General features: G+C 71.5%; 56 protein-coding genes and 2 tRNA genes (2 of these 58 only partly in view). 26 read left to right on the top strand and 32 right to left on the bottom strand.

The window, feature by feature from the left end; genetic code table 11:
* The 6 genes in view from DEI99_RS05640 to DEI99_RS05615 are tightly spaced (at most 60 nt apart) and all read right to left on the bottom strand, a layout consistent with a single transcriptional unit that may run on beyond the window.
* Nucleotides 1-132: the beginning of an endo-beta-N-acetylglucosaminidase H gene (locus DEI99_RS05640; protein WP_111040683.1), read on the bottom strand. The gene continues 843 nt to the left of window position 1, outside the view; 132 of the gene's 975 nt are visible here — the first part of the coding sequence; it begins with the start codon at nucleotides 130-132; the stop codon falls past the left edge of the window.
* A 28-nt stretch (nucleotides 133-160) separates the two neighbouring features.
* On the bottom strand, nucleotides 161-3,187 hold the full coding sequence (locus tag DEI99_RS05635; protein ID WP_111040684.1) for an alpha-mannosidase: 3,027 nt from the start codon (nucleotides 3,185-3,187) through the stop codon (nucleotides 161-163).
* Nucleotides 3,188-3,247: 60 nt separating this feature from the next.
* Complete coding sequence (locus DEI99_RS05630; RefSeq protein WP_258369194.1) at nucleotides 3,248-4,729, bottom strand: glycoside hydrolase 5 family protein; 1,482 nt, start codon at nucleotides 4,727-4,729, stop codon at nucleotides 3,248-3,250.
* Nucleotides 4,729-5,697, bottom strand: coding sequence for a carbohydrate ABC transporter permease (locus DEI99_RS05625; protein ID WP_220037112.1), 969 nt, complete (start codon nucleotides 5,695-5,697; stop codon nucleotides 4,729-4,731). Before DEI99_RS05625 ends, DEI99_RS05630 begins: the two co-directional genes overlap by 1 nt.
* Nucleotides 5,694-6,572, bottom strand: coding sequence for a carbohydrate ABC transporter permease (locus DEI99_RS05620; protein ID WP_071257209.1), 879 nt, complete (start codon nucleotides 6,570-6,572; stop codon nucleotides 5,694-5,696). Before DEI99_RS05620 ends, DEI99_RS05625 begins: the two co-directional genes overlap by 4 nt.
* On the bottom strand, nucleotides 6,572-7,864 hold the full coding sequence (locus DEI99_RS05615; protein ID WP_111040685.1) for an ABC transporter substrate-binding protein: 1,293 nt from the start codon (nucleotides 7,862-7,864) through the stop codon (nucleotides 6,572-6,574). Before DEI99_RS05615 ends, DEI99_RS05620 begins: the two co-directional genes overlap by 1 nt.
* Before the next feature lie 100 nt (nucleotides 7,865-7,964).
* Here DEI99_RS05615 and DEI99_RS05610 point away from each other — a divergent pair, with 100 nt between their 5' ends.
* The 3 genes from DEI99_RS05610 to DEI99_RS05600 all read left to right on the top strand — a co-directional run bounded on the left by DEI99_RS05610 (nucleotide 7,965) and on the right by DEI99_RS05600 (nucleotide 9,683).
* Nucleotides 7,965-8,996: a LacI family DNA-binding transcriptional regulator gene (locus DEI99_RS05610; protein WP_111040686.1), complete on the top strand. Its 1,032-nt coding sequence runs from the start codon at nucleotides 7,965-7,967 to the stop codon at nucleotides 8,994-8,996.
* A gap of 100 nt (nucleotides 8,997-9,096) precedes the next feature.
* Nucleotides 9,097-9,429 carry a hypothetical protein gene (locus DEI99_RS05605; protein WP_111040687.1) on the top strand — a complete coding sequence of 111 codons (333 nt, stop codon included), beginning with the start codon at nucleotides 9,097-9,099 and terminating at the stop codon, nucleotides 9,427-9,429.
* A 101-nt stretch (nucleotides 9,430-9,530) separates the two neighbouring features.
* The gene (locus DEI99_RS05600; RefSeq protein WP_175472103.1) at nucleotides 9,531-9,683 is read left to right on the top strand and encodes a hypothetical protein; all 153 of its coding nucleotides are present in this window, start codon (nucleotides 9,531-9,533) and stop codon (nucleotides 9,681-9,683) included.
* Nucleotides 9,684-9,784: 101 nt separating this feature from the next.
* Here the strand turns inward: DEI99_RS05600 and DEI99_RS05595 are convergent, their stop codons facing one another.
* Genes DEI99_RS05595 through DEI99_RS05585 form a run of 3 tightly spaced genes read right to left on the bottom strand, consistent with a single transcriptional unit; the run spans nucleotide 9,785 to nucleotide 12,905 of the window.
* On the bottom strand, nucleotides 9,785-10,630 hold the full coding sequence (locus tag DEI99_RS05595) for an EamA family transporter (protein ID WP_111040688.1): 846 nt from the start codon (nucleotides 10,628-10,630) through the stop codon (nucleotides 9,785-9,787).
* An 8-nt stretch (nucleotides 10,631-10,638) separates the two neighbouring features.
* Nucleotides 10,639-11,301: a response regulator transcription factor gene (locus tag DEI99_RS05590; RefSeq protein ID WP_071257188.1), complete on the bottom strand. Its 663-nt coding sequence runs from the start codon at nucleotides 11,299-11,301 to the stop codon at nucleotides 10,639-10,641.
* 53 nt (nucleotides 11,302-11,354) lie between these two features.
* Nucleotides 11,355-12,905, bottom strand: a complete 1,551-nt coding sequence (locus DEI99_RS05585; RefSeq protein ID WP_111040689.1) for a sensor histidine kinase — start codon at nucleotides 12,903-12,905, stop codon at nucleotides 11,355-11,357.
* A gap of 140 nt (nucleotides 12,906-13,045) precedes the next feature.
* On the opposite strand from DEI99_RS05585, the gene DEI99_RS05580 reads away from it, so the two are divergent.
* On the top strand, nucleotides 13,046-13,888 hold the full coding sequence (locus tag DEI99_RS05580) for an AraC family transcriptional regulator (RefSeq protein ID WP_181434336.1): 843 nt from the start codon (nucleotides 13,046-13,048) through the stop codon (nucleotides 13,886-13,888).
* Nucleotides 13,889-14,782: 894 nt separating this feature from the next.
* On the opposite strand, the gene DEI99_RS05575 is transcribed toward DEI99_RS05580, so the two are convergent.
* The 7 genes from DEI99_RS05575 to DEI99_RS05545 form a co-directional block, all read right to left on the bottom strand.
* Nucleotides 14,783-16,435 (bottom strand): dipeptide ABC transporter ATP-binding protein, encoded by a 1,653-nt coding sequence (locus DEI99_RS05575; RefSeq protein WP_111040691.1) that lies wholly within the window; start codon nucleotides 16,433-16,435, stop codon nucleotides 14,783-14,785.
* A complete protein-coding gene (locus DEI99_RS05570; protein WP_111040692.1) occupies nucleotides 16,432-17,001 on the bottom strand; it encodes a GbsR/MarR family transcriptional regulator in 570 nt (189 codons plus the stop codon). Before DEI99_RS05570 ends, DEI99_RS05575 begins: the two co-directional genes overlap by 4 nt.
* The gene (locus DEI99_RS05565) at nucleotides 16,998-18,407 is read right to left on the bottom strand and encodes a serine hydrolase (RefSeq protein ID WP_258369196.1); all 1,410 of its coding nucleotides are present in this window, start codon (nucleotides 18,405-18,407) and stop codon (nucleotides 16,998-17,000) included. Before DEI99_RS05565 ends, DEI99_RS05570 begins: the two co-directional genes overlap by 4 nt.
* Nucleotides 18,408-18,537: 130 nt before the next feature.
* The gene (locus DEI99_RS05560) at nucleotides 18,538-19,428 is read right to left on the bottom strand and encodes an ABC transporter permease (protein ID WP_284180964.1); all 891 of its coding nucleotides are present in this window, start codon (nucleotides 19,426-19,428) and stop codon (nucleotides 18,538-18,540) included.
* Entirely contained in the window at nucleotides 19,425-20,366 is a 942-nt protein-coding gene (locus DEI99_RS05555) for an ABC transporter permease (RefSeq protein ID WP_111040711.1), read from the bottom strand. The genes DEI99_RS05560 and DEI99_RS05555 overlap by 4 nt, the downstream gene beginning before the upstream one ends.
* A complete protein-coding gene (locus DEI99_RS05550; RefSeq protein WP_111040694.1) occupies nucleotides 20,366-21,769 on the bottom strand; it encodes a M14 family zinc carboxypeptidase in 1,404 nt (467 codons plus the stop codon). Before DEI99_RS05550 ends, DEI99_RS05555 begins: the two co-directional genes overlap by 1 nt.
* Nucleotides 21,770-21,785: 16 nt before the next feature.
* Nucleotides 21,786-23,375 carry a peptide ABC transporter substrate-binding protein gene (locus DEI99_RS05545; protein WP_258369197.1) on the bottom strand — a complete coding sequence of 530 codons (1,590 nt, stop codon included), beginning with the start codon at nucleotides 23,373-23,375 and terminating at the stop codon, nucleotides 21,786-21,788.
* Nucleotides 23,376-23,555: 180 nt separating this feature from the next.
* Here DEI99_RS05545 and DEI99_RS05540 point away from each other — a divergent pair, with 180 nt between their 5' ends.
* Both DEI99_RS05540 and DEI99_RS05535 read left to right on the top strand, forming a co-directional pair.
* Nucleotides 23,556-24,182, top strand: coding sequence for an FMN-binding negative transcriptional regulator (locus DEI99_RS05540; protein WP_071257167.1), 627 nt, complete (start codon nucleotides 23,556-23,558; stop codon nucleotides 24,180-24,182).
* Nucleotides 24,179-25,663 (top strand): amidohydrolase, encoded by a 1,485-nt coding sequence (locus DEI99_RS05535; RefSeq protein WP_111040695.1) that lies wholly within the window; start codon nucleotides 24,179-24,181, stop codon nucleotides 25,661-25,663. Before DEI99_RS05540 ends, DEI99_RS05535 begins: the two co-directional genes overlap by 4 nt.
* A gap of 6 nt (nucleotides 25,664-25,669) precedes the next feature.
* Here the strand turns inward: DEI99_RS05535 and DEI99_RS05530 are convergent, their stop codons facing one another.
* Genes DEI99_RS05530 through DEI99_RS05520 form a run of 3 tightly spaced genes read right to left on the bottom strand, consistent with a single transcriptional unit; the run spans nucleotide 25,670 to nucleotide 27,738 of the window.
* Nucleotides 25,670-26,599, bottom strand: coding sequence for an Fpg/Nei family DNA glycosylase (locus DEI99_RS05530; RefSeq protein ID WP_111040696.1), 930 nt, complete (start codon nucleotides 26,597-26,599; stop codon nucleotides 25,670-25,672).
* Between the two features lie 19 nt (nucleotides 26,600-26,618).
* Nucleotides 26,619-27,107 (bottom strand): ribose-5-phosphate isomerase, encoded by a 489-nt coding sequence (locus DEI99_RS05525; protein ID WP_111040697.1) that lies wholly within the window; start codon nucleotides 27,105-27,107, stop codon nucleotides 26,619-26,621.
* A 22-nt stretch (nucleotides 27,108-27,129) separates the two neighbouring features.
* Complete coding sequence (locus DEI99_RS05520; protein WP_111040698.1) at nucleotides 27,130-27,738, bottom strand: helix-turn-helix domain-containing protein; 609 nt, start codon at nucleotides 27,736-27,738, stop codon at nucleotides 27,130-27,132.
* Between DEI99_RS05520 and DEI99_RS05515 the strand changes: the two genes are divergently transcribed.
* Entirely contained in the window at nucleotides 27,737-28,255 is a 519-nt protein-coding gene (locus tag DEI99_RS05515; protein WP_111040699.1) for a GNAT family N-acetyltransferase, read from the top strand. The two genes, DEI99_RS05520 and DEI99_RS05515, sit on opposite strands and share 2 nt — an antisense overlap.
* A gap of 172 nt (nucleotides 28,256-28,427) precedes the next feature.
* On the opposite strand, the gene DEI99_RS05510 is transcribed toward DEI99_RS05515, so the two are convergent.
* Nucleotides 28,428-29,069, bottom strand: a complete 642-nt coding sequence (locus DEI99_RS05510) for a mycothiol-dependent nitroreductase Rv2466c family protein (protein ID WP_258369198.1) — start codon at nucleotides 29,067-29,069, stop codon at nucleotides 28,428-28,430.
* Nucleotides 29,070-29,191: 122 nt separating this feature from the next.
* Here DEI99_RS05510 and pepN point away from each other — a divergent pair, with 122 nt between their 5' ends.
* The 3 genes from pepN to DEI99_RS05495 all read left to right on the top strand — a co-directional run bounded on the left by pepN (nucleotide 29,192) and on the right by DEI99_RS05495 (nucleotide 33,392).
* Nucleotides 29,192-31,783 (top strand): aminopeptidase N, encoded by a 2,592-nt coding sequence (gene pepN / locus DEI99_RS05505; RefSeq protein ID WP_111040713.1) that lies wholly within the window; start codon nucleotides 29,192-29,194, stop codon nucleotides 31,781-31,783.
* A 77-nt stretch (nucleotides 31,784-31,860) separates the two neighbouring features.
* Entirely contained in the window at nucleotides 31,861-32,925 is a 1,065-nt protein-coding gene (locus DEI99_RS05500) for a mechanosensitive ion channel family protein (RefSeq protein WP_284180963.1), read from the top strand.
* Nucleotides 32,922-33,392 carry a globin gene (locus DEI99_RS05495; protein ID WP_258369654.1) on the top strand — a complete coding sequence of 157 codons (471 nt, stop codon included), beginning with the start codon at nucleotides 32,922-32,924 and terminating at the stop codon, nucleotides 33,390-33,392. The genes DEI99_RS05500 and DEI99_RS05495 overlap by 4 nt, the downstream gene beginning before the upstream one ends.
* Nucleotides 33,393-33,477: 85 nt before the next feature.
* Here the strand turns inward: DEI99_RS05495 and DEI99_RS05490 are convergent, their stop codons facing one another.
* Both DEI99_RS05490 and DEI99_RS05485 read right to left on the bottom strand, forming a co-directional pair.
* Nucleotides 33,478-34,320 (bottom strand): NAD-dependent epimerase/dehydratase family protein, encoded by an 843-nt coding sequence (locus DEI99_RS05490; RefSeq protein WP_111043026.1) that lies wholly within the window; start codon nucleotides 34,318-34,320, stop codon nucleotides 33,478-33,480.
* 51 nt (nucleotides 34,321-34,371) lie between these two features.
* The gene (locus DEI99_RS05485) at nucleotides 34,372-35,073 is read right to left on the bottom strand and encodes a DUF8185 domain-containing protein (RefSeq protein ID WP_111043025.1); all 702 of its coding nucleotides are present in this window, start codon (nucleotides 35,071-35,073) and stop codon (nucleotides 34,372-34,374) included.
* A 69-nt stretch (nucleotides 35,074-35,142) separates the two neighbouring features.
* On the opposite strand from DEI99_RS05485, the gene DEI99_RS05480 reads away from it, so the two are divergent.
* Entirely contained in the window at nucleotides 35,143-36,000 is an 858-nt protein-coding gene (locus DEI99_RS05480; protein ID WP_083404687.1) for an acyl-CoA thioesterase, read from the top strand.
* A 142-nt stretch (nucleotides 36,001-36,142) separates the two neighbouring features.
* Here DEI99_RS05480 and DEI99_RS05475 read toward each other — a convergent pair whose 3' ends face one another.
* On the bottom strand, nucleotides 36,143-36,598 hold the full coding sequence (locus DEI99_RS05475) for an acyl-CoA thioesterase (protein WP_111043024.1): 456 nt from the start codon (nucleotides 36,596-36,598) through the stop codon (nucleotides 36,143-36,145).
* Nucleotides 36,599-36,630: 32 nt separating this feature from the next.
* A complete protein-coding gene (gene ettA, locus DEI99_RS05470) occupies nucleotides 36,631-38,316 on the bottom strand; it encodes an energy-dependent translational throttle protein EttA (protein WP_111043023.1) in 1,686 nt (561 codons plus the stop codon).
* 184 nt (nucleotides 38,317-38,500) lie between these two features.
* On the opposite strand from ettA, the gene DEI99_RS05465 reads away from it, so the two are divergent.
* On the top strand, nucleotides 38,501-39,232 hold the full coding sequence (locus DEI99_RS05465; protein ID WP_111043022.1) for a hypothetical protein: 732 nt from the start codon (nucleotides 38,501-38,503) through the stop codon (nucleotides 39,230-39,232).
* A 23-nt stretch (nucleotides 39,233-39,255) separates the two neighbouring features.
* On the opposite strand, the gene DEI99_RS05460 is transcribed toward DEI99_RS05465, so the two are convergent.
* From DEI99_RS05460 to msrA, 3 genes are all read right to left on the bottom strand, one after another.
* Nucleotides 39,256-39,915 carry a single-stranded DNA-binding protein gene (locus DEI99_RS05460; protein ID WP_111043021.1) on the bottom strand — a complete coding sequence of 220 codons (660 nt, stop codon included), beginning with the start codon at nucleotides 39,913-39,915 and terminating at the stop codon, nucleotides 39,256-39,258.
* A 119-nt stretch (nucleotides 39,916-40,034) separates the two neighbouring features.
* Nucleotides 40,035-40,238, bottom strand: a complete 204-nt coding sequence (locus DEI99_RS05455; protein WP_111043020.1) for a methyltransferase — start codon at nucleotides 40,236-40,238, stop codon at nucleotides 40,035-40,037.
* A 37-nt stretch (nucleotides 40,239-40,275) separates the two neighbouring features.
* Nucleotides 40,276-40,803 carry a peptide-methionine (S)-S-oxide reductase MsrA gene (msrA, locus tag DEI99_RS05450; protein ID WP_111043019.1) on the bottom strand — a complete coding sequence of 176 codons (528 nt, stop codon included), beginning with the start codon at nucleotides 40,801-40,803 and terminating at the stop codon, nucleotides 40,276-40,278.
* Nucleotides 40,804-40,989: 186 nt separating this feature from the next.
* On the opposite strand from msrA, the gene DEI99_RS05445 reads away from it, so the two are divergent.
* The gene (locus DEI99_RS05445) at nucleotides 40,990-41,256 is read left to right on the top strand and encodes a hypothetical protein (RefSeq protein WP_083404686.1); all 267 of its coding nucleotides are present in this window, start codon (nucleotides 40,990-40,992) and stop codon (nucleotides 41,254-41,256) included.
* An 89-nt stretch (nucleotides 41,257-41,345) separates the two neighbouring features.
* Nucleotides 41,346-42,686, top strand: a complete 1,341-nt coding sequence (locus DEI99_RS05440; protein ID WP_111043018.1) for a hypothetical protein — start codon at nucleotides 41,346-41,348, stop codon at nucleotides 42,684-42,686.
* Nucleotides 42,687-42,763: 77 nt separating this feature from the next.
* Here DEI99_RS05440 and DEI99_RS05435 read toward each other — a convergent pair.
* Nucleotides 42,764-42,836 (bottom strand) — tRNA-Arg (locus DEI99_RS05435).
* Nucleotides 42,837-42,947: 111 nt separating this feature from the next.
* Here DEI99_RS05435 and DEI99_RS05430 point away from each other — a divergent pair.
* The 3 genes from DEI99_RS05430 (at nucleotide 42,948) to DEI99_RS05420 (ending at nucleotide 46,098) form a co-directional block, all read left to right on the top strand.
* Entirely contained in the window at nucleotides 42,948-43,724 is a 777-nt protein-coding gene (locus DEI99_RS05430; protein WP_111043017.1) for an acylneuraminate cytidylyltransferase family protein, read from the top strand.
* Nucleotides 43,721-44,593, top strand: coding sequence for an N-acetylneuraminate synthase family protein (locus tag DEI99_RS05425; protein WP_111043016.1), 873 nt, complete (start codon nucleotides 43,721-43,723; stop codon nucleotides 44,591-44,593). The genes DEI99_RS05430 and DEI99_RS05425 overlap by 4 nt, the downstream gene beginning before the upstream one ends.
* 110 nt (nucleotides 44,594-44,703) lie before the next feature.
* Entirely contained in the window at nucleotides 44,704-46,098 is a 1,395-nt protein-coding gene (locus tag DEI99_RS05420; RefSeq protein WP_146247207.1) for a DUF6716 putative glycosyltransferase, read from the top strand.
* On the opposite strand, the gene DEI99_RS05415 is transcribed toward DEI99_RS05420, so the two are convergent.
* Both DEI99_RS05415 and DEI99_RS05410 read right to left on the bottom strand, forming a co-directional pair.
* Nucleotides 46,042-46,302: a YbbN family protein gene (locus tag DEI99_RS05415; protein ID WP_111043014.1), complete on the bottom strand. Its 261-nt coding sequence runs from the start codon at nucleotides 46,300-46,302 to the stop codon at nucleotides 46,042-46,044. The two genes, DEI99_RS05420 and DEI99_RS05415, sit on opposite strands and share 57 nt — an antisense overlap.
* A gap of 29 nt (nucleotides 46,303-46,331) precedes the next feature.
* Nucleotides 46,332-46,622, bottom strand: a complete 291-nt coding sequence (locus DEI99_RS05410; RefSeq protein ID WP_111043013.1) for a hypothetical protein — start codon at nucleotides 46,620-46,622, stop codon at nucleotides 46,332-46,334.
* 61 nt (nucleotides 46,623-46,683) lie between these two features.
* On the opposite strand from DEI99_RS05410, the gene DEI99_RS05405 reads away from it, so the two are divergent.
* The 8 genes from DEI99_RS05405 to DEI99_RS05370 all read left to right on the top strand — a co-directional run bounded on the left by DEI99_RS05405 (nucleotide 46,684) and on the right by DEI99_RS05370 (nucleotide 52,871).
* Nucleotides 46,684-47,139: a MarR family winged helix-turn-helix transcriptional regulator gene (locus DEI99_RS05405; RefSeq protein WP_071257108.1), complete on the top strand. Its 456-nt coding sequence runs from the start codon at nucleotides 46,684-46,686 to the stop codon at nucleotides 47,137-47,139.
* Nucleotides 47,136-48,377 carry an MFS transporter gene (locus DEI99_RS05400; RefSeq protein WP_111043011.1) on the top strand — a complete coding sequence of 414 codons (1,242 nt, stop codon included), beginning with the start codon at nucleotides 47,136-47,138 and terminating at the stop codon, nucleotides 48,375-48,377. The genes DEI99_RS05405 and DEI99_RS05400 overlap by 4 nt, the downstream gene beginning before the upstream one ends.
* Before the next feature lie 941 nt (nucleotides 48,378-49,318).
* On the top strand, nucleotides 49,319-49,957 hold the full coding sequence (gene orn, locus DEI99_RS05395; protein WP_111042652.1) for an oligoribonuclease: 639 nt from the start codon (nucleotides 49,319-49,321) through the stop codon (nucleotides 49,955-49,957).
* 74 nt (nucleotides 49,958-50,031) lie between these two features.
* A tRNA-His gene (locus DEI99_RS05390) sits at nucleotides 50,032-50,107 on the top strand.
* A 104-nt stretch (nucleotides 50,108-50,211) separates the two neighbouring features.
* Nucleotides 50,212-50,691 carry a hypothetical protein gene (locus DEI99_RS05385; protein WP_146247172.1) on the top strand — a complete coding sequence of 160 codons (480 nt, stop codon included), beginning with the start codon at nucleotides 50,212-50,214 and terminating at the stop codon, nucleotides 50,689-50,691.
* A complete protein-coding gene (locus DEI99_RS05380; protein ID WP_111042650.1) occupies nucleotides 50,684-51,877 on the top strand; it encodes a tyrosine-type recombinase/integrase in 1,194 nt (397 codons plus the stop codon). The genes DEI99_RS05385 and DEI99_RS05380 overlap by 8 nt, the downstream gene beginning before the upstream one ends.
* A gap of 67 nt (nucleotides 51,878-51,944) precedes the next feature.
* Nucleotides 51,945-52,220 carry a hypothetical protein gene (locus DEI99_RS05375; protein WP_111042649.1) on the top strand — a complete coding sequence of 92 codons (276 nt, stop codon included), beginning with the start codon at nucleotides 51,945-51,947 and terminating at the stop codon, nucleotides 52,218-52,220.
* Between the two features lie 57 nt (nucleotides 52,221-52,277).
* Entirely contained in the window at nucleotides 52,278-52,871 is a 594-nt protein-coding gene (locus tag DEI99_RS05370; protein ID WP_111042648.1) for a hypothetical protein, read from the top strand.
* 58 nt (nucleotides 52,872-52,929) lie between these two features.
* Here DEI99_RS05370 and DEI99_RS05365 read toward each other — a convergent pair whose 3' ends face one another.
* A complete protein-coding gene (locus DEI99_RS05365; protein ID WP_111042647.1) occupies nucleotides 52,930-53,127 on the bottom strand; it encodes a hypothetical protein in 198 nt (65 codons plus the stop codon).
* A gap of 128 nt (nucleotides 53,128-53,255) precedes the next feature.
* Here DEI99_RS05365 and DEI99_RS05360 point away from each other — a divergent pair, with 128 nt between their 5' ends.
* Nucleotides 53,256-54,023: an SGNH/GDSL hydrolase family protein gene (locus DEI99_RS05360; RefSeq protein ID WP_111042646.1), complete on the top strand. Its 768-nt coding sequence runs from the start codon at nucleotides 53,256-53,258 to the stop codon at nucleotides 54,021-54,023.
* A gap of 105 nt (nucleotides 54,024-54,128) precedes the next feature.
* Here the strand turns inward: DEI99_RS05360 and DEI99_RS05355 are convergent, their stop codons facing one another.
* Nucleotides 54,129-54,944, bottom strand: the 3' portion of a protein-coding gene (locus DEI99_RS05355) for a hypothetical protein (protein WP_111042645.1). Its footprint extends 552 nt past the window's final position; only the last 816 of its 1,368 coding nucleotides appear in the window; the start codon falls outside the window, past its right edge; the stop codon is at nucleotides 54,129-54,131.

The following is a 54,944-nucleotide window of genomic DNA, read 5'->3' as shown; positions in this document are numbered from 1 at the left end:
GGACGCACCGTGCCCGTGGCCGTGGGCCGCCCCGGACGCGGACGGCGCCGCGGATGCCGCGGCGGGCACCAGTGGTGCCGCGAGCATGGCGACCAGTGCGGTCGCGATGCCGAACTTCGTGGACTTCTTCATGGCGTTCCTCCTCGTGTGGATGGATCGATCACTTGCGTGGGAAGCGGAAGGTGCGGACCTCGTAGGCGTCGACGGCGAACGACGAGGCGTCGACGACGGAGCCGGTAGGCAGCGGCTCCTCGAGCAGGGTGACCTCGGCAGCGGGACCGAACGCGGCGCCCCCGGCCTCGGCCTCGGACACCGCGATGCCGCCGGTCCCCCGCTGCCCGGACGGCTCGTACACGCGGACGACCAGGTCGCCCGAGCGGTCGTCGGCGAGTTTGACGCTCGACAGCACGACCCCGCCGGAGACCTGCACCAGCGGGTCGAAGCCGTGCGCTCCGGTGATCGTCCGTGCGCCGGCGTTCATCACCACGCCGGCTGCCGTCGCACCGAGCTGGTCGGTGCCGATGACGATGCCGTACCGGTGCGTCTGCACGCCCTGGTCGGTCTCGGGGTCGGGGAACCGCGGGGCTCGCAGCAGCGACAGCCGCACGGTGGTGGTGACGTGTCCGTCGACGGCGTCGCGGGTGGTGTCGAAGCCGTGGATCGAGTCGTTCACGAGCGCGACGCCGAAGCCCGGCTCGGACACGAGCACGTAGCGGTGCATCGAGGTCTCGAACTTCGCGGCCTCCCACGAGGTGTTCGTGTGCGTCACCCGCTTCTGCGCGCCGAACTGCGTCTCGGCGACGGTGTGCTCGGCGCGGACGTCGAGCGGGAACGCCACCTTGAGGAACTTCTCGGTCTCGTGCCAGTCGGTGGTCTGGTCGAACTCCAGCGTGCGCGAGCCGGGTGCCAGGACGATCTCCTGCGTGACGGTCGAGTCACCGAAGGCGCGGGACACGACGACCCGGGCGACCCCGGCGCCGTCGACCGACGCGGTCAGCCCGGTGGCCGACACCAGGTCCTCGACGCGGTTCCGGTAGTACCGGTCGACGTCCCAGGCGTCCCACATGTTCGGGAAGTCCTGGTGCAGCTGCAGCAGGTTCGCCGCTTGGCCGGCCGCGATCGCCTCGCGCCCGGTCGCCAGGTCCACGGCGCTCGTCACGAGCCCCTGCGCGTCGACGACGACCCGCACCAGGTCGTTCGCCAGCACGTACCCGCCGTCCTGCTCGGTCAGCGACACCGCGGTCGCCGCCGCCACGTCGGTCGCCACGACCGCGCCCTGCGCGGGTGCGCCGGCCTGGAGGAACGGGGCCGGGTTCACGACGACGGCCGCCTCCCCGGCACCGGCGAGCGCCGAGAGCGCCTGCTCGATGATCGCGGTGAGCGCCGCGGCCGTCTCGGCGTACTTCGCGACCGCCTCGCGGTGCACCCACGCGATCGAGGTGCCCGGCAGGATGTCGTGGAACTGCTGGAGCAGGACCTGCTGCCACAGGGCGTCGAGCTCGTCGTACGGGTAGGTGAAGTCGGTGCGGGCGGCGGCGGTCGCTGCCCAGAGCTCGGCCTCGACGAGCAGCTGCTCGCACCGGCGGTTGCCCTGCTTCGTGCCGTGCTGCGACGTGAGCGTGGCCCGGTGCAGCTCGAGGTACAGCTCCCCCACCCACACGGGCGGGTCGGTCAGCTCGGCCTTCGCGCGGTCGAAGAACGTGTCCGGGTGCTCCCAGCGGACCTTCGCGCTGCCCTCGAGGTCGGCGAGGCGTGCAGCGGTGCCGGTCATCTCGCGGGTGGTGCCACCACCGCCGTCGCCCCAGCCGACCGGGGCGATCGACCCCGTGGCCAGGCGGTTCTCGCGGAACTGGCGGGAGGCCTTCGCGACCTCGCTGCCCGACAGCCGCGAATTGTAGGTGTCCATCGATGGGAAGTGCGAGAACACCCGCGACCCGTCGATGCCCTCCCACAGGAACGTGTGGTGCGGGAACTTGTTCACCTGGTTCCACGAGATCTTCTGCGTGAAGAACCACTCGAAGCCCGCGCGGCGCATGAGCTGCGGCAGCGCCGGCGAGTACCCGAAGCTGTCCGGCAGCCAGACGCCCTTCGGCCGGATGCCGAACTCGCGCTCGAAGAACCGCTGCCCCTGCGAGAACTGGCGGACGATGCTCTCACCGGTGGGCATCACGGTGTCGGACTCGACCCACATGCCGCCGATCGGCAGGAACCGGCCGGCCTCGACCGCCGCCTTGACCCGGGCGTAGACCTCGGGGCGGTGCTCCTTGATCCACGCGTACTGCTGGGCGCTCGACATGCCGTAGAGGAAGTCGTCGGTCTGGTCGATGAGCTCGGTCATGGTCGACGTGGTGCGGGCGACCTTGCGGATCGTCTCGCGCACGGGCCAGAGCCACGCGGAGTCGATGTGCGCGTGCCCGATCGCCGAGATGGTGTGGGCGGACGCCTCGGCCGGGGCGGCGAGCACGTCGGCGAGTGCCGCGCGGGCGTCGCCGGCGGTCTCCGCGATGTGCTGCAGGTCGAGCCGGTCGAGGGCGTCGTCGAGGGCCTGCAGGATCCGCATGCGGCGGGGCCCGGCGGGCAGCTCGGCCTGCAGCTCGAGCAGGACGTCGACGTCGAGGGCGAGGTCGTGCACCTCGGACTCGAAGACGGCGAGCTCCATGCGGCGGGTGGCGTACAGGCGCTTCGACGACGAGGTCTGCACGTCGCCCTCCTGCGTCGGCAGGAAGGGGTGGTAGTCGAGCAGGACGGGGTTCGATGCGGCCTCGACGAAGAGCTCGACCGTCTCGCCGCCCTCGGCCCGCTCCGTGACCAGGACCCACTGGTTGCGCGGGTTGATCGACTTCACGGGGGTACCGTCGGCCAGGTACACGAGCCCCTCGCACTGGAACCCGGGCATGTTCTTGTCGAAGCCGAGGTCGATCACGGCCTCGACCCGGCGTCCGGCCCACTCGGTCGGCACCGTCCCGGTCAGCCGGAACCACGTCGTGCCCCAGGCCGCGCCCCACGGGGTGCCGACCTCGTAGGGCTCGAAGGCGAGCGCGAGTCCCTCGGTCGGCGGGATCGGCTCCCCCGGCAGCTCGTGCCAGGCGGTCTCCAACGCCGCCGTGGTCGCGTGCACCGCGGGGGTGATCCGCTCGTCGAGGACCCGTCGGGCGCGTCCGGTGGTCAGGGGGATGTCGTCGTGCATGGGGTCCTTCCGGGACGCAAGGGGCCGGCGTCGCTGCCGGCAGCAGGGCGGGGTGGGAGGTCAGGGCATGGTCGCGGGGTGTGCGACGGTGAGCGTGGTGCCGTCGAGGTGGTCGGGCACCTCCACGATGGTCGTGATCCCCCGCGCCGAGCGGAGTGCGTGGTCGGCGAGTCGGGAACGGAGCACGACCTGCGGGCCGCGGCCGTCGGCTGCCGTACCGGCGAGGGCGAGCCAGGCGGCGGCGAACCGGCCGCCGGGGGCGCAGTCCGCGCGGGTGCCGTGGCGGACCGCGCCGTCGGGCAGTACGTCGTCGAGGACGAGTGCCGTCGACGGTGGCGATGTCGGCCCGGTGTCGCCGGCGCGGGCGATGGCGGCGAACGCCTCGCCTGCGGGCTTCAGCCGGCCGTCGTTCGTGAACAGCCCGAGGTCGTACTCGAGCTCGGGGAAGTCGGCGAGGCTCCGCGAGACGTCGTGCGAGCACCACCACGTGACGCCGAGCACCTGCTGCGCGTCGAGCACGTGCCGGATGGTCTGCTCGGTGAACGACGCGGCGTCGGCGGGGTCGACGACGTTGGTGGGGGCGCCGACCTCCTGCAGCCAGTTCGGCCGCTCCGCGTCGCGGTTCCAGGCGGCGGCGAGCTGGAGCAGGTACTCCCCGTGCCGCACCGACCCGGCCCCGAGTGCGCCGTGCAGCGCCGCCGAGCCGTTGAACACCCACGAGTGCGTGACCGTGGCGTCGCCGTGGTCCGCCGCGTGCGCCGGGCCGAAGGGCTGCGCGTCGTCGTACCAGGCCGCGTCGTACTGCGCGACGGTGACCAGCGGACCGGGACGCGACCCGGTGCCGGGCCGGGCAGACGTGTCGGCGCCGAGCCGCGCCTCCAGACCGGACGACGAACCGGACGACGGACCGGACGACGGACCGGACGACGGACCGGACGACGGACCGGACGACGGGCCGGACGACGGGCCGGACGACGGGCCGGACGACGGGCCGGACGTGCCGGACGAACCGGACGACAGTCCGGCCCGCGCCGCCGCGACCATCGCCGCCGCCCACGCGTGCCCCTGCTCCGCCGTGATCGTGTGCGGCGCGGGGTGCGGCGCGTGTGCGAACTGGTTGACCTCGTTGCCGATGGTGATCCCGAGCAGGTTGGGCTTGTCCGCGACCGCCGCGGCGAGCGCCCGGACGTACGCCGCGGTCGACGCGACGACGTCCGGATCGGTGAACATGTTGCGGCGGTGCCAGCTGTCCAGCCACGAGGGCACGAAGTCGAAGCTCGACAGGTGCCCCTGCAGGGCGTCGACGTTGACGTCGAGCCCGAACGACCGGGCGATGTCGACCACCGTGGCGACGTCCTGCAGTGCCGAGGCCCGGATGAGCGTCCGGTTCGGCTGGACGACGGGCCAGAGCGGGAAGATCCGCACGTGGTCGGCGCCGAGCGACGCGATCGCCTCGAGGTCCCGGGCGGTGTCCGCCGGCGAGAAGTCGAGCCACGAGTGGAACCAGCCGACCGAGGGCGTGTAGTTGACCCCGAAGCGCATCAGCCCTTCACACCGCCCTCTTCGACTCCCTTGAAGAAGAAGCGCTGCAGGACCGCGAAGATCACGGCGATCGGGATGAACGCGATCATGGTGCCGGCGGCGATCATGCGCTGGTCGGTCGCGAACGTGCCCTGCAGGTACTGCAACCCGACGGTCAGGGTGAGGTTCTCCGGCGACTGCAGCACGATGAGCGGCCACAGGAAGTCGTCCCACGCGCCGATGAACGAGAAGATCGCGATGACCGCGATGGTCCCCTGCACGGCGGGCAGCGCGATGTACCGCAGGCGTTGCATCGCGTTGGCGCCGTCCATGACGGCGGCCTGGTCGATCTCCTCGGGGATCTGCCGGAACGCGTTGAACATGAGCAGCACGTTGAGCGCGGCGATCATGCCGGGCAGGGCGACACCGACCAGGTTGTCGGCGAGGCCGAGGTCCTTGACGGTGACGAACTGCGAGATGATCGTCGCTTCGCCGGGCAGCACGAGCGTGGCGAGGAACAGGCCGAGCACGAGCTTGCGGTGCCGCCACTGCAGCCGCGCGAGCGCGAAGCCGGCGAGCGTCGCGAACACGATGTTGCCGAAGACGTCGATCGCGGCGACGAGCAGCGAGTTGCCGATGTACCGCCAGACCGGGATCGCGGCGGCGACCTTGAGGTAGTTCTCGAAGGTCGGCTCGGTCGGGATGAACGACGGGTTCGCGGTGTAGATGTCCTCGCCGGCGCCCTTGAGCGAGGTGGACAGCTGCCACAGGAACGGCCCGATCGTGATGAAGAGCACCACGATGAGCAGCGCGTAGCGCAGGACCTTCTCGCGGGTGGACATGACGCCCCAGACCGCGCGGCGGCGCTTGCGTCCGTTCTGCCTGGAGGCCCGTCCCGCGTCGGTCGCGCCGGTCCCGTCCGGCGTCGGGCTGGCAGCACCCTGCGCGCCGCCGACGACGGGTTCGGTCGTGCTGGTCGTGTTCGTCACTTGTCCGCCTTGCTGTTCATCCGGGCGAGGGCGAGCATCGGGATGAGCGTCACGACGAAGAGCAGGAGGCTCAGGGCGGACGCGTAGCCGAGGTTGCCGGTGAAGCCGCGGGCGTACTGCTGGATGAGCATGACGAGCGAGTTGTCCTGCCCGCCGGGCCCACCGGTGCCGTTGGTGAGGATGTAGAGCTCGCTGAACACCCGGAGCGCGGAGACGCACACCAGGATCCCGACGAGCGTCATGGTGCCGCGGACGCCGGGCATCGTCACCGACCAGAACCGGCGGACCGCGCCGGCGCCGTCGAGCGCGGCGGCCTCGTGCAGGTCCTTGCCGACGTTCCCGAGGGCGGCCAGGAAGATGATCATGTAGTAGCCGAGGCCCTTCCAGACCGTCAGGCTGATCGCGCTGAGGAGCAGCAGCCACCGGTCGGTCAGGAACGGGACGCTGCCCTGCACGACGCCGAGCGCCTGCGCCATCTCGTTGATGACGCCGCGGTCGTCGAGGATCCAGGTCCAGATGAGTCCGACGACGACCGCCGAGGCGATGACCGGCGTGTAGAACGCCGTGCGGAAGAACGCGATCCCGGGCAGCTTCTGCTGCACGAGCACCGCGATGAGCAGCGGCAGCACGGTGAGCAGGGGCAGGCAGACCGCCATGTAGATGACGCTGTTGAGCAGCGCCTCCCACACCTGCGGGTCGGCGAGCAGGGTCTCGAAGTTCCTGACGCCCACCCACTGGCTCACGCCCCCCAGCGGGCTGGCGTTCGTGAACGACAGCCGGACGGTGTTGATCGACGGCCAGAGGCTGAACGCGACGAGCCAGACGAGGGCCGGCAGGACGAGCAGCCAGGGCGTGAACCAGCGGTTGGCGCGCATCAGCCGTTGGCCAGCAGGCTGTTCATCTTGGTCTGCGCCGTCTGGAGTGCCTTCTCCGGCGAGACCTGGCCCTTCATCGCGAGGGCGATCTGCTGGTCGAGGAAGTCCGTCATCGCGGAGTTCGCCTCGACCGGGTTGATGACCTTCGCGCTCTTCAGGGCCTCGTTCGCCAGGACCCGGGCCTCGCCGTTCACGGTGCCGTCGTCCTTCGAGAAGTACGGGTCGGACTGCGACGACGTGGTGGACGGGAAGATGTTGACCTGGTGGGCGAACGCCTCCTGGTTCTTCGCGTTCGTCATGAACGCCGCGAACGCCTCGGCGGTGGCGAGGTGCTTCGACTTGCTCGAGACCGACAGGCCCTGCACGTAGAGCGGCGGGGTGTCGAGCGCGGGGCTGACGGTGACCTTGCCCTTCAGCGACGGGTTGTTCTTCTCGAAGTCGGCGAGCGAGGTGGCGCCACCGGTGGTCCAGGCGACCTTGGCCTGCGTGAACAGGGTGGAGTTGCCGAGGTAGTCGCTGTTCAGCACGTTGGAGGGCATGTAGCCGTCCTGGTACGCGTCCTTGTAGCGGTCGATGAGGTCGGCGGCCTCCGACGAGTCGGCGAACGTGAACTTCGTGCCGTCGGCGTTGAGGACCTTGACGCCGGCGAGCGTGAAGTCGCCGAGGCCGGGCTTCCGGCTCATCAGGTAGTCGGTCGGGCAGTTCTCGTGCATGGTCTTCGCCTGCTCGAACAGCTCGTCGGTGGTCTTCGGCGGGTTGTCCGCGTCGAGGCCGCACTTGTCGAACATCGTCGCGTTCCAGTAGTTCACGTCGGTGTTGAGGTACCAGGGGTAGCCGAACGTGCCGTTCACTCCCTTGTACTCGTACGAGTCCACCGCGCCGGCCACGTACGTGCTGGCGAGCTTCGAGTCGTCCTTCCCGACGTCCTGCAGGAACCCGCGCTTGGCGAGCGGCAACGCGATGTCCGGCGGCAGGTTGATCACGTCGGGCAGCGAGTTCGACGAGGCCTGGCTGAGCACCTTGTCGGCGTACCCGTCGCCGGGCTGGTCCTGCAGCTTGACCTTCGCGTCCGGGTGCGCCTGCTCGAAGTCGTCGATGACCCCGTTGAGGTAGTCCGTGTAGGTCGGCGTGAGCGCCCACGTCTGCAGGGTGATCGTGCCGCTGATCTCGCCGTCGCCGCCGCCCGCGGCGTTCCCGCCGCTCGAACAGCCGGTCAGGACGAGTGCCGTCGCGGCGGCCGTCGCGAGCAGCGCCGTGGCGCGGCCCCTCGTCGTGCGTGTGCTGGTCCTCATGGCGTCTGACTCCCTCGTCATAGCTGAACCGGTTCAGTCACTGTCACCGAACCCGTGTGTGGCAGCCACTGTGGATGACTAAAGCGCTATAGTCAACCCCGTGGCCACCAAGCGTCGAACGACGATCGCCGACATCGCCGCGCGGGCCGGCGTGTCCATCAGCGCGGTGTCGTTCGCCCTGAACGACCGGCCGGGCGTCTCCGACGACACCCGGCGTCGGGTGCGCGAGATCGCCCGCGAACTCGACTGGCAGCCGCACACCGCTGCCCGGGCGCTCGGCGGCGCGAAGGCCGGCTCCATCGGCTTCGTGCTGAACCGTCCGGCCCGCACCCTGGGCACGGAGTCGTTCTTCGGCGACCTCATCTCGGGCATCCAGCTCGGGCTCGCCGGCACCCACGTCGGCATGAACCTGCTCGTGGCACGCGACGCCGAGGAAGAGCTCGAGACCTACCGCGACTGGTGGCGCGGGCACCGGGTCGACGGGGTCATCGTGATCGATCCCCGACGCGACGACGCCCGGCTCGCCCTGCTCGCCGACCTCGGCATGCCGACCGTGGTCGTCGGCTCGCACCCGTCCCCCGACGGCGCCGCTCCCACCGTCTGGATCGACGACTCCGACGCCACCGACACGGTGCTGCGCTACCTGCACGCCCTCGGCCACCGCCGCATCGCGCACGTCGCCGGCAGGCCCGAGTTCGAGCACACCGCGATGCGGATCGACCGACTCCGTGCCTTCGCGGCCGACGAGGGCCTCGAGGACACCGTCTCCGTCCCCACCGACTACTCGGCCGAGGCCGGGGCGAGCGCGACCCGCACCCTGCTCTCGCGCAGCCTGCGTCCGACCGCGATCGTCTACGACAACGACGTGCTCGCCGTCGCCGGGCTCGGGGTGGCGAGCGAGATGGGCGTCGCCGTCCCCGGGGACGTGTCGATCGTGTCGTTCGACGACTCCGCGATGATCCGGCTCGTCCGACCGTCGATCACCTCGCTCACACGCGACACGGTCGAGCTCGGGCAGCGCGCGGCCACCCTGCTGCGCGAGCAGATCGACGCACGTGCACCGCTCCCCTCGCGCCCGGGCCCGTCGTTGACGTTGAGCGTGCGCGAGTCGACGGGCCGCGCCCGCGCCTGACCCCGGCGGGCCGATCACGACACGCCGACCCCGGCCCGTCCGGAGGTCCAGCCCGCGCGGCCGACTTGACGTGCATTCGAACACACGTTCGAATACCGTCGTGGGACGGCGTCGCGAGAACCGGTGGCAGCCCCCGGAACACCCGGAGGTCGAACGTCCGCGCGCCTACTCGCTGTCCGAGGAGGCCCGCGGGCCCGACGTCTGCCACGCCGTCACCCCCGTGCCGGTGTGGGCGTGGATCCAGTTCCCGACGTTCCAGGTCCGGGTCAAGGCCTTCGCGAAGAGCTGGACCCGTGACGCCGTCATGGTGGAGTGGGCGCAGTTCGGGCAGCAGGCGAACGCGTGGGTGTGGCGGTCCGCGGTGAAGCACCGGAAGCTCCGCACCGATCCGGTCGACCGCGCGAACCGGAGTCCGCAGAACGCGACGCATTGACTTCCGACCACACCGCGAGGATCGTTTACGGAACACCGGTTCGGCAAACAACTCAATGATCGAGACATTCGATCCGAGTGCCGCAACGGAGAGGAGGCACCATGAAGAACACAGCGGTGCCGTCCTGGGTCGCCCACGTGCTCACCCCGCCGGAGGTCATCAGCGCCTACGTCGAGCGCCGGATCAACGATCCCGCGCTGCTCTCGGGAGAGCAGGCAGAACCCACGTACGCAGACTTCCTGCGTGACGAGTAGACGGACTTCTCAGGAGGCCCCGATCACGTCGCCCGCGTGACGGGCGTGATCGGGGCCTCCTCTTCTCGTGCCCCTGCGCGCCTGCGCGCGCAGACCACACGTCACCCGCGGCGGCGACGTGCCGACACGGTGACGCCGACGCTCGCGGCGGTGACGCAGGCGAGCGCGACCGTCTCGGTGACCGTCAGCCCCTCGGCGAGGACGACGAGCCCGGCCAGGGCGGCGATCGCCGGCCCGAGGCTCTGCAGCACCCCGAACACCCGGGTGGGCATCCGCCGCAGCGCGGCCATCTCGAGGGCGTAGGGCAGCACGCTCGACAGCACGGCGACCGCACCGAAGACGACGAGCAGCACCGGGTGCCGCACGACCCCGTCCACCGCGGCGCCGAGGCCCGCCGGCAGGGACACGAGCATCGCCACGACCATCGACACGGCGAGGCCGTCGACCCCCGGGATCGCGGCGCCGACGCGACGGTTCATGACGATGTAGCCGGCCCAGCACGCCGCGGCCAGGACGGCCCAGACCACCCCGCCGACGGCGGTGACGGCGCTCGGGCCGACCCCGAGCAGCACGACCCCGGCGAGCGCCAGGGCGGCCCAGAGCGCGTCGCGCCACCGCCGGGTGTGCACGAGGGACAGTGCCAGCGGTCCGAGGAACTCGATCGTCACGGCGACGCCGATCGGGATCGAGGCGAACGCCAGGTAGATGAACACGTTCATGCCGCCGAGCGCGAGACCGAGCCCGACGGCGCCGGTCCACGGCGCGCGGGTCCAGTGCCGCACCCGTGGCCGGACCACGAGGGCGAGCACGACCGCGCCGATGACGAGTCGCAGGGTGGCGGCGCCGACGGCCCCGACCTCGTCGAAGTGGGTCTTCGCGATCGCCGCGCCGAGCTGCACGGACACCATCGCGGTGAGGGCGAGGAGCGGAGCGGGGACCCGGTGCACGCGCGCCGTCAGCCGAGGTAGGCGAGGACGGCGAGGACGCGGCGGTGGTCCTCTCCGGTGTCCTCGAGGGCGAGCTTGCCGAAGATGCTCGACACGTGCTTCTCGACGGCGCCGGTGCCGATGACGAGCGCGCGGGCGATGGCGGCGTTCGTGCGGCCCTCGGCCATGAGCCCGAGGACGTCGCGCTCCCGGGGCGTCAGGGCGGCGAGCGGGTCCCGCCGGCGGCTCATCAGCTGCGTGACGACCTCGGGGTCGAGCACGGTGCCGCCGGCCGCGATCCGGCGGACGGCGTCGTCGATCTCCTCGAGGCGCGTGACGCGGTCCTTCAGCAGGTAGCCGATGCCGGTCGCGCCCGCGGCGAGGACGTCCTCGGCGTACGTCGCCTCGACGTACTGCGACAGCAGCAGGACCCCGGTGCTCGGCGCGACCCGGCGGGTCTCGACGGCGGCGCGGACGCCCTCGTCGGTGAAGGTCGGCGGCATCCGGACGTCCATGACCACGACGTCGGGGGCACGGTCCGGCAGCGTCGCGAGGAACGCACGGGCGTCGGCGTACTGCCCGACGACGTCGATGCCGGCCTCGTCGAGCACGCGGGCCAGGCCCTCGCGCAGCAGGACGGCGTCGTCGACGACGACGGCCCGGATGCGTGCTGCATCCGGGCCGTCGCTCATGCCGACCAGCCTAGTGGGAGCGCGGGCGCCCCCGTGGGGTCACGTCCGCGGGATCACGCCCGCGTGGTGGGCACGCCGTTCAGGGCGCCGAGCGGGATCCGGGCCGTGGCCTCGGTGGGGCCGCCCTCGGGGCTCGAGACGACGAGGTCGCCGTCGAGGGCGCGCATCCGCCCCATGAGTCCCGCGATGCCGTGCCCCTCCTGCGTCCGCGCGCCGCCCCGGCCGTCGTCCGTGACGCTCACCGTCAGGTACCAGAGCCCGGAGGCGTCCACCACGAGGCCGAGGTACACCCCGGCGGTCGCGGCCCCGGCGTGCTTCGCGGTGTTCGTCAGGAGCTCGCTCACCGTGAAGTAGACGTTGCGCTGGATCTCGGTCGCGAGCTCCAGCCCCTCGGGCAGCCGGACGTCGAGCCCGACGGGGATCGGCGAGCGGGCGACGAGGGCCTCGAGCGCGGCGACGAGCCCCCGGTCGAGCAGGATCGGCGGCGCGAAGCCACGGGACAGCGCGCGCAGTTCGTCGAGCGCGTCGCGGGCGTGCTCGGAGGCCTCGCCGATGAGCTGCTTCGCCTTCGCCGGGTCCTTCTCGAACGCACGCTCGGCCGCGGACAGGTCCATCTGCAACCGCACCAGGCGCTGCTGCGGGCCGTCGTGCAGGTCGCGCTCGATCTGCCGCAGGGCCTGGCCCTCGGCGGTGACGGCGCCGGCGCGGGAGGCCTGGAGCCCGGCGACGCGCTGCTCGAGCTGCTCGGCGCGGAAGCCCCCGAGCAGGCCGAGGTCGACCCAGTAGTGCGCGAGCACCGAGCCGCGGGCCCACAGCGGGAAGAGCACGACCGCCGCGGCCATCGAGAGCAGTCCGAGGCCGCCGACGGACAGCAGCAGTCGGACCTCGTCACCGGGGTAGTAGCCCCTGCCGTTCACGACGTACAGGACGCCGAGGGCGAGCGGCCAGAGGAACCCCACGACGAGCAGGGCGCCGGCGCCGACCGTCACGAGTGCGACGAGCGGGTACACGACGGCCGCGTGCAGCAGGTACAGCCAGTAGTGCGGGTTCGCGACCGCCGAGCCCGTGCGCGTCCACCAGTTCTGCTGCCACCGCGGCGTCCAGTCGACGGGACGGATCGGTCGCGGGTCGGCCCAGCCGATGCGCAGCTTCTCGAACTGCCCGAGCCACCGGGCGACGAACAGCGCGACGAAGAACATCAGCAGGACGAACGGGTTGAACAGGTCGCGGAGGCCGCCGCCGAAGATCGCCGCCGGGAACGCGGCGTACAGCGTGCACAGCAGCACCGCGGTGAGCGCCATGTACCCGAAGTCCCGCGGCAGGCGCTTCCACGCTTCGCGGTAGAACGCACCGGCCGTGATCCCGGACCCGGAACCCGAACCGGCGCCGGGGCCGCCGCCGGGGCCGCCACCGCCGACGGGCGGGGTCGCGCTCCAGGACGCCGGGCGCTGCTGGTCGTGCGGGCGCGGGTACTGCGGCATGGGCTTCGTGGCTCCGAGGGGGACGGCGTCGCCCAGCGGCACGGTCTGGGCCTGGTCGGGCGAGGGGGTGACGTCGTCCAGCGGGACGGTTCGCGCCTGGTCGAGGCGGTCGGTGTCGGTCATGGTCCCAGCCTCGCGATCGCGCGGCTGTTCCCCCATCCTGCCCCCTCCCGAACGCAGGTGGGGTTATCCCCCCTCTCGACTTCTCCACAGGTCGCGGCCGGCCGTCGGGCGTCAGCCGTTGATCGTCCATGCTCGGGTGCATGGGCGATGCACTCCGGGCTCTGGTGGACGCGGTGGGCGTCGAGGTCCGCTCCGGTACGGCGATCCACGCCGACGACGACCAGTGGACACTCGCCCTCGAACCGGCCGGTACGCACAGCTGGGTCGCGACCCGGTACCGACCGGTGTGGGTCCGCCGCGGGGACACGGACGAACTCGTCGCGGCCGGCGGCGCCGCGCTGATCGAACGACACACGACGATGACGGTCGGCACCGCACGTCAGCAACACGGACCGCCGAAGACCGTGCCCTCCTCCACGTTCCCGTACGAGGCCCTCTCCGCCTACACCGGCATCGTGGTCGGATCGGCGACGTTCGGCCCCCTCGCCGCCGAAGTCCTCGCACTCCCGCCCGTCGCCACCACCTTGCCGGCGGGACATCCGTCACCCGACGTCGTACTCGCGCTGCAACACCTGGGCGAACTCGACAGTGGTCGGTGGCACGGCGTGCAGCAGGACGCGCTCGCGCAGCTCGTGGTCACCACCGTGCTCCACGACAACGCGCCACCGCTGCTGCAGGACAACAGCCTCGCGCGCGTCCTCGACCGCGTCTTCGACACCGAGCACCGGTACACGACCGCGGAGTTGCTCGAGGGCGTCCGCATGTCCGAGCGCACCCTCGAACGCCGGTGCGCCGAGGCCACGGGCTGCACACCGGCGCAGCTCGGGCGGTGGTTCCGGAGCCTGGAGGTCCGGACCGCTCTCGCTCGCGGCGACCGGCCCGCCGAGGTCGCCACGCGCTTCGGCTTCGCCACCACCTCGTCCATGTGGCGGGCGCTGCGGCGCGTCCGCGCACCCGAGATCGGTCGCGGTCGCCGCGACTGACGGTCGCGGTACATGGGTTCCACGGTTCACCGACCAGAACCGTCAGCCCCGCAAGAAAGGAGCGTCCTCCCCCGCGGCAGACGAAGCGACACGGAAGGCGACCATCACCAGCCGCCGATGACGGTCGCGGTGCACGCATCCCACGATTCATGAACCAGAACCGTCAGCCGCGCAGGAAGGAAACGTCCTCCCCAGCGGCAGACGAAGCAACACGGGAAGCGATCATCACCAGCCGCCGATGACGGTCGCGGTGCACGCATCCCACGATTCACCAACCAGAACCGTCAGCCGCGCAGAAAGGAGACGTCCTCCCCAGCGGCAGACGAAGCAACACGGGGAGCGATCATCATCAGCCGCCGCTGACGGTCGCGGTGCACGGATCCCACGATTCATGATCCAGAACCGTCAGCCGAGCAGGACCCCGCAGCCAGGACGAACGGGCGGCAGACGAAGCAACACGGAAAGCGATCATCACCAGCCGCCGATAACGGTCGCGGTGCACGGATCCCACGGTTCCCCAACCAGAACCGTCAGCCGCGCAAGACCCCGCATGCAGGACGATCGGGCGGCGGAGTGCACCGGGGCGGATGGCCGGCAACGGGCGTCACCGGCGCCGCCAGCGCCGCTGCCACCACCGCAGCCGCAGCCGCAGCCGCAGCCATCGACTCCACCACTGCCACCGCCACCGCCACCGCCAACGGGCTGGTCAGATTGAGGCGGGGCGGGGCGGGTCGGATTCGGCTCCGGCGGGATCCGGGCTGTGCGGACGGCGCCAGGTCAGCGCGCGGTGGCGGTCATCCCCCAGCCTCTGACGTTCTCGGTTCACGAACGCCGGAGTTCACAAACCGAGACCGTCAGCCGCGGCGTTGTTGCACCGGTCGGTCAGCCGAGTGCTCAACCGACCCGCTCGGCGAGGCGGACCGCACGCCGCGCCGCCTGCTCGTCGGGGTCCGGTACCGGCGCCGCCTGCACGAGCCGCCGCGTGTACGGGTCGCTCGGCGACCGCAGGACGGCGTCGCGCGGTCCCTGCTCGACGACCGTCCCGTGGTGCAGCACGACGACCCGGTCGCAGAGCGTGTCGACGACGGCCAGGTCGTGGGTGACGAAGAGGCAGGCGAAGCCCAGGCGTTCCTGCAGCTCGCGGAAGACGTCGAGCACCCGGGCCTGCACGGAGACGTCGAGGGCGCTCGTCGGCTCGTCGGCGATGAGCAGCGCGGGGTCGAGCGCCACCGCGCGGGCGATCGCGACACGTTGCCGCTGGCCGCCGGAGAGCTCGTGCGGGTAGCGCTCGCGGAAGCCGCCGTCGAGTCCGACGTCGGCGAGCAGCCGGTCGACCCGCTCGTCGACCTGCGGCGTCGGCAGGCGCAGGATCTGCCGGAGCGGCTCGGCGACGGTCTGCCCGACCGTGTACCGGGGGTTCAACGAGCGGAGCGGGTTCTGGAACACGACGCCGACGTGCCGTCGCATCGCGCGCCGACCGACGCGGCTGGCTCCCGCCACGTCGGTGCCGTCGACGACGACGGAGCCGGAGCTGATCGGCGCGAGGCCGACGGCGGCCCGGCCGATGGTCGTCTTCCCGCTGCCGGACTCCCCCACGAGTCCGACGATCTCGCCGCGCCCCACCGAGAACGACACGTCGTCGACGGCGCGGAAGCGACCGCTCAGGGCACCGCCGTACTCGACCACGAGGTGCCGGACGTCGAGGACGGGCGACGGGGGCGTCGTGGCGGGGCCGAGCCGGGCCTCCCCACCGGACCCGGTGCCCATGCGCGGGACCGCGGCGAGCAGGTCGCGCGTGTACTCGGCGGTCGGCGCGGCGAAGACGGCGCCGACCGTGCCCGTCTCGACCACGCGACCACGGCGCATGACGACCACCCGGTCGGCGATGTCGGCGACGACGCCCATGTCGTGGGTGATGAGCAGGACCGCGGTGCCGGTGCGCTCCCGGAGCGCGCGGATGACGTCGAGCACCTCGGCCTGCACCGTGACGTCGAGCGCCGTGGTGGGTTCGTCGGCGATGAGCAGGTCCGGGTCGGCGGCGAGCGCCATCGCGATCATCACCCGCTGCGCCTGACCGCCGGAGACCTCGTGCGGGTACTGCCGGAGTCGACGCTCCGGCTCCGGCACCTCGACGGCGCGCAGCAGCTCGACCGAGCGTGCGCGGACGGCGGCACGGTCCAGCCCCGGATCGGCGCGGCGGACGGACTCGGCGATCTGGAAGCCGATGGTGAAGACCGGGTCGAGCGCCGCCGACGGGTCCTGGAAGACCATCGAGACGCTGCGGCCGCGGACCCCGCGCATGGCCCGTTCGTCGGCGCCGACGACCTCGAGGTCGCCGAGGCGGACGCTGCCGGAGGCGCGGGCACCCTCCGGGGCGATGCCCATCGCGGTCATCGCCGTCATGCTCTTGCCCGACCCGGACTCCCCGACGACGGCGACGACCTCGCCGCGGCCGACCGTGAACGAGGCGTCGTCGACCGCGCGCACCTCGGTGCCGTCCACGTCGAAGGTGACGGTGAGGTGGTCGACGCGCAGGACGTCGGTCATGGGGTCTCCGATCGGTCGGTGTCGTCGCGGGCGGCCTTGAACGCCTCCCACTCCTGGAGCATCTCGTGGTGGTAGCCCTGCAGCCACTGCATGTAGTCGCGGCCGTTCAGCAGGCGTTCGCGCACCTCGGCGTCGACGTCCCCCGCGGCGGTGCGCCCGGCGGACTCGACGATCGCGAGCCCCCGGCCGATGACGTCGCGCTGCCGGTCCAGGTACTTGCGCTCCCCGGCGAGCCAGGAGCCCCAGACGTCGGCCTCGGCGCGGAAGTAGTGGCTGCGCTCGCCGGGGACGGTGTGGCGCTTCACGAACCCGGTCTCGACGAGCCGTCGGGTCGCCATCGAGATCGACCCGGAGCTCGCACCGAGGGCCGCCTGCAGGTCGGCGGAGGACGAGTGCGGCGCGCGGGTCACGAGCAGGTAGCCGAGCACCCGGGCGTCGGTGAGGGGCATGCCCGCGGCGTCGTTGAGCATCAGGGCGAACTCCTCGACGAAGGCCTGCCGTTCCGGCTCGAGCAGCCGGTCGTCGGCGCCGCCGGTGTCCCCCGTGGACGCCCCCGGGCCGGTCACGACGCGAGCCCTGCGGCCACCTCGGGCGACTCGACCGGGATCGTCCACGGTTCCTCGGACATGCCGCCGCCACCGCGGATCGAGCGGACGGTGCCGTCGGCGGCACGGTCGTAGGTGACGTCCTCGTCCACCGACCCGAAGCGGTTGCCGTGGGTCATCCGGAGGGTGTCGGCGTCGACGACCTCGAGCCGGGTCGGGCTCTCGAGCGGCGACGGTGCGGACGGGTCCACCAGGACGAGCCGGTCGCCGATGCGGGCGACGTCGGTGACGCCCCACGGGTTCGCGAAGCGTCCGGTGTAGGCCGCGGTGTCGACGTCGTCGGGCACGGGCGTGCCGGGGGCGTCGGCGTCGGCCGCGGCGTCGAGCATCTCGATGATCGCGGTCGCGATGAGCGTCGCCGGCCCCGCGGCGGCGCTCGTCAGCACGGACACGACGAGGCCGGAGGCGGGGTCGAACAGCGACTGGGTGATGTGTCCGGGGAAGCCGCCGGAGTGGCCGCGGACCTCGCGCCCGTTGATGCGGTCGACGATGAAGCCGGCGCCGTAGCCGCGGGCGGCCGGGTCGTCGGTGGCGCTCCAGGCCTTGCGCTGCGCCAGGCGCTTCGAGTGGTCGTCGAGCAGGGTGCCCTGGCCGATGACGTGCTGGGAGAAGTACCGGACCAGGTCGGACGCGGTGCCGTGGAAGCCGGTCGCGGCCGCCATCGCCCGGGTGTCGACGTGCTCGATGCGCTGCCGGTGCCGTGCGGTGTGGAAGCCGGTGTACCCGACCACGAAGTCGTCGGCACGGGTCGGGTCCCAGTCCGGACCGGTGTTCCGCAGGCCGAGCGGCTCGGTGATCGACTCGCGGACGAAGTCGTTGTACGACCGGCCGGAGACCGCCGCGATGACGAGCCCGAGCAGCGAGTAGCCGAGGTTCGAGTAGTTGAACGACGAACCCGTCGGCACCTTCTGGCCGCGGTCGAGGACGAGTGCGAGGAGCTCCTGCTCGTCGGGGAACGGCCGCAGGAGCGACCAGTAGTCGCCGTCGTGGCCGTCGCGGATGACGCCGGCGCCCATCTCCATGAGCTCGCGGATGGTCGCGTCGGCGATCGGGGACCCGCCATCGACGAGTGCGGGCAGGTGGGTGCCGACCGTGTCGTCGAGGCGCAGGGCCCCGCGCTCGGCGAGCTGCAGCAGCGCCGTCGCGGTGAACGTCTTCGAGTGCGAGGCGATGCGGAACAGGTCCGTGGTGGTCAGGCGGCGCCCGGCCTCGACGTCGGCGTGGCCCCACGCCTCGTCGAACAGGACCTCGCCGCCGTACCCGACGGCGACCTGCACGCCGGGCACGCGCAGTTGCCAGACCTTGTACGACACCCAGTCGTGGACGTAGGGCAGGGTCGTGCGGTATGCGGCGAGGGTGTCGGTCACGGTGGTCCTTTCGAGAGCGGTACGTCGAGTCTTGCGCGCGACACCGATGCGGGTCGAGTGCCGCGCGCGACACCGTCGCGGGTCGGGTGCCGCGTGCGACACCGTCGCGGGTCGGGTGCCGCGCGGCGGGTCAGCGTCGGCGTGGGTCGAGCGCGGCGCGCAGGGTGTCGCCGAGGGCGATGACGGCGAGCACGGTCACGGCGAGGAACGCCGCGGGCGCGACGAGCATGTGCGGGGCGCGGAGGAACTGCGAGGTGGCGGCGGACAGCTGCAGCCCCCAGGAGACCGCCGGCCGCTCGAGCCCGATGCCGAGGTAGGTGAGCGTCGACTCGGACACGATGACCCCGCCGACGGTGATGGTCGCGAGCACGAGGAGCGGCGAGACCGACGAGGGCAGCACGTACCGGGTCGTGATCCGCCAGGTGGACAGCCCCATCGTGCGGGCGGCGAGCACGAACTCGGCGTTCCGGACGCTGCGGACGCTCGACCGCACGAGCCGGGCCATCGTCGGCCAACCGAACAGGGCGAGCACGAGCGACACCGTCAGCACCGACCGCTCCCCCACGCTGTTGAGCACCACGACGGCGCCGAGCAGGAAGGGGAAGCCGAGGAACACGTCGGTGAGCCGGGCGAGGGCGGCGTCCACCCAGCCGCCGACCATGCCGGCGACCGTCCCGACGACGACCGCGACGACACCGGCGAGCACCGTGGTGAGCACGGCGACGGCGACCGAGGACCGCGTGCCGTGCACGACGTTCGCGTAGACGTCGCAGCCCTGCAGGTCGAAGCCGAACGGGTGGCCGTCGGTCGGGGCGTCGCCGCTCCGGCCGAGGTCGCACGCACGGGGGTCGCCGTGGCCGAACAGGCCCGCGAACAGCTGCGGGAACGCGGCGACGAGGAGCACCACCGCGAGGACGCCGGCGGGCAGCCAGAACCCGGGGGTGCGGACGACGGCGAGCAGGGGGCGCCGGCGACCGGCGACGACGGGTTCGACGGTGGCGCTGAGGGCTGCGGTGGTCATCGGGCGGCTCCGGTCCGGACGCGGGGGTCGAGGGCGGCGTGCAGCAGGTCGACGAGCACGCTCGTGACGAGGAACACCAGGATGAGGGCGGTCGAGATCCCGACGACGACGGCGCCCTCGTGCGAGCGGATGCCCTGGAACAGCAGGTTCCCGACGCCGGGCAGGTTGAAGATGCCCTCGATGACGACGGTGCCGCCCATCAGGTAGCCGAGGTCGGTCGCCAGGTAGGTGGCGGTCGGGATGAGCGAGTTCCGCATGACGTGCACGCCGACGATCCGACCAGGGGTCAGCCCCTTCGCCCGCACGGTGCGCACGTGGTCGGCGTCGAGCGTCTCGATCACCGAGGTGCGGGTCAGCCGCGACACCGCCGCCAGCCCGAACAGGGCGATGACGAGGGCCGGCAGCACGTAGGCGGTGGGCCACCCGGCGGTCGCACCGGCGACCGGGAACCAGTGCAGCCGCACCGAGAACACGAGTTGCAGGGCGACCCCGAGCACGAAGACCGGCACCGCGCCGACGACGATCGTGCCGACGAGCACGGTCTTGTCGAGGACCGTGCCGCGGCGCAGCGCGGAGAGCACGCCGAGTCCGATGCCGAGCACGATCTCGAGCGCCCACGCGGTGAGCGCGAGCGTGACCGTCACCGGCCACCGCGAGGCCATCTGCTCGCCGACGGACTCACCGCTGAAGTCGGTGCCGAAGTCGCCGCGGAACAGCCCGCCGATGTACCGCAGGTACTGCTCCCAGAGCGGCTGGTCGAGGTGGTACTCGGCCCGGAGCGCGCGGACGACCGCGTCGCTGAGCGGTCGGTCGCCGCCGAGCGCCCGGATCGGGTCGCCCGGCAGCGCGAAGGTCATCGCGTAGATGAGGAACGTCACCCCGAGGAACACCACGACCAGGCCGCCGATCCGACGGCCGACGGCGAGCGCCGGACGCATCACGCGCCTCCCGTCCGTCCCGTGGTGACCAGCTGCGGTCGGGAGGCGCGGGTCGGGTCCGCCACGTGCGCCGCGCAGGCGAGGATCGCCCCGTACTGCACCCCCACCAGCTTGCTGATCGGGATCGGTTCGGCGCCGGTCGCCTCGTCCGCCTGCCAGACCGCGTAGCGCTCCGCCAGGCGGTCGCGGAGCCGCCGCAGCGGCGCAGGGGCGGTGCCGGCGACGGTCTCGGCCTCGAGCGCGCGGAGCAGCATGCCGCCGTAGCGCAGGCGGAAGCAGCGGACCAGGTCCTCGCAGCCGAAGCGCTCCGCGACCGTGGCCATCCGCTCCGCCGGCTCGCGGTCGGCACGGGCACGGTCGGTGTCGGTCATCCCGCCGATCATCGGGATGAACGCGCGGGAACCCTCGAGGAACGGTGTCTCGATCGTGAGCATCGGCGTCGCGGCGTCGAGGACCTCCTGCAGCTCCGCGCCCGAGGCGCCGAGGGCGTCGGCACACCGGCGGAGCAGGTGGGCGTACGGCTCGGTCGTCGGCGTCTGGTCGTCGGCGTCCGGGTGGCTCCAGTACGGCAGTTCCGCCACCAGGCACAGGGCCCCGTGGCGCATCGCCCACGCCGCGCTCGAGGCGCCGTGGATGTGCTCGCCGGGGTCGATGCCGAGCCCCTCGAGGTAGTCGTACGCGGCCTCGACCCCCTCCATCGCGAACACCGCGGGGGCGAACGCGCGCAGGTACGGCGACTCCGGCTCCCCGGTGTCGAGCGGCAGCCCGAGCGCGGCCGGGACCGCGTGCAGGGTGTCGATGACGTCGGGCAGGTCCTCGGACAGGTAGTAGTAGACGCCGCCCATCTCACCGTTGTGCAGGCTCACGAGCAGCTCGGGCTCGGTGTCGTCGATGAGCCGCATGAACGCGAGCGTCTCCGGGAGCACCCGGTCGAAGTACACCGACCCGTGGCTGTTCGGGAACGTCCACTCCACCTGGCTGTCGGGCGCTGGCCGGTAGAAGCCCCGGGCGTACCGGACCCGGTCGTGCGGGTCGTGGAACCACGCCTCGTTGAGCCGCATGCCGTCCGGGTCGATGGTCGGGACGACGTGCCAGGTGGTGTCGAGCGCGTCGGCCGTCGCGGTGTCGGTGGCCATCGTCTCGGCGAGGTGCAGCGCCGTCCACGAGCCGATCGGTTCGTTCGGGTGCACGCCGCCGACGACGACGGCGGCGTGCGACCCGGACCCGATCCGGTAGCTGTGGAGCGGTTCGCCGAGCCGGCTGGTGCCGATGCGGGTGACCGTGACCCGGTCCGGGTGGGCCGCGGCGAGCGCGGCGAACCGGGCGTGCAGGTCGTCGACGAGGGGGAAGCCGTCGCGGTCGGGGACCGAGGTCGCGAGGCGGAGGACGGTGCGCTGGTCCATGTGGTGGTGCCGGTCCCTACTGCACGGTGATCTGCGGGACGACCGGGCTGCCGTCGACGGCGGGCAGCGACGCGATCTTCTCGCTGACGACGTACGAGTACTTGTCGAAGAAGGTCGGCACGACCGGGAAGTCGGCCAGGACGGCCTCCTGGGTCTGGGCGTAGTAGTCGTTCGCCTCGTCCTGGGAGCCGGCGGAGTCCGCCTTCGCCAGGAGCTCGTCGACCTGGTCGGACTGGTAGTACCCGGTGCAGGGCGCGCACCCGCCGGCGGTGGTGAACAGCGCCCGGAGGGTGTTCTGCTGGCTGGCGTACAGGGCACCCCAGTGGCCGAAGTGCGGGCCCTCGATCTCCTTGTCGGTGAGCTGCGAGTAGTACGACGCCCAGTCGGTGGTGGCCTTCGCCTCGGTGTCGACGCCGAGGTTCTGCCGGATCTGGTTCGCGTAGGCCTCGTACAGCGAGTCGAGGCCGTTGCCGCCCGGGTACACGAGCGTGATCGAGCCGTCGAACCCGCCGGCGTCGGCCAGGAGCTGCTTGGCCGCCGCCGGGTCGAACTCGCACGCCTCGCCGCAGATGCCCTCCTGCGTGCCGGACATGTTCGGCGGGGTGAGCGCGGTGGCGGGTTCGTACAGGCCGCCGTAGATGGCGTCGTTCACCTCGTCGCGGTCGATGGACATCGAGATCGCGCGGCGGACGTCGGGGTCGGCGTACCGGTCGTCCCAGAGCGGGAAGCCGAGGTAGTCGATGCCGGGGGCGTCGAACGAGTGCAGCCGGTCGCCGAAGTCGGCGTCGGCGCTCGTCATCTTGTCGGTCGGCAGGAACAGCACGTCCGCGTTGCCGGCGAGGACGTCGGTGTAGGCGGTGTTCATGTCCGAGTACGGCCGGAAGGTGACCTCGTCGGTCTTCGCCTTCGTGCCCTGGTAGCCGGACCAGGCGCTGACGGTGAACTCCTGGTTCGCCTTCCGCGCCTCGGTCATCTCGTAGGGGCCGTTGCCGATCGGCTTCGCGTCGTAGGCCTTCAGGTCGTCGTAGGCGGCCTCGGGCATCGGGTAGAACGCGGTCTGCGCCTGGCTGAGCTGCAGCGGGAACTGGCTGTCCGCGTGGGTGAGCGTCACGGTGAAGGTGTCGTCGCCGGTGACCCGCAGCCCGGACATCTCCTTCGTCGTCGGGGTGCCCTTCGCGGGGTTGAGGTCCGAGTAGCCGACGATCGCGGCGAGCTGGCCGCTGTTCTCCCAGGCGTTCGGCCCGTAGGCGGTGTGGTTCCACGCCTTCACGTAGCTCTCGGGCGTGACGGGCTCGCCGTTCTGGAACTCCCAGCCGTCGCGGAGCGTGATCGTCCACGTGGTGGCGTCGTCGCTCGTGACGCTCTCGGCGGCGACGTCCTGGAGCTCGCCGTCGGCGTCGGTCTCGGTGAGCGGGGCGAACAGGGCCAGGGTCTGCGTGAACGCGACGGTCTGGCGTCCCGGGGTCAGGTGGTCGGGCTCCCCGGTGGCGTAGACCAGGCTGCCGCCGCCGGCGGCGGAGTCGGCGTCCCCGCCGGCCGAACAGCCCGTGGCCACCAGCACCACGGTGGCGGCCGCGGCCAGCGCGGTGATCGTCCTGCGTCGCATGATTGCTCCTCGATCGGTGCGGCCGGGTCCCTGCCCGGCCGTCGTTGTCGAGGAACCTAGGGGCCGGCGAATCCCGACCACAAGACTTGTTTCAATGATCTCTGAAACCTTTACCGCGCTGAAACACGACGGAAACCCCGCCGCTCGCGCCCCGGCGGGCTGCTGTGCCACGCTCGGAGCATGCGGCACACACCCCACTTCCTGATGACCGACCCGGCCGAGGTCCGGCGGCTCGTCGCCGAGCACCCCTGGGCCACGATCGTGTCGCACACCGCATCGGGCATCGTCGCCTCGCACTACCCGTTCCTGCTCGAGGAGCCCCGTCCCGACGAGGACCCGGACGACCTCGTGCTCGTCTCGCACGTCGGCCGCCCGGACGAGGTCGCGCACGAGCTCGGGCAGCACGAGGTGCTCGTCGTCTTCCAGGGGCCGCACGGCTACGTCTCCCCCGCCTGGTACCCGCCGGAGCAGTTCGTCCCCACCTGGAACCACGTCACCGCACACGTGTGGGGCACGCCGGAGATCCTGTCCGACGACGAGAACTTCCGGGTGCTCGGCGAACTCGTCGACCACTTCGAGCGCGTCATGCCGGAGCCGGTGTCCCTGCAGGTCGACGAGGAGACCGCCCGCCGGATGGCGAAGGGCACCGTCGGGATCCGGATCCGGGTCACACGGGTCGACGCCCGCGCGAAGCTCTCGCAGAACAAGGCCCCCGAGGTCGTCGAGCGGATCCTCGCCGGCCTGCGGGGCGACGGCCCGTACGCGTCGCCGGCGCTCGCCGACGAGATCGAGCGGGTCCGGCCGTGACGGCGGGGACGCAGGAGGTCCTGCTCCGCACCGTCCGGCGGGTGGGCACCTCCGGCGCGCCGTCCGACGTCCGCGTGGTCGACGGCCGGGTGACCGAGGTCGCGCCGGCCGGCACGCTCGACCCCGCCGGCCCGGACACCGACGTCGTCGAGACCGGGGGCGCCTGGCTCGGCCCGGGCCTCGTCGACCACCACACGCACTTCGACCAGTGGGCCCTGGTGCGCCGCCGGGTCGACGTCTCCGGCTGCGACTCGGCCGAGGCGACCGCCGACCTGCTCGCCGCGGCCGCGCGAACCGGCGGGACGGACGGCGTGCTCGTCGGACACGGCTACCGCGACGGGATGTGGCCGCGCCCCGCACGACGCGCGCTGCTCGACGGGGCCGCACCGGGCCTCCCGGTCGTCGTCATCAGCGGCGACCTGCACGCGGTGTGGTGCAACGCCCTCGCACTCGCGCACTTCGCCGTCGTGCTCGGCCGGCCGCTGCCGGCGGGCGAGGACGGCGTCCTGCGCGAGCAGGACGCGTTCGACGTCACCGGCGCGCTGTCGCAGGTGCCGGACGCCGTGCTCGACGGCTGGGTGGCGGACGCGGTGGAGGCCGCCGCAGCCCGCGGGGTGACGCGTGTCGTCGACCTCGAGATGCGCTTCGGCCTGGACCGGTGGGTGCGCCGGGTGCACGCGGGGACCGACGGACTGCGCGTGTCCTCCGGGGTCTACCCGGGCGAGCTCGACGCGGTGCTCGCGCGCGGGCTCCGGACCGGCGACGTCGTCGAGGGCACCCGCGGCCTGCTCACGATGGGGCCCTTCAAGGTGATCACCGACGGGTCGCTCGGCACCAGGACGGCGGCGATGGCCGACGGGTCCGGCGTGCTGGCCTGGCCGTTCGACGACCTCGTCGCGATGACCCGGCGCGCGGTCGACGGCGGACTCGTCCCCGCCGTGCACGCGATCGGCGACCGGGCGAACACGCTCGCGCTCGACGTCTTCGAGGCCGTCGGCGCACGCGGCACGATCGAGCACGCCCAGCTGGTCGCCGACACCGACGTCGACCGGTTCGCACGGCTCGGCGTCGCCGCGTCGGTGCAGCCCGAGCACGCGATGGACGACCGCGACGTCGCCGACCGGCACTGGGCTGGCCTGACCGAGCGCGCGTTCGCCTTCGCCTCGCTCGCGCGGGCCGGCACCCGACTGCTGCTCGGGTCCGACGCCCCGGTGGCGCCGCTCGACCCCTGGGTGTCGATGTCCGCGGCGGTCGGCCGCGACCGTGACGGCCGCGAACCCTGGCACCCGGCGGAGCGGCTCACCGCGCTGACGGCGTGGCGCGGGTCGACCGACGGCGGCCGCACCACGGTGGCCGTCGGCGACGTGGCGGACCTGGTGCTCGTCGGGTCCGATCCGCTGGCGGCCTCGTCAGCGGCCCTGCGCGACGTGCACGTGCTCGCGACCGCGATCGCCGGACGGTTCACCCACCGCGAGCTCTGAGTCCCGCTACTTCTGGTCCTTCGGGCACCAGTAGAGCTTGCGGCCGGCCATGTCGGCCATCCGGATCTCGGTGCCGCACACCCGGCAGGGCTCGCCCTGGCGGTGGTAGACCCAGTGCCGGTCCTTCCGCGAGCGCTGCGCCTTCTCGTGGTCGGCGTCGGACAGGCCGTCCATGGTCATCATCAGGCCGTCGCGGACGCCGTCGTGCAGCAGCTTCGACCAGTCCGCCCACAGCGCCTTGGCCTGCTTGACGGTGATCTTCTTGCCCGGCTTGTACGGGTCGATGCGCTGCCGGAACAGCAGCTCGGCGCGGTAGATGTTGCCGATCCCGGCGACCACCGACTGGTCCATGAGCAGCTGGCCGATGGCGACGTTGCGCTTCCGGACGTTGTCCACGAACGTCTGCTCGGCCTCCGGGCCGTCGTCGTTGATCGGGTCCGGGCCGAGCTTGTCGAGCGCCTGCTGCACCTCGGCCGGGGTCTCGACGACGCAGGCGGTCGGACCGCGCAGGTCGGCGACGGTGTCCTCGGTCAGGATCCGGACCCGGACCTGCCCGACGGGGTCCGGCGGGAAGGACTCGATCGGGTCCTCGACCTTCTCCTGCTCGGCCATCCGGTACCGGGCGAGCCGGGGCGCGCCGATCGAGGCGAGGGACTCCTCGCCGTCGCCGTCCTCGGACAGCGCCTCGGCAGACGAGATCACGCCGGCGAAGTCCCACGCGCCGTAGAGGCCGAGGTGCACGCGCAGGAACAGGTCGCCCTCGAACTCCAGGAACATCTGCTTCGCCACGGCCCGCGCGGCGACCATGCGCTTGCCGTCGAGCTGCGCGGCCCCGGCGGCGAACCGCCCCTGCGGACTCGACACCTCGCACCGCTTGCCGACGAAGTGCCGGGTGAACTGGTTGGCGATGCGGTGGACGGAGTGACCCTCGGGCATTCGTCCTGTCTACTCGGGCTTACTGATCGATCTGCCTGCCGGCGATCAGCCCGGACGTCTCGTACTCGGCGAGCTGGGCGATGCGACGGGCGTGGCGCTCCTCGCCGGAGAACGGCTCGGCGATGAACAGGTCGACGAAGCGGATCGCCTCGGCCTCGGTGTGCTGGCGGGCGCCGATCGAGATGACGTTGGCGTCGTTGTGCTGGCGGGCGAGCAGCGCGGTCGACTCGTTCCAGACGAGCGCGGCCCGGATGCCCTCGACCTTGTTCGCGGCGATCTGCTCGCCGTTGCCGGAGCCACCGAAGACGACGCCGAGCGCCGGGACGCCCGCGCGCTGGTCCTGCACCACGGCGTGCGCGGCGTTGATGCAGAACGAGGGGTAGTCGTCGAGCGCGTCGTACGCGGTCGGCCCGTGGTCCACGACCTCGTGCCCGGCCTCGGTCAGGTGGGTGGCGAGGGTCTTGTTGAACTCGAGGCCGGCGTGGTCCGTTCCGAGGTGGATGCGCATGGCTCCGATCCTATTCCCGCGGTCACTGCCCCCGGACCACGACGACGACGTACCGCACGTCGGTCTCGCCCGGGTTCCGGTAGACCACGTCGGCAGGGTCGCCGAGCTCGATGCGGTCCCCCGCACCGAGCCGCGTGGGCTCGCCGCCGACGACGAGCTCGAGCACCCCCTCGACCACCCAGATGCAGTGCCGCAGGAACGCGTAGGCGGACGCCGGGTACGCCACCTCGCGGCCGGCCGGGAGGCGCACCTCGGTGACGTCCGCGGGGAACGCCGCGCTCGAGACCGGACGGCGGCGGTACCCGGTGTCGGGGTCGGTCCACGAGTCGGCGGTCGCGCCGCGCTGGACGCCGCGCGCCTCGTCGGGATCGGTCGCCCTGGGCACCTCGTGCTGCAGGGCCTCGTCGAGGAGCTGCGAGACCGTCAGGCCGAACGCACCGGACAGCCGTCCGAGGATCGTCGCCGTGGGGCTCGACACCCCGCGTTCGACGCGGTTGATCATGGCGCGGGACACACCGGACTCCTCGGCGAGCTCGGTCAGGCTCCACCGCCGTTCGGTGCGGAGGCGCTGGAGTCGTTCGCCGAGGGCCCGTTCCGCGAGACCCGAGTCGTCGTCTACGATGTGAGACATGACGACAGCATATGCGACGAACGGGGTCTTGATCCGCGACTGCACCCCGGCCGACCTCGACGTCGTGCACGCCCTGCACGTCGACGCCGTGCTGCACTCGACCGCCATCTGGCAGGACGAACCGCACCCCCGGTCGTACTTCGACAGCTGGCTGTCCGGACGGCAGGGCGACGGCTGGCCCGTGCTCGTCGCCGAGGTCGACGGCACCGTCGCCGGGTACGCCACCTACTCGCAGTGGCGGCCGCACCACGGGTACCGGCTGACCGTCGAGCACAGCGTCTACGTGGTCGAGTCGTTCCGCGGCCGGGGCATCGCCTCGGCCCTGATGCGGTCCCTCGTCGAGCGGGCGACCGCCGAGGGCCGGCACGTCATGATGGCGGGGATCTGCAGCACGAACACCGGGTCGATCGCCCTGCACGAGCAGCTCGGGTTCAGCACGGTCGCGGTCGTGCCCGAGGTCGGACGCAAGTTCGACCGCTGGCTCGACCTGACGCTCATGCGCCTGCCCCTCGCCTGACGGGGCCCGAACGGCGGGCGCGACCCGGGCCTCCCGTCCGCCCGTGGCTGCGCTGGCCGCGCGCTCGCGGCCGCACGTCGGCCCCTACCGGCTGCGCCCCGCCGCGGTCGTCGCGCCCCGACTCTCCGGGGCGCGACGACCGCGGCGGGGCGCGACAGGCGCGGACCGGGCGTCAGGCGGTGGTGTCGAAGACCGGGCCGACCGTGCGCGAGCGCTTGAGCTCGAAGAAGCCCGGGTACTTCGCGACCGCGACGACGCCGTCCCACAGGTCGAGCGCCTCCTGGCCCTTCGGCGCCGGGGAGATGACCGGGCCGAAGAAGGCGGTGCCCTCGACGGCGATCACGGGGGTCCCGACGTCCTGCCCGACGCGGTCGATGCCGTCCTGGTGGCTCGCACGGACGGCCTGGTCGACCTCGTCCGTCCAGGCGTACTCGAGCAGGTCGGCGTCCAGGTCGAGTTCCTCGAGCACCGCGGGGACGACCTGCGCGGGGTCGGACTCCTGGCGGTGGTGGACGTGCTCGCCGAGCGCGTCGTACAGCGGCTTGACGATCTCGTCGCCGTTCCGCAGGCGTGCCGCCGTGACGACCCGCGGGTACACCTGACCCTGCTCGAGGCGGTCGCGGTAGGTGTCCGGGACGTCCTGGTCCTCGTTGAGGACGAACAGGCTCATCACCTTCCACGTCACGTCGAGGTCGCGGTGCCGGGCGACCTCGTCGACCCAGCGGCTCGTCATCCAGGCCCACGGGCAGTTCGGGTCGAACCAGAACTCCACAGCGGTGCGGTCGGGCGTCTTGTCCACAGTCGTGTCCGTCACGCTTCGACCGTACGCCCCGTCGCTAGGCTGGAGTCCATCGTCCCGCCGGTGCACGACGCCGCTCCGGGACTCCCCCGCGCGGACACCGATCGTCCGCGTCCCCAGTGAAGATGGAGCGTTGCGTGCCCGGAGAGAACCTCACCCGAATCGAAGCACAGGAGCGCGCGAGCGTCGTCGCCGTGCAGACCTACGACGTCGAGCTCGACCTGACCCGCGGTGCGGAGACGTTCGGCAGCACCACCCGCGTCCGGTTCACCGCGACGGCCGGTGCCTCGACCTTCATCGACGCGATCACCGCGACGGTGCACTCGATCACGCTGAACGGCACCGCCCTCGACGTGGCGGCCGTGAACGACGGGGTCCGGATCCAGCTCGACGACCTGCAGGAACAGAACGAGCTCGTGGTCGTCAGCGACGCGCTGTACACGAACACCGGCGAGGGGCTGCACCGCTTCGTCGACCCCGTCGACGACGAGGTCTACCTGTACTCGCAGTTCGAGGTGCCCGACTCCCGCCGCATGTTCGCGGTGTTCGAGCAGCCCGACCTCAAGGCGGAGTTCACCTTCACGGTGACCGCGCCGTCGCGCTGGCAGGTCGTGTCGAACTCCCCCACCCCGGAGCCGCACGTCGACGGCGACGTCGCGACCTGGTCGTTCCCGCCCACCGCACGCATCTCGAGCTACATCACGGCGCTCGTCGCCGGCCCGTACGAGGTCGTCCGCGACGAGCTCACCAGCCGCGACGGCCGCACCATCCCCCTCGGCGTCTTCGCGCGCCGGTCGCTCGCCGCGTACCTCGACCCGGAGTACGTGTTCGAGACCACGAAGAAGGGCTTCGCGTACTTCGAGGAGAAGTTCGACGTCGCCTACCCCTTCGAGAAGTACGACCAGCTCTTCGTGCCGGAGTTCAACGCGGGCGCGATGGAGAACGCCGGTGCCGTCACCTTCACCGAGACCTACGTCTTCCGGTCGAAGGTCACCGACGCCATCAAGGAGCGCCGGGTCGTCACGATCCTGCACGAGCTCGCCCACATGTGGTTCGGCGACCTCGTCACCATGAAGTGGTGGAACGACCTCTGGCTGAACGAGTCGTTCGCCGAGTGGGCCTCCACGATCGCCACCGCCGAGGCCACCGAGTGGACCGAGGCGTGGACGACGTTCCAGGCGATGGAGAAGTCCTGGGCCTACCGCCAGGACCAGCTCCCCTCGACGCACCCGATCGTCGCGACGATCAACGACCTCGAGGACGTCCAGGTCAACTTCGACGGCATCACGTACGCGAAGGGCGGCTCCGTCCTGAAGCAGCTCGTGGCGTGGGTCGGCATCGACGCGTTCTTCGCGGGCGTCTCGGCGTACTTCAAGAAGCACCACCACTCGAACACCGAGCTGCGCGACCTGCTCGTCGAGCTCGAGGCCACGAGCGGCCGTGAGCTCACCGAGTGGTCGAAGGCCTGGCTCGAGACCGCCGGGGTGAACACGCTCCGCCCGGAGATCGAGGTCGACGAGTCCGGCGCGATCACGTCGTTCGCCGTGCTGCAGGAAGCGCCCGCCGACCACCCGACGCTCCGCCCGCACCGCCTGGCGATCGGCGTCTACGCCTTCCGGGACGACGCGTCCGCGCCCTTCGGCGCCGCGTCCGCCGGGGGCACGCTCGAGCGGGTCCACCGCGTCGAGATCGACGTCGACGGCGCCCGCACCGAGGTCCCCGAGCTCGTCGGCGTGCACCGCGGCGACCTCGTGCTCCTCAACGACGACGACCTGGCGTACGCCAAGATCCGTCTCGACGAGCGTTCCCGCACGACGGCGATCGAGCACCTCGCGTCGATCGCGAACCCGCTCGCCCGCTCGATCGTGTGGGGCGCGATGTGGGACGCCACGCGCGACGCCGAGTCGCCCGCGAGCGACTACGTCCGCCTGGTGCTCGGCAACATCGCGACCGAGACCGAGTCGACGACGATCCGCACCACGCTCTCGCAGCTGCTGCTGACCGCCCGGAACTACGTGGCACCGGCGAAGGTCGACGCCACGGTCCGCACGGTCGGCGACACGCTGTGGAACCTGGCGTCGAGCGCCGAGGCCGGCTCGGACGCGCAGTTCCAGTTCGTGAAGTTCTTCGCGCAGATCCCGTCCAGCCCCGAGCACGTCGCGACGCTCCAGGGCCTGCGTGACGGGTCCGTCACGCTGCAGGGCCTGGAGATCGACACCGACCTGCGCTGGGAGCTGCTCGAGGGCCTCGTGCTCGCGGGTGCGGCCGCCGGCACCGAGATCGACGCCGAGCTCGCCGCCGACAAGACCGCGTCCGGTGAGCAGGCCGCGGCCCGCGCCCGGGCGACGATCCCCACGGCCGAGGGCAAGCTCGCCGCGTTCTCGTCGCTGGTCGACTCGGCCGAGCTGCCGAACGCGATCGTGCGGCAGACCACGGTCGGGTTCCAGCACGTGAACAGCCCGGTCGTGCTCGAGGGCCTCGTGCCGGAGTACTTCGCCGTGCTCACCCGCATCTGGGCCGAGCGGAGCTACCACATGGCGGACACCATCGTCTCGGGCCTCTACCCGGCGCCGCTCGCGTCGACCGAGCTCCGTGACGCCGCCACGGCGTGGCTCGAGGAGCACCCGGAGACGCCGGCCCTGCGCCGCATCGTGACCGAGAGCCTGGCAGGCACGGAGCGCGCGCTCCGCGTGCAGGCCGCCGACGGCTCGGACGCCACCGGCGCCTGATCCGCATCCACCCACCCGGACGGGGTGTGGCGTTCCTCCAGGGACACCACACCCCGTCCCCCTACCATCGACCGGACATGATCTCGGCTGCAGACACCACCGACGTCCCGAAGTGGGCGTCCAACGCATTCACCCAGTTCGTCGACGCCTGGCACGTCCCCATCACGATCGTCATCACGATCCTGGCGGCGATCGTGCTGCGGCTGCTCCTCCGACGCATGATCAAGCAGGTCGTCGACCGTGTCGTGAACGGCGTGAAGAAGCGGCAGGGTGCCGAGGACACCCAGGCGCTCGTCGCGTCCCCGGTGCAGACCGCCCGCGTGGTCCAGCGCACCCGGACCCTCGGGAGCGTGCTCGAGAACCTGGCGACGGTCGTCGTGGTCGTCATCGCGCTCGCGATCATCATCCCGGTCGCGATCCCGAACGCCGCCGTCGGGATCGTCGGCGGCGCCTCCCTCGTCGCCGCCGGGCTCGCCGTCGGCGCGCAGTCGATCGTCAAGGACCTGCTCTCCGGCGTCTTCATGATCCTCGAGGACCAAGCCGGCGTTGGTGACGTCGTCGACACCGGCCAGGCCACGGGCGTGGTCGAGAACGTCGGCCTTCGGGTCATGCAGATCCGCGACGTCAACGGGATCCTGTGGTTCGTCCCGAACGGGCAGATCCTGCGGGTCGGCAACCTGTCGCAGGGCTGGTCGCGCGTGCTCGTCGACATCACGGTCCCCTACGACACCGACATCGACGCCGTGCAGGACGCCCTGCTCCGGGCAGCGGTCACGATGTCGCAGGAGCCCCGTTGGCGGCAGCGCATCGTCGAGAAGCCGGAGATCTGGGGGCTGCAGTCGATCTCCGACGACGGCATGGTGTTCCGGCTCGTCGTGAAGACCCGTGCCTCCGAGCTCGACGTCGTCGGCCGCGAGCTCCGCACCCGCCTGAAGCGCGCCGTCGACGAGCTCGGCATCACCCTGCCCGCGATGGCGATGATCATGCCCGAGGGCTGGGAGAACGCCACCTCGATCAACGGCCTGCGCACCGTCCGCACGCAGCCAACCCCCGCTCCGACGCAGCCCCGCCGCCCCCGGCGCACCCTGCTCGGCAAGCCGGCCCAGACCGACCGCCCCGACGACGGGAACGACCCCAGATGACCGACCCCACGCCGCCGAACGGCATGCCCGGTACGCCCGGCACCCCGGGGCAGCCGATCACGCTGCGAGTCGGCGCGAACGGGGCCGCCGCCACCGGGTCGCTGTTCGACCGCATCGGCGGGGCACCCACCTTCGACCGCCTGGTCCGCCGCTTCTACGAGGGCGTCCGGCAGGACGACGTGATCTGGCCGATGTACCCGGCCGACGACCTCGACGGCGCGATCTGGCGGCTGTCGTCGTTCCTGCAGCAGTACTGGGGCGGACCGGGCACCTACAGCGAGGAGCGCGGGCACCCGCGCCTGCGGATGCGGCACATGCCCTTCCGCATCACGTCGGAGGCACGCGAGCACTGGCTGCAGCACATGCGCACGGCCGTCGAGTCGCTCGGGCTCGCACCCCTCGACGAAGCCGAGCTCTGGGCGTACCTCGACCGAGCCGCGCACGCCATGACGAACACGTTCGACTGACGCCCGGCGGTCTGCCGCGATCCATGACGGCCGGGAGGCCCGTGGCGGACACGGCCACGGGCCTCCCGGCCGCCACCCGGTCACCTCACACCCGGTAGGACCCGTCCGCCAGGTCCGCGACCAGTGACGGGTGGGCCGGGGCCCAGCCGTACGCGGCGCGCGCGTGCGCGCCCGTCGCCTCCTGGTGCAGGAGCAGTGCGTCGGCGAAGTCGGTCCCGAGGCGTGCGCGGCTGTCGTCGGCGCTCTCGGCGACCACCGGCGAGCCGTGTGCGCCGGCCTCGGCGAGCTCGCGCACCGTCGGGGCGTCCCCGTTCACGGCGACGACGGAGCCGTCCTGCTCGGCGCGTTCCAGGGCGAGGACGTAGAGCTCGCCGAGGTCGTCGACGTGCACCGTGGTCCAGCGCTGCGATCCGTCACCGACGAGCCGCACCGGTTCCGTGCCGTCGCCGACGAACATCGTGGGGATGCCGCCGCCGTGCCCGTACACGATGCCCGGCGCGACGATCGTGGTGCGCACGGCGCTCGCCCGGACGGCGGCCTCGTTCGCGGTCCGCCACGCGGTCAGCGCGGGCGGGTCGACCGGCGACTGCTCGGAGATGTCCGTCGAGTCGCCGAAGGTGAAGACGCCGCCGGTGTGCACGAAGGGCTTGCCGGTGCCGTCGAACGCCGCGAGGACCGCGCGGACGAAGTCCGGGTCGACGTCGGGCGCCGACGCGGTGTGCACGACACCGTCGTGCTCCTGCAGCAGGCGGTCGACGACCGCGGCGTCGGTCAGGTCACCGACGACCGCGTCACCCCCGGCGTCACGGACGCGCTGCGCCTTCTCGTCGGAACGGACGAGGGCGGTGACGTCGTGCCCGTGCGCCACCAGCGCACGCAGGACGGAGGAGCCGATGAAGCCGGACGCGCCGGTGAGGAAGACGTGCATGCCCCCACCCAACCACCGGCGGTCGCAGCGGCGCCCGTCAGAGTGAGAGCGTCAGAGGGAGAGCGTCCAGGCCCGACGCTTCACGAGCACGTGCCCGCGCGACGTCGTGAGCCGGCTCCACGGACCGGTCTCGAACAGCCGGACCGGGTCGTGCCCGAGGAACCCCAGGCTCTCGCCGGCGAACCCGGCCCCGGCGGGCAGGTGCTCGATGCCCGGAACCGGTCGCCCCCAGACCTCGGAGCGGACCTTGCGGACGATGGCCTCGCCGGCGTTCGACGGCACGGCCTCGGCGACCTCGGTGATGCCGTCGCGCGTGGCGCGTCGCAGGAGCTCCGGCGAGACGTCCGGCAGGGGCACCCACCCGCCACGCGGCGGCGAGATGGCCGCCCACGTCACCGTGTGGACCTCGTGCGGGAGCTCGACCTCGATCGGGGTCGCCCGCGTCGGGTCGGCACCCTCGGCGTGCTCGGCGTCCTGCGCCTCGGCCAGCAGGCGGAGCCGCTCGAGCAGCGACTGCAACGGCACGACGGCGTCGATCGTCGCGGGCTCGGTCAACGAGAACGTGCGCAGCCCCAGCACGGTCGGCAGCTCGTCGAGCAGGCCGAGCGGGTAGAGGATCGCCGTGTACACCGCGAGGACACCGGAGTCGGCGATGAGCCGCACCGAACCGTCCTCGATCCGGGCTGCCCGCCCGAGGTAGGTGCGGAGGTCACCCAGTGAGGCGGCGTCGGGAAGCGTGAACGAGGTGCTCATGTCGGCTCCGATCCTACCGGCCGTGCCCGGGTGCACCGGTGCCGTCCGGCCGTTCGTAGACTGCACCACGTGAACGGAGAACCGGACTTCCTGCGGACCCTGCGACTCGAGGACACGGGCGCGAGCACCGGCGAGACCATCCTGACCGGCGTCAGCCACTGGTCACCCGGCGGGCGGGTGTTCGGCGGGCAGGTGCTCGCGCAGTGCATCGTCGCCGCACAGGCCACCATCGAGGGCCGCGACATCCACTCGATGCACGGCTACTTCCTGCGCCCCGGCGACATCGACGCCCCGATCACGTTCGGCGTCGAGCGCATCCACGACGGCCGGTCGTTCGCGACCCGCCGCGTGCAGGCGTACCAGCAGGGGGTGCCGATCTTCTCGATGATCGCCTCGTTCCAGGCGCCCGACACCGGGGTCGAGCACCAGGACGCCGTCCCGGTGGACGTCCCCGACCCGGAGTCCCTGCCGTCGGCGGCGTCGATCCTGTCCGCGATCGACCACCCGGTGGCGCAGGCCTGGGCCGAGCGCTCCATCGACCTGCGCCACGTCGAGGGTCCCGTGTTCGTCGACGTGCAGGGCGAGCACGTGGCGCACCAGGCCGTGTGGTTCCGCGTGCAGGGCGACCTGCCGGAGGACCGCGCCCTGCACCGCGCGGTGCTCGGCTACGCGAGCGACCTGTCGATCCTCGAGCCGATCATGCGCCGCCACGGTGTCGCCTGGGGCACGCCCGGCGTGAAGAGCGCGAGCCTCGACCACGCGATGTGGTGGCACCGCGACGGCCGGGCGGACGACTGGGTGCTCTTCGTCGAGGAGTCCCCCAGCGCTCAGGGCGGACGGGGCCTGGCCCTCGGCCGGATGTTCTCGCGCGACGGACGGCTGCTCGCCACCGTGGCGCAGGAGGGCATGATGCGGGTCCCGCGCTGACCCCTGCGGGACCGCTTGCGGGTCGCGGGCCGTGCCGGTGCCGGTGACGGGCCCCGAGCGGTGCCGGTGCTGTTGTGAGGTCGGTGTCGGTCCCCGCGTCGGTGGCGGTGTCGCGTGTGCCCGGCGCGGTCCCCCGGCGCCGCTAGGGCCGGCTGAAGGTGACCGGCTCCTCGAGGTACGCCTCACACGCCGCCCGCTCGGGAGCGGTCAGGCGACGAGGACGGTTCGACGCGGCGTCGACCATCACGAGCGCCGTCGTCGCCCGGGTGTAGAGCACGGCGGGGTCCTGCCCCACCGGAGACCAGACCTCGTACGACACGTCGATGCTCGCGCCGCCGAGCCGCCCGATCCACATCTGGATGTCGAGCGGCTGCCGCAGGTACGGGATGGACGCGAGGTACTCGAGCCGCTGCCCGGCGATGACGGTCATCGTGCCGGAACCCGGACGACCGTCGATGATCGGCTCCGGGATGCTGCCGTCCGCCGACCGCTCGTCGGGGTCGGCGCCCCAGAACCCCACGATGCGCGCCTCTTCGAGCAGGCGCAGCATCGCGGAGTTGTTGACGTGACCGTACGCGTCGATGTCGCTCCACCGCATGCGGATCGGAGCGTGCAGTCTCGTCACGCCGGTCAGTCGCGCGTGAGCTTGCGGTACGTCGACCGGCCCGGCTTCGCGGCGTCGGCACCGAGGCGCTCGATCTTGTTCTCCTCGTACGCCTCGAAGTTGCCCTCGAACCAGTACCAGTTCGGCGTGCCGTCCTCGTTGAGGCCCTCCCACGCGAGGATGTGGGTGGCGATGCGGTCGAGGAACCACCGGTCGTGCGTGATCACCACGGCGCAACCCGGGTACTCGAGCAGGGCGTTCTCGAGGCTGCCGAGGGTCTCGACGTCCAGGTCGTTGGTCGGCTCGTCGAGCAGCAGCAGGTTGCCGCCCTGCTTGAGCGTGAGCGCGAGGTTCAGGCGGTTGCGCTCACCACCCGACAGGATGCCGGCGCGCTTCTGCTGGTCCGGGCCCTTGAACCCGAACTGCGAGACGTAGGCCCGCGACGGGATCTCGGTCTTGCCGACCTGGATGTAGTCGAGCCCGTCGGACACGACCTCCCACAGGTTCTTGTTCGGGTCGATGCCGCCACGGCTCTGGTCGACGTACGAGATGTCGACCGTCTCGCCGATCTTCAGGGTGCCCCCGTCGAGCGGCTCGAGGCCGACGATGGTCTTGAAGAGCGTCGTCTTGCCGACACCGTTCGGGCCGATGACGCCGACGATGCCGTTGCGGGGCAGCGTGAAGGACAGGTCGCCGATGATGACGCGCTCACCGAACTGCTTGTGCAGCTTCTCGGCGTCGATGACCTGGGAGCCCAGACGCGGGCCCACCGGGATGACGATCTCCTCGAAGTCGAGCTTGCGGGTGCGCTCGGCCTCGGTGACCATCTCCTCGTACCGGGCGAGACGGGCCTTCGACTTCGCCTGACGGCCCTTGGTGTTGCTGCGGACCCAGTCGAGCTCCGAGGACAGGCGCTTCGCGAGCTTGGCGTCCTTCTTGCCCTGGACCTCGAGGCGCGCACGCTTCTTCTCGAGGTAGGTCGAGTAGTTGCCCTCGTACGGGTACAGGCGGCCGCGATCGACCTCGGCGATCCACTGTGCGACGTGGTCGAGGAAGTACCGGTCGTGGGTGACGGCGAGGACGGCACCGTGGTACTGCTGCAGGTGCTGCTCGAGCCAGAGGACGGACTCGGCGTCGAGGTGGTTGGTGGGCTCGTCGAGCAGGAGCAGGTCGGGCTTCTGGAGCAGGAGCTTGCAGAGCGCGACGCGGCGCTTCTCACCACCGGACAGGTGCGTGACGAGCTCGTCGCCCGGGGGGCACTGGAGCGCGGCCATCGCCTGCTCGAGCTGCGAGTCGAGGTCCCACGCGTCAGCCGCGTCGATCTCTTCCTGCAGGGTGCCCATCTCGGCGAGCAGGGCGTCGAAGTCGGCGTCCGGCTCGGCCATGAGCGCCGAGATCTCGTTGAAGCGAGCGAGCTTGCCGTGGATCTCACCGACGCCCTCTTGCACGTTCTCGAGCACGGTCTTCGACTCGTCGAGCTCCGGCTCCTGCATGAGGATGCCGACGGTGAAGCCGGGCGAGAGCTTGGCCTCGCCGTTGGAGGGCTGGTCGAGACCGGCCATGATCTTCAGGATCGTCGACTTGCCCGCGCCGTTCGGTCCGACGACGCCGATCTTGGCGCCGGGGAGGAACGACATCGTGACGTCGTCGAGGATCAGCTTGTCGCCGACCGCCTTGCGGGCGCGGACCATCTGGTAGATGTACTCAGCCATATCGCGCCCAAGTGTAGTGACCCCGCCCGTCCCCCGCTCGCGCCCCGACCGATCGCCGGATCGCGCACCCCGCAACGAGGGTCTGTCGCACCGTCGGACGACGACGTAGCGTGTCCACGCCCCGCAACCACGGAGCCCCGTCGCCGACCACGACGCGGACAGGAACAGGAAGAGGACGACCGGCATGACCAGGCGCACCACCACCACTCGACTCCGCCGGCTCGCGGTCCCCTTCGTCGGCGCCCTCGCACTCACCGCCGCACTCCTCGCCCCCGCGGCTCCGGCCTCGGCCGCCGGCGCCGTGCCGAAGGGCGACCCGTACCTGCTCTACACCGCGAGCATCAGCGCGAACGGCTCCGGCACCGGCTACTCGTCGTACATCAACGTCCACGACGCCCACAACAACGCGTACTCGTTCGGGATCCAGTCGGACAAGGGCTCGCCGCAGAGCAAGGGCAAGCCGCGCTACATCTGGGAGCGCGTGCAGAACGGCAAGTTCACCTACGGCTACCTCGGCCCTGCGACGAACAAGCTGACGCCCATCGGGATGCGCTGGTACAAGAACGACGTCGCGACGATGATCGTCAACCACAAGACGATCGGCACGCTCAAGCTCAACCTGGACGGACGCCTGTTCTTCAACGCCGAGGCGAACGCCCGGCTGAACGGCGACGTCGTGCACTCCACCGTGCAGAACACCCGCATCACGGTCGGGGACCGCAAGTCGAACACCGGTCTCAACGGCAAGTGGGACACGAGCTTCACGTTCCACGGGATCAAGGCGAAGCAGACCAACAGCCCGCGGGTGCAGGGGGCGTCCTTCACGATCGACGGCCGGGTCTCGGGTCTGCCGAGGGGCGGCAACTGGGACACCGCGCAGGTCTCCGGCATCGGGATGATCGCGCAGAAGTGGTGACGGGCCGACGCGGCTGAGCTGCGTCACGCGGCGTCCCTGACGACGGGCGACCCGACCGGGTCGTGGTCCCCTGCGTCGGGGGCGTCCTGCTCGTGGTCGTGCTCGTCGAGTCCGGGCGCACCGTGGTGGGGCGCGTCGACGACCGCTCCGGGCAGGCCGGGGTCCTCGAACCCGACGCCGGGTGCGTCCTCCGCCGCCTCGGGGGTCGCAGCGGCGTCGAGGTCGGCGTGGTCCGGCGCGGCCGGCAGTGCCCCGGCGCCGATCTCACCGGTGCGCAGGTCGACGTGCTGCGTGCCGCCGTGGCCGGTCGTCGGGTCGTTCACCTGCCGCGGTACCCGAACCCAGTTGCTGATGCCCCACGCCAGGTCGTGGCCGATGCCGTCGGCGTCGATCTCGACGGAGGTCCCGCCGCGGCCGTCGCGCTCCCACGTGCGGATCCGGACGCGACCGGCGACCACGATCCGGTCGCCCTTCTTCAGGGACTTGAAGACGTTCGACGCGAGCGACCGGAACGCGGTGACGGTGTACCAGTTCGTGGTGCCGTTGACCCAGGCCGCACTGGCCCGGTCCCAACGACGCGAGGGTGACGCGAGCCGGAGACTCGTGATGGCGATGCCGGTCTCGGTGACGAGGTGCCGGGGCTCGGTGGCGACGATTCCGCAGACGGTGATGATGTCGTTCATGCGTCGATCGTCATCGAGCCCGGGACCGCGTGAGCGGGCCCGGGCTCGACCTGTGACGTGTGGACCGGTCGAGGCGACCTGTGGAGGACGAGTCCCCCGGGCCTCCTGACCGAAGCCCGTCAGTGCGCGCGGAACTCGGGCCGGGCCGCCAACGGGCCGAGCGCGGCGTGGACCGCGCCCTTCGCCGACTCGAGCGACGGGTACACGCCACCCGCTCGCCGTCGTCCGTAGAGCTCGACCGTGAAGCCGTCCGCCGCCCGGTGGATGCTGCCCACCGCGCCGGCCGGACCGATCGCGACCCAGGTCCCCGTGTCGTCCGTCATGTTCGAACCACCTCCTCGTGGCCCCGACGCCCCGGGATCAGGACGCCAGGATGTACTGACCGTACGCCTTGCGGACCTTGTTCACCTTGGGCAGTGCGACGGCGAGGCAGTAGCCCTGTCCGGGGTTCTTCGCGAAGAAGTCCTGGTGGTGCTCCTCTGCCGTGAAGAAGGTCGACAGCGGCTCGATCGTCGTGACGATCCCGCCGTCCCAGATCTCGGCGGCACGCCCGATCGCGCGCTCGAACAGCTCGCGCTGCACGTCGTCAGCGGGGAACATCGCCGAGCGGTACTGCGTGCCGACGTCGGCGCCCTGCCGGTTCAGCTGCCGCGGGTCGTGGAGCGTGAAGAACACGTCGAGGACCACCTCGGCCGGGAGCACGGCCTCGTCGAACGTCACCGCGACGGCCTCGGCGTGACCGGTCGTGCCGGTGCAGACCAGCTCGTACGACGGGTCGTCCACGTGGCCGCCGACGTAGCCGGACACCACGTCCTGCACCCCCTGGAGCGTGCGGTACACGGCGTCGAGACACCAGAAACAGCCACCTGCGAGCACGAACGTCGTCATGTCGCCACCGTACTCCGGCGTGCTGCGACGGCGAGGGCGCGGGGTGCAGTTCCTCCACACCGCGCGCGCTCGGCGCCCTCCTCCACAGACCATGCCGGAGGCGCCGACGTGTCGGTGGTCGCCCGTAGCGTCAGCTGCACACCGACGGACACCCCGTCACCGACCACACCGACCCGGGGAGCAGCGATGCAGACCACCCACGAACCCGTCCTGCGGATCCGCAGTGTCCCGCTCGCCCGCTCGCACGGTGACTACCGGGTCCTCGACGTCCGCGACGACCTGAGCCGGGTCACCCGCGCGAACGGCGAGATCGTCGGGTACGTCGACCGGATCGACGTCGCGGGCGACACGGCGTACCGCGCCCGGCGCTACGTCGCGACCGAGCGTCGCTTCGTCGAGCTGCCGAACGTCTGGTCGGCCGACGACGCCGTCGACACCCTCCGCTGGTCATGATGTTCCACATTGGAATCGTGTCGGACCGGATGGGCGGATCACCGACCGACCTCCCCGGCGCCTGATCGTTTCGTGGGTATGGTGCGCGCATGGACTGGTGGAACGACCTGAGCGACTGGACCGCATCGGACGACGGGTGGCGTGTGCTCTCGGGCGCCGTCATCCCCTTCGTCGCCATCGTCGTGGCGGGTGTGATCGCCGCGCTGATCGGACGCGGAGCGACCAAGCGCGTCGTGGCCCTGCAGGAGCGCGAGGCGAAGAACGCCGCGGTCACCGCGATCGTCTCGGCGGCCCGCAAGGCCGCCGCCTGGGGTGCGCTCGGGCACGACGAGCGCCGCTACGCCGACCACCTCGCCGAGGACGCCGACATCCGCCTGCGTCTGCTCCCGGTCCCCGGTGCACCGCTGGCCGCCAACTGGACCCAGCACGAGATCGCCGACATCAAGAAGAACTCGTCGACGTTCAGCTTCCAGGCCGAGCAGTCGCTGGCCGAGTTCCGCGACCGTCTGCTCGACTGGCAGGCACGTCCGTCCCGCGCCCGCAAGCTCTTCAAGGCCGATCTCGAGCGCTGGAAGTTCGACTCCCCCGACCCCGACGCCGACCTGATCAAGCGCCAGCAGGACTGGAACGCCGACCAGGTGGAGCAGTCCCGCGCTCAGGCGGCGACGCCCGCTCCGGCGTCCCCGGCCGAGCGGCCCACCCCGACCACGACCTCGCTGCGCCCGGCGGCGACGCCCACGCCCGCTGCTGCCCCCACCGGCACCGGCACCGGCACCAGCACCGGCACGCCGAGCGGTACCGGCACCGCCGGGAGCGCCGGAACGCCCGGCAGCACCAGCGCGCACGGCTCCGCGGCGTCCGCCCCGCAGGCTCCGCAGTCTCCGCAGTCCCAGACCCCCGCCCAGGCGCCGGCTCAGTCGCCGGCCCAGGGACCGTCCGCCCCGACGTTCTCGGTGAACCGCGGCGGCTCCGACGCCGACGCCACCCGCTCCTTCGGGCAGAACACGACGCGGGTCTACGGCGACGACTCGTCGTCTGCGCCGACGCCGCCCGTCCGACCGACGCTCGGCACCCCGGCCCAGCCCGCACGGACCACCCCGGACAGCACCGGCCCGGCCGGCGCCTCGGGCTCGTCCCGCGACACCGACGACACCGAGGTCGTGGACGACCGCGCCACCACGCAGGCGTTCGGCGGATCGGCCATGACCCCGACCGCCGCCGAGTCACATGTCAACCGCACCCCGGCGAACGACGTCCCCGCCCGTGCTCCCCGGCTCGACGCCGCGGGGACGACGAACACCACGTCGATCCCCACCCGCCTGTCGCAGGCGCCGGCCGAGCCGACCGACGCGGACGAGACCTCCGAGGCGACCCACACGCAGCCGCTCAGCGCTGCGGAGCTCCGCCGCCGGGCCGCCGACGACGAGTAGCACCACCACGCGCCCGGGTCGACACCCGGACGAGGAACGGGCCGCCATCCGGAAGGATGGCGGCCCGTTCGCGTCGGTGCCCCCGGCAGGAATCGAACCCGCGGCACGGTGGGTAGAAACCACCTGCTCTATCCACTGAGCTACGGAGGCGAGCGACGTCGATTCTAGCGGCGACCCGGCGCCGCACGCTTCCGGAACGGTTCGGTCCGCGTCTGCCCGCCGTTCGTCTCCGGGACACCCTCGGTTCGTAGCGTCCGGGACATGCGCCCCACCGGTCACGTCCTCGCCGTGGTGCCCGCCCGCGCCGGCTCGAAGGGCATCCCGGGCAAGAACCTCCGTCCCGTCGCCGGCCGTCCGCTCGTCCGGCGTGCGGTCGAGTCCGCCCTGGGTGCGGAGCGGATCGACGCCGTCGTCGTGACGACCGACGGGGACGACATCGCCGCCGAGGCCCGCGAGGCCGGGGCCCACGTCGTCCGCCGCCCCGCCGAGCTGGCCGGGGACGAGGCCTCGTCGGAGTCCGCGCTCCTGCACGTGCTCGACGAGCTCGCAGCGACGGGAGCGCCGGACCCCGAGGTCCTGGTGTTCCTGCAGGCGACCTCGCCGTTCATCGAACCCGCCGACCTCGACGCCGCGATCGACCGGGTCGTGCAGGGCCACGCGGACGTGGTGGTCGCGGCCGCCCCGTCGCACGCGTTCCTGTGGCGGACCGCGCCGGACGGGTCCGCCGTGGCCGTCAACCACGACGCCGCCACACGCCCCCGACGCCAGGACCGCGAGCCCGAGTACCGCGAGACCGGCTCCTTCTACGTCCTGCGGACCGCCGGCTTCCGGCAGCACCGGCACCGGTTCCACGGGCGCGTGGAACTGCACGTGGTGGACGCGGCCACCGCGATCGACGTCGACGAGCCGGCCGACCTGGCCGTCGCCGAGGCGATCGCCGGTTCGCTCCCCTCGGCCCGAGATGCCCGACCGGTCGGGGCCACGCCCTCGACCCCATCCCCGACGCGGGCCGTGCCCGCACCGAACGGAGCACCATGACCGTCACCATCGGTACGTCCACGATCGGCGCGGGCCACCCCGCGTACCTCATCGGCGAGATCGGCCTGAACCACAACGGGAGCGTCGAGATCGCGAAGCAGCTCATCGACGTCGCGGCGGACGCCGGGCTGCAGGCCGTGAAGTTCCAGAAGCGCACGCCGGAGATCTCGACGCCGGAGCACATGAAGAACACGCCGCGCAGCACCCCGTGGGGCGACATGACCTACCTGGAGTACCGCTACCGCGTCGAGTTCGACCGCGACCAGTACATCGAGATCGGCGACCACGCGACGCTCCGCGGCCTCGACTGGTTCGCGTCCCCGTGGGACGAGCCCTCGGTCGACTTCCTCGAGGACCTCAACGTCGTCGCGTACAAGATCGCCTCGGCGTCGGTGACCGACCTCGGCATGCTCGCCGCCGTCGCCGCGACCGGCAAGCCCGTCATCCTGTCGACCGGCATGTCCACGCTCGAGCAGATCGACGCCGCCGTCGAGACGCTCGGCTCCGACCGCCTCGTCCTCATGCACGCGACGTCGACGTACCCGCTGCCGGCCGAGGAGGCGAACCTGCGCATGATCGACACCCTCGCCAACCGGTACGCCGGCGTGCCGGTCGGCTACTCCGGCCACGAGCCCGGCCTGCAGATCTCGATCGCCGCGGTCGCACTCGGCGCCACGGCCGTGGAACGGCACATCACGCTCGACCGCACGATGTGGGGCTCCGACCACGCGGCATCGCTCGAGCCGCACGGCCTGCAGACGCTCGCGCGCGACGTCCGCATCATCGAGACCGCCCTCGGCGACGGCGTCAAGCGCATCTTCCCCGGCGAGCAGGCGCCCCTCGCGAAGCTGCGCCGCGTCGGCGCGTGACGGGCGGGGTCGACGAGACGGGCGCCCTGGACGCAGCCGCCGGCGGTCGTGCGTCGACCGTCGGACGGGAGGCGCGCCTCCCGTCCGAAACAGCACCACGCGCCCGACGGGTGGTCGGCCTGGTCGACACCGACTCGTTCGCGAAGTGGGGCGCGCACCTGCTCGCCACCGCACCGCCGGACTGGGACCTGGAGGTCTGGACGGTCGCGACCCCGCGGTCCGCGAGCACGGCGCAGCTGCGCGCGGCGTTCCGCGGGCTGGACGCCCGGCTGGCGCACCTGCGGACGGCTCCCCCGGCGGCGCGGAGCGTCGACGCGATCGTCGAGGACCTGCGGCGCGACCCGCCCGACGCCGTGCTCGTCTCGACGATCGGGCCGGTGGCCGAACTCGTGCTCGAGGAGGTGCACCGACGGATCCCGCGACGACCGGTGCTCGTGACGGGGCTGCCGGGCATCTCGTTCCCGGCGAAGTGGAAGGGCGTGTTCTTCCGTGCGCGTGCCGACCTGTTCGTCCTGCACAGCCACCGCGAGGTCCGGGCCTACGAGGAGATGGCGCTCGACGGCGGTGTGGAACCGCACTTCGCGCTCGCGACGCTGCCCTTCGCGCAGGGGGCCGCCGGTGCGCTGTCCGACCCGGAACGGGGCGACCCGGAACGGGACGACCCGGACCGCGTCCGCGACTCCGTCGTCTTCGCGGCGCAGCCGAGTGTGCCCCTCGAACGAGCGGACCGGGCGCTCGTCGTCGACCGGCTCGTCGAGACGGCGCGACGGCACCCGGAGTGGCGTGTCGTCGTCAAGACCCGCGCCGTCACGGGTGAACAGCAGACGCACCGCGAGGAGCACCCCTACGCCGACCTCGTGCCGGACGACGCGCCGGCGAACCTCGTCGTGGCGGGCGGCCCGATGGGCGAGCACCTCGACCGGGCGGTCGCGCTCGTGACGATCAGCTCGACGGCCGTGCTCGAGGCAGCAGCACGTGGAGTCCCCGCACTCACCCTGACCGACTTCGGGACGGGCCGGCACCTCATCAACGAGGTCTTCGTGGCGAGCGGCCTGGAGGGCGATGCGGTCGACCTGGTGGACGGCCGGTTCGGTCGGGTGCGGGCGAGCTGGATGCGGGACAACTACTTCCACCCGGCGTCCGACGACGACTGGGCCGATCGGCTCGGCGCGCTCATGGCGCAGCGCGACGCCGACACGCTGGTCGACCGGCCGGCTGCCCGGCGCAGTCGGGGCGGGGCGCTCCGACGGGCGAGGGAACGCAAGAACGCACTCGGCGGTGCCGACCGGAGCCTCCTCGGGGCCGTCGCGCTGGTGATCGGCGCGCCGATCCGGACGGCGAAGCGCCTGGCGCGACGGGTCCTGGCGGTCGTCCACCCGCCGGAGCCGGTGGTGGTCGCTGCGCCGACCTCACAGCGCGCGGCGCGCGGGCATCGCCCGGGCCCGGGGTCAGAGGGCCTTCGCGACCGCGAGCAGGAGTTGGTCGCGGGTGGGGACGCCGGGTGACCGGAAGACCTCGGCTCCGTCGTCCTGCCGCACGATGATCGTGGGCGTGGACCGGATGCCGAGGCCCTCCGCGTCGTCGGGGTGCGCCGCCACGTCGCGTTCGGTCACGGTGAGCCCGGGGACGAGCGCCGCTGCCTCGGCCGACACCCGGCGGGCGGCGGCGCACGGCGCACAGAAGGCGGACGTCCAGAGGTCGAGCTGCATGTGATCGTGCAACGCGGCGGGTGGGGGTTCTACTCCCGGTCGAAGCCGCCGCTGCGGTCGCCGCGGTCCTGCAGGTCGTCCACGGGGTCGGACTCGTTCGGGACGTACTCGAACTCGGCCGAGATCTGGTCGACGACCTGGCGCGACTTCGTCATGCGGTAGGTCAGGGCGGTCTGCAGGCCCTCGACGTCGGCGAACACCGTGACCTCGTCGTCCAGCGCGTCGCTCGTCGCGGTGCGGGTGTCGGTCGTGCCGTCGAAGGGACCGCCGTGGAAGATCGCGGTGTACTCGTCGCCTTCGTGGATGGTGATGTCGCTCATGCGTCCCTTCTACCAGGCGTCGCCTGTTGCGGGATGCATAGCCCTGCTATATAGTTCAGGCATGGAACAAACACGGGCGCAGACGATCGAGACGCTCCTCGTCTCCGTCAACCGTCTGATCCGGACCGCCGTGCAGTCCACCGGCAACACGACCTCGCCGGCCGTGTGGCGGACCCTCGGCATCCTCGAGCTGGACGAGCCGATGCGCCTCGGCGAACTCGCCGCCGCGTCCCGCGTCGCCCAGCCCACCATGACGCGGCTCGTCACCGGCATGCTCGCCGACGGCCTCGTCACCCGCGCCGTCGACCCCGACGACTCCCGCGGCCAGCGCATCGGCATCACCGACGACGGCCGCGCCCGACTCACCGCGTGGCGGGCGACCCTCACCGACACCGTCGGACCGGTCTTCTCGGACCTCTCCGACGAGGACTGGGACGCCCTGCACCACGCCACCGCCCTGATCGCCGAGCGCACCAGGACCACCCCCACGTCCACCAGACAGGAGACCACAGCGTGAACGCCCACGCACCCGCCGGCTCGTCCGGCTCCATCCTCAAGCAGTCGTCCGCGGTCTGGGCGATCGCCTTCGCCTGCGTCGTCGCCTTCATGGGCATCGGCCTCGTCGACCCGATCCTGCCCGCCATCGCGTCGTCGCTGCGCGCCACCCCGGCACAGACCGAGCTCCTGTTCACGAGCTACCTGGCCGTCACCGGCGTCGCGATGTTCTTCACGAGCTGGGTCTCCAGCCGCATCGGCGCGAAGCGCACCCTGCTCATCGGGCTCGCGCTCATCGTCCTGTTCTCGGTCCTCGCGGCCACGTCGAACAGCGTGTGGAACATCATCGACTTCCGCGCCGGGTGGGGCCTCGGGAACGCCCTCTTCATCTCCACCGCGCTCGCGACGATCGTCGGGGCGGCCTCCGGCGGCACCGCGTCGGCCATCATCCTGTACGAGGCCGCCCTCGGCCTCGGCATCGCGATCGGCCCGCTCGTCGGCGGCCTGCTCGGCTCCGTCAGCTGGCGCGGCCCGTTCTTCGGCGTGACCACGTTGATGGCGATCGCGTTCGTCGCCGTCGTCGCCCTGCTCAAGTCCGGCAGCCTCGAGAAGCCCACGCCGACGAAGCTCTCGGCCCCGTTCCGCGCACTCGGCCGACCGGCGCTGGCAGCACTCGCGGCCACCGCACTCTTCTACAACATCGGCTTCTTCGTCCTCCTCGCCTACACGCCGTTCCCGCTCGGCTTCGGCGCACTCGGCATCGGCTTCACGTTCTTCGGCTGGGGCGTCGGCCTCGCCGTCACCTCTGTGTGGGTCGCCCCGATGCTCACGGCCCGCCTGCGCAGGACGACCGTGCTGAAGATCGCCCTGCCCCTGCTCGCACTCGACCTGTTCGCCGCGGCCGTGGTCGTGCGCTCGCAGGTCGGCCTCGTGGTCTGCGTGGTCATCGGCGGGCTCGTGCTCGGTGTCCTCAACACCGTCCTGACCGAGTCCGTCATGGAGGCCACCGACCTGCCCCGCTCGGTCGCCTCGAGCGCGTACTCCGCCGTGCGGTTCATCGGCGGCGCCATCGCCCCGCCCGTCGCGACCCTGCTCGCCGACGCGTTCTCGCCCTCGGCCGCCTACGTCTTCGCGGGGGCGTCCGTCGCCGTCGCCTTCGTGGTGGTCGTCTGCACGACGAAGGTCCTGCGCCGGGTGGACGACGGCCCCGAGCCCGAACGGGTCGAGGCCGAGGCGATCTCGGCCGGGGAGATGCCGTAGGGGGTTCGGGGTTCGGGGGGTTCGGGGGGTCGGGGGTTCGGCGATTCGGGGGGCTTTCGGCTCATTCGGGGGTCTCCGGGTCCTGCGATCGGGCTCGGGGCGCTCGGTGCGGGGTGCTCGGTGCGGGGTGGCGTGTCGTGCTGTCCCGCGCGAGGGGTCCGCGTGCCGAGCGGGCGAAAGGCCCGGGTGACCGCTTCGGCGACCCGGGCCTTTCGCCCGTTCGTGATGCCGGTGCCGGTGCCGGAACAACATCGGACGCGAGGAACCGCCGCCCCGGTCGCGACCCGTCCGAGCCAGGGCGCGCTGGGCTGAGCCAGGGTGCGCCGGGCTGAGCGGGCGAAAGACCCGGGTGCCCACGGCCGACCACTGCGACCTTTCGCCCGCTCGGGTGGCCGGGCTGCTCTGCACGGCTCGGGACCGGTCGCGGACTGGTCCGGACAAGTCGGGAATCGACTCACGGACCGGTCGGAGCGGGTCGCGTGCGCTGAGCGGGCGAAAGACCAGGGCCACGCCCCGGTCGAGTGCGGCATTCCGCCCGCTCGGGTGGCCGCGCCGCCGCTGCAGCCCGCTCCGGCCCGGCGCGAGGACGGATCGCGAACATGACGCTCGGAACACCGTTCCGGCCCGCTCCAAGCCCGTCCCGTCCCGGCCCGCCAACGGGTCACGACGGGGACGCTTCGCTGAGCGGGCGAAAGACCCGGGTCACCGCGCTGGCGAGTACGGCATTCCGCCCGCTCGCGTTCACCGGCCGCGGGCCGCCGCCACTGACGCCGCTGCGGCCGCTGCCACCACCGGGTGGGCCGGGCAGGACCGGTCCGGGGCGACGAGCAGGCGCCCCCGACGACGGTCGTCCCGCCGATCAGCGCGGGACGGGCGCGGGTCAGCACGGTCACCGACAGGGGGCGCCGGGGGCGTCGGCGGTCGGCAATAGGATCGAGGGCATGGCAACCGCGAATGACCGCCTCGTCTGGATCGACTGCGAGATGACCGGCCTCGACCTCGAGGTCGACGAACTCGTGGAGGTGGCCGTGGTCATCACCGACTTCGACCTCGAGCCCGTGCACCCCGGGTTCGACATCGTCATCAAGCCGGACCAGTCGGCGCTCGACAACATGAACGAGTTCGTGACGAACATGCACACGACCTCGGGGCTCATCGAGGAGATCCCGAACGGCGTGAGCCTGGCGGACGCGGAGTACCAGGTGCTCGAGTACATCCTCGAGCACGTCCCGGCCGAGGGGTCCGCTCCCCTGGCCGGCAACACCATCGGCACCGACCGCGCGTTCCTGTCGAAGTACATGCCCCGCGTCGACGGCCACCTGCACTACCGCAGCGTCGACGTGTCGAGCATCAAGGAGCTCTGCCGACGCTGGTTCCCGCGGGTGTACTTCAACTCACCGGAGAAGCACGGCGGCCACCGGGCCCTCGCGGACATCCTCGAGTCGATCCGTGAGCTCGAGTACTACCGTCGCGCCGGCTTCGTCGCCGAGCCCGGCCCGACGACCGACGACGTCCGTGCAGTCCGGGCCGAGGTCGTCGAGAAGTGGGAACCGCGCCTGGCCCAGCCAGCGGCCGAGTGACGACACGGGTGGTCGGCACCGGTCGCGGTATGTACTACTATTGAGTGGTCGCGCCGGTCGCCGGTGCACACATGGTGGATATAGCTCAGTTGGTAGAGCGCCTGGTTGTGGTCTAGGAGGTCGCGGGTTCGAGACCCGTTATTCACCCCAGTAAGTCAGCGGCCTGTACGGCCATCGTGTTGGGTTTGCCTACACGATGTGCCTACAGGTCGTTTGACGTGAAGGCCGTGGATGCTCCGAGACAGGAGATCCAGATGGACCAGAGAAGAACACTCGACGAGAAGCTCGAGGACGCATCAGAGAAGCTCGCTGCGGCGAAAGCGGCACTGGACCGGTCAGGCGAGCTTGCAGAACGGGCTCACGAGATGGGCGGCGGGATTCCTGGCTTCGGCGCTTCCGGTAACCAGCGTGCCGCGCGTCAGGTGCGGTCTGCGCACGACACTGCTCAGCGCGCATGGAAGGAAGCCACGGAGCGGGTTTCCTACTGGTCCGACAAGGTGAAGCGCCTCGAGTACCGCAAGGCCGAGGTGGAGCGTGTGCCGCTCACGCGCGAGGACATCAAGGGCGCAACTCATGTTCGGATCGGTCGCTTCTGGCACAAGGTCGTCCGCGTGAACGCCAAGACAGTGAGTGTCGACAGTGGCTACTCATGGACCGACCGGTACGAGTTCAGCAAGGTCCACGAGGCGCGCACGATTGTCGGCGGCTCGATGGAGGATTCTGTGCATGGCTAGTGTCACTCCCCGCCGGAACCGTGACGGCTCCGTGTCGTGGCGGGTGCAGTTCCGCATGGGGCAGCCGCGGAAGATGTGCCAGGAAACGTTCTCCGGTGACGGTGCGGAAGTGGCGGCACGTCAGTTCGGTCAGCACCTGGACCGTGTTGGGCCGGAAGCCGCACTCGCGACACTGCGGGCACGGAACAACGCGACGGTAGGCGTGCCTACATTCGGCCACTTCGCGGCAACGTACCTCGACCCGTCCAGCGGCCTACTGACAGGCGTGCAGAACGACACCCGCACCGGGTACCAAACGATCGTCGACAAGTCGTTCCTGCCCCTACTTGGTGAACTGCCAATCAACGCGATCACGAAGCACGACATCGGCAGCTGGCTCGCATGGCAGGAGTCACAAGAGTCCGGCCGCACCAAGGGGCAGCCGATCTCCCAGAAGACCGTCAAGAACCGGCACGCCCTACTCAGCGCCATCTTCGCAGCAGCCGTCGAAGCAGGACACCGCACCGACAACCCCGCCTACAAGATGGCACTCACACGCGGCCGGAAGCACCAAGCTGTGTTCCTCAGCCACACCGAGTTCTACACGCTGCTGCACTTCATCCCCGCCTACTACAAGCCGCTCGTGCGGTTCCTCGTGCTCACCGGGATGCGGTGGTCCGAAGCGACCGCCGTTGAACGCCGTGACGTGAACCTCGCGACACGGCCGGCGACCGTCACCGTCAGCAAAGCGTGGAAGCGGGACCACACAGTCGGACCGCCGAAGACCGAGAAGGGATACCGCACGCTGCCCCTGCGCCCCGATCTGCTGGCGCAACTCGAGCTCGACGGGCCAGGAGGTGACTTCCTGTTCCAAGGCGCTGAGAACGGCGGCAGGCTCTGGTACGGCAACTTCAAGGCCCGCATCTGGGACCGTGCAGTCAAGAAGGCTATGGACGCCGACGAGTGCGCTGCAGCCGGGCGTGAGGCGATCCCCCGCCGTCCCACACCCCACGACCTGCGACACACGTACGCGTCGTGGCTGATCGGGCAGGGCGCACCCCTGAACCTGATCCAGAGGAACCTCGGGCACGAGAACATCTCGACGACGGTGGACACGTACGGGCACCTCTCCCCCACCGCGCACGAAGACACTGTGACGGCCCTGTACGCCGCGATGCCCGACGACCCGCTCGCCATCACGGCGTGAAGCGCAGCCCTTCACTCCGGCGAAGTGAAGCTCTCCGCTGTCGGCGGCGCCGGGCACACTGCTCGGCATGACGCAGTACCAGTGGTCGCCGCCGACGCATCCTGACCCTCCGGAGGACCAGCCGGCAGGGATCGACGGGGTGGAGTGGTCGCAGGCCGTCGACCACGCGCCGGTGTGGGTGCGAGTCGAGTTCAGCCGGACGGGCTGGCAGCGGCTGCCGGGGTTCGTGGAGGCGGCGACGGACGACCGCGTGTACGTGCAGCTGGTGCACATGGGGTTCGCTCACCGCGTGTGGTTGCCGCGGGAACGGGTGACGGGGCGGCAGTTGAAGCCGCGGCGATGACTGGGACCCACAACGGGGGTGGACAGGTCTGGTGCTCGACGACCTAGGCTCAGCCTCGTGAAGAAGCTCATGCTCGCCGCGACGGCGCTCACCCTCACCATCGGTCTCGCCGGCTGCAGCGGAGGCGGGGACTCGTCCGGCGGGGACAGCGCTGAGGTCGAGTCGGCACCGACGCAGACGAAGGCGACGCCCGTGGAGAACGTCGACAAGACGTGGACGTTCGACTACCAGGGCGCGACCGGTTCGTTCCAGTTCGGGGACAGCTCCGACAACGCGAACGTCGCCGCGGTGGAAGCCGCTCGAGCGTCCGTGGACGGCGAGGCGGTGACGTTGGTGCCGGTGGAGCTCGACAACACGAGCGGCACGGACTCGCTCAACATGTACGGCATCACGGTGGTGACGAAGGACGGGAAGCAGATCCAGAGCGTGGACCTGTCCGACAAGTTCTCCGCGTGGGAGGACGCCGCTGGCGACGACACGGAGAAGTACAACGCGCTGATCGACGCGAGCAACAAGTACGCCCTGTTCGACCTCGCGGCCGGCGCGAAGGGCACCGCGTTGGTCGCGTTCGACGAGCCGGTGACGTCCGCGTGGCGTGTGACTGTGATGCCGGCGGGTGGCTTCGACGAGGTTGAGGCGTCCGCGTCCTGATCCCTGCAACGACGAAGAACGCCCCGCTCCCTCAGCTGAAGGGGCGGGGCGTTCAGCTCTAGCCCCGCCAGCTGCGCGCGCCGTCGGCAGTGGGGACCAAGGAATCGGCGAAGTCGTCGAAGAAGGACGCGACCGCGTCGTCGAGCCCTTCGGACGACCACTCTGCGACGCAGCAGTCACCGTGCTGCACGTGCGCGCCGGCGTGGTCCGCCGGCAGCTCGCACGACCAACCGTTCATCTTCGACTCGCAACGCATGTCACCGACGGTAGGAGGCCCGTCGTCTGACAGCTCTCAGCTGCCGGCCGGAGACGACGAAGACCGCCCCGCCACCCTCGGTTGAGGGGGCGGGGCGTTCGTCGTGTGCCGCTTAGGATCGGAGCATCATGGGGAGTTTCGTCAGCTGGTTCGAGCGCAGCTACAAGGGGATCATCGTCGTGCTCGTCGCGATCATGGCCGTGATGATGGTCGTCCTCGCGATGCAGCACGTCGCAGCGTCCAAGCCCGCCGCAGGCACAGTCGCCGGGCCGGTGCCCACGTTCACGAGCACCCCGTCGACGCGGACCGTGACTGTCACCCGTGACGGTGAGACTCCGTTGAACGTGCTGTTCGCGGGCGACTCCCTCACCGGGGGCCTGTACTCGTCGACGCAGGCCGACGCGTTCAAGTGGCGGATGCTCGACAGCATGGAAGCATCCGGCCCCGTGAAGGAGTACAACAGCGCGCTGTCCGGCGGCACCACGCTGCAGGTCTCCGACAAGTACCCGGTGCCGTCCGGCCTCGACCTCGCCGTGATCGAGCTCGGCACGAACGACCAGGGCAACCAGGTCCCCATGGACGAGTTCGACGACGCGTACTCCGCACTGTTGCAGAAGGTGACCGACGGCTCCCCCGACGTGCAGATCGTCTGCGCGGGCGTGTGGGAAGCCAACGGCGGCGAGCCCGGGGAGAGCGCCTACGACACGTCCATCCGTCGCCTCTGCGCGAAGGCGGGCGGGCTGTTCGTGTCGCTGCGTCCGATCTACACGGAGAACGACGTCATCGGCCCCGTCGGGGAGCCGACGTGGCAGGGCGAGACCGACGACTTCCACCCCAACGACAAGGGGCACAAGCTGATCGCCGACGCGCTCCTGCAGCGCATCGTCATTCAGTAGACGCGGCCGCCGCCGCTCGCTCCTGCGCCAGCGCCGCCTCGAGACGGCCGATTCGGATCTGCTGGCGGGCGATCGTCTGCAGCAGTGCCAACACTTCCTCCGGGGTCACGACAGCAGCCCCAGCGCCACGAGCGAGTCGCGGAGCGTGTTCACGGCGGACACCGCAGACGCCGCATCGGTCGCTGCCGAGGGCGCCGCCTGCCGGCTCACGGGCGTGACGCCGTAGAACCCGACCTGGGTGCCGGCCGCCGTGCCGCTCACCTGCTTCGTCTCGACCGCGGTGAACCACGTCGCCGGCGCAGCGTCACGGCCGCCTGATGTGCCGTCGGCGCCCTGCAGCAGGAGGGACTGCCCGTTCTGCGCGATGCGCTTCTGCCAGTAGCCGCCGTCGCCGCCGTTCCAGGTGGAGAGCCGGAGGGAGTCGGGTTCGATTGCGGTGGAGTTCCCGTCGGCGACGACGTTCTGCACCGCGCGGAGCCGCTTGCCCTGCGTGGCGTTGATGTCGGACTTCCAGTAGATGGTCCCCGAGCGGGCGGAGACGTAGCCGCCGCCGGAGACACCGGTGGTGATGATCTCGAGCAGCTCGTTCGTCTCGACGGACGACTCGGACGCGACGACGCGGAGGACGTGCTTCGCGCCGTCGGCCTGATCGACGTGGATCAGTGGGGCCTTCGTCGACAGCTGGCTGGCGTAGACGCCGTATGCGGTCGCCGAGGTGATCGAGTCGTTCTGCTGGATCGAGATGCCGACGCCGGTCTTCTTGTTGTTGAGGAACAGGCCGATGCCGCCGTTGTCGATCCCCATGCCGATGAGCGCGGACGCGCTGCTGGCGTTCTGCCCGGTGAGCAGGTGGAACAGGTAGCCGGCGGGCGCGTCGTGTACCCACTCCCAGACGCCTGGGCGGACGTCCCCGGACGGCTT

It is taken from the genome of Curtobacterium sp. MCLR17_036, from assembly GCF_003234445.2.
Lineage (GTDB): Bacteria > Actinomycetota > Actinomycetes > Actinomycetales > Microbacteriaceae > Curtobacterium.
This window is presented reverse-complemented; position numbering and strand designations above follow the sequence as displayed.

Coding starts and splice junctions, on each gene's coding strand:
- DEI99_RS05635 (WP_111040684.1), bottom strand. CDS start 3,187: ATGCACGACGACATCCCCCTGACCACCGGACGCGCCCGACGGGTCCTC.
- DEI99_RS05630 (WP_258369194.1), bottom strand. CDS start 4,729: ATGCGCTTCGGGGTCAACTACACGCCCTCGGTCGGCTGGTTCCACTCG.
- DEI99_RS05620 (WP_071257209.1), bottom strand. CDS start 6,572: ATGCGCGCCAACCGCTGGTTCACGCCCTGGCTGCTCGTCCTGCCGGCC.
- DEI99_RS05615 (WP_111040685.1), bottom strand. CDS start 7,864: ATGAGGACCAGCACACGCACGACGAGGGGCCGCGCCACGGCGCTGCTC.
- DEI99_RS05600 (WP_175472103.1), top strand. CDS start 9,531: ATGAAGAACACAGCGGTGCCGTCCTGGGTCGCCCACGTGCTCACCCCG.
- DEI99_RS05590 (WP_071257188.1), bottom strand. CDS start 11,301: ATGAGCGACGGCCCGGATGCAGCACGCATCCGGGCCGTCGTCGTCGAC.
- DEI99_RS05585 (WP_111040689.1), bottom strand. CDS start 12,905: ATGACCGACACCGACCGCCTCGACCAGGCGCGAACCGTCCCGCTGGAC.
- DEI99_RS05580 (WP_181434336.1), top strand. CDS start 13,046: ATGGGCGATGCACTCCGGGCTCTGGTGGACGCGGTGGGCGTCGAGGTC.
- DEI99_RS05575 (WP_111040691.1), bottom strand. CDS start 16,435: ATGACCGACGTCCTGCGCGTCGACCACCTCACCGTCACCTTCGACGTG.
- DEI99_RS05560 (WP_284180964.1), bottom strand. CDS start 19,428: ATGACCACCGCAGCCCTCAGCGCCACCGTCGAACCCGTCGTCGCCGGT.
- DEI99_RS05555 (WP_111040711.1), bottom strand. CDS start 20,366: ATGCGTCCGGCGCTCGCCGTCGGCCGTCGGATCGGCGGCCTGGTCGTG.
- DEI99_RS05550 (WP_111040694.1), bottom strand. CDS start 21,769: ATGGACCAGCGCACCGTCCTCCGCCTCGCGACCTCGGTCCCCGACCGC.
- DEI99_RS05545 (WP_258369197.1), bottom strand. CDS start 23,375: ATGCGACGCAGGACGATCACCGCGCTGGCCGCGGCCGCCACCGTGGTG.
- DEI99_RS05540 (WP_071257167.1), top strand. CDS start 23,556: ATGCGGCACACACCCCACTTCCTGATGACCGACCCGGCCGAGGTCCGG.
- DEI99_RS05530 (WP_111040696.1), bottom strand. CDS start 26,599: ATGCCCGAGGGTCACTCCGTCCACCGCATCGCCAACCAGTTCACCCGG.
- DEI99_RS05525 (WP_111040697.1), bottom strand. CDS start 27,107: ATGCGCATCCACCTCGGAACGGACCACGCCGGCCTCGAGTTCAACAAG.
- DEI99_RS05515 (WP_111040699.1), top strand. CDS start 27,737: ATGACGACAGCATATGCGACGAACGGGGTCTTGATCCGCGACTGCACC.
- DEI99_RS05520 (WP_111040698.1), bottom strand. CDS start 27,738: ATGTCTCACATCGTAGACGACGACTCGGGTCTCGCGGAACGGGCCCTC.
- DEI99_RS05500 (WP_284180963.1), top strand. CDS start 31,861: ATGATCTCGGCTGCAGACACCACCGACGTCCCGAAGTGGGCGTCCAAC.
- DEI99_RS05495 (WP_258369654.1), top strand. CDS start 32,922: ATGACCGACCCCACGCCGCCGAACGGCATGCCCGGTACGCCCGGCACC.
- DEI99_RS05490 (WP_111043026.1), bottom strand. CDS start 34,320: ATGCACGTCTTCCTCACCGGCGCGTCCGGCTTCATCGGCTCCTCCGTC.
- DEI99_RS05485 (WP_111043025.1), bottom strand. CDS start 35,073: ATGAGCACCTCGTTCACGCTTCCCGACGCCGCCTCACTGGGTGACCTC.
- DEI99_RS05475 (WP_111043024.1), bottom strand. CDS start 36,598: ATGCGGTGGAGCGACATCGACGCGTACGGTCACGTCAACAACTCCGCG.
- ettA (WP_111043023.1), bottom strand. CDS start 38,316: ATGGCTGAGTACATCTACCAGATGGTCCGCGCCCGCAAGGCGGTCGGC.
- DEI99_RS05465 (WP_111043022.1), top strand. CDS start 38,501: ATGACCAGGCGCACCACCACCACTCGACTCCGCCGGCTCGCGGTCCCC.
- DEI99_RS05460 (WP_111043021.1), bottom strand. CDS start 39,915: ATGAACGACATCATCACCGTCTGCGGAATCGTCGCCACCGAGCCCCGG.
- DEI99_RS05455 (WP_111043020.1), bottom strand. CDS start 40,238: ATGACGGACGACACGGGGACCTGGGTCGCGATCGGTCCGGCCGGCGCG.
- msrA (WP_111043019.1), bottom strand. CDS start 40,803: ATGACGACGTTCGTGCTCGCAGGTGGCTGTTTCTGGTGTCTCGACGCC.
- DEI99_RS05445 (WP_083404686.1), top strand. CDS start 40,990: ATGCAGACCACCCACGAACCCGTCCTGCGGATCCGCAGTGTCCCGCTC.
- DEI99_RS05440 (WP_111043018.1), top strand. CDS start 41,346: ATGGACTGGTGGAACGACCTGAGCGACTGGACCGCATCGGACGACGGG.
- DEI99_RS05430 (WP_111043017.1), top strand. CDS start 42,948: ATGCGCCCCACCGGTCACGTCCTCGCCGTGGTGCCCGCCCGCGCCGGC.
- DEI99_RS05425 (WP_111043016.1), top strand. CDS start 43,721: ATGACCGTCACCATCGGTACGTCCACGATCGGCGCGGGCCACCCCGCG.
- DEI99_RS05415 (WP_111043014.1), bottom strand. CDS start 46,302: ATGCAGCTCGACCTCTGGACGTCCGCCTTCTGTGCGCCGTGCGCCGCC.
- DEI99_RS05410 (WP_111043013.1), bottom strand. CDS start 46,622: ATGAGCGACATCACCATCCACGAAGGCGACGAGTACACCGCGATCTTC.
- DEI99_RS05405 (WP_071257108.1), top strand. CDS start 46,684: ATGGAACAAACACGGGCGCAGACGATCGAGACGCTCCTCGTCTCCGTC.
- orn (WP_111042652.1), top strand. CDS start 49,319: ATGGCAACCGCGAATGACCGCCTCGTCTGGATCGACTGCGAGATGACC.
- DEI99_RS05385 (WP_146247172.1), top strand. CDS start 50,212: ATGGACCAGAGAAGAACACTCGACGAGAAGCTCGAGGACGCATCAGAG.
- DEI99_RS05380 (WP_111042650.1), top strand. CDS start 50,684: ATGGCTAGTGTCACTCCCCGCCGGAACCGTGACGGCTCCGTGTCGTGG.
- DEI99_RS05375 (WP_111042649.1), top strand. CDS start 51,945: ATGACGCAGTACCAGTGGTCGCCGCCGACGCATCCTGACCCTCCGGAG.
- DEI99_RS05365 (WP_111042647.1), bottom strand. CDS start 53,127: ATGCGTTGCGAGTCGAAGATGAACGGTTGGTCGTGCGAGCTGCCGGCG.
- DEI99_RS05360 (WP_111042646.1), top strand. CDS start 53,256: ATGGGGAGTTTCGTCAGCTGGTTCGAGCGCAGCTACAAGGGGATCATC.